Origin of the sequence: Psychrosphaera haliotis (assembly GCF_009728465.1) — a bacterium.
In the GTDB taxonomy this organism is placed as follows: Bacteria; Pseudomonadota; Gammaproteobacteria; order Enterobacterales; family Alteromonadaceae; genus Psychrosphaera; species Psychrosphaera haliotis.
Map to the genome: position 1 here is coordinate 922,745 of NZ_WOCD01000003.1, position 57,671 is coordinate 980,415.

Here is a 57,671-nt window from a genome sequence, read left to right on the forward strand (position 1 = left end):
TTTGAGCAGCCAGAGTTTATAATTTACCAAGACGACAAACCCTTTTGGCGTTTAGCGGCTATGACCGGAAGTGTTCAAGATGGCAGGCTAACACTGGAAAATGACGTTACTATGTTCCAGCTTAATGATAATAAACTAGTGACTAGTATTGAAACTGAGTATATTGAAATTGATTTAGACTCTCAGCTCGTTGTCACCGATAAGCCTATTATTATTCGCGGCGAAAAACGACTATTGAAGGCAAAGGCTTGCGTGCTGATTTAAAAGCCGAGCGAGTAACTTTAACAAAACACGTAAGAACAATCTTAAAAGGAAATCAAGATGACTAAGGTTTTAACTATTTTTTTAGCTTCACTATTACTAATCTGTCAAATGGCCATCGCTAATGATGACCTTGTTATCGACTCTGAAAACCAAGATCTAGATTACAAAAATAACACTATGTTTTTTAGTGGCAACGTGAAAATTCAGCAAGGTACCTTAACTATTACTGCGGACGAGCTTTTTGTCATCACTAAAGATGGCGTAGGAGAAAAGTTAATAGCCAAAGGTAAACCGGCCAAATTTATTCAGGACGATCCTGCCAGTGAGCTTTTAGAAGCGAGTTCTAACGAAATTGTATATATGATTAACGATCGAGTTTTAGAGCTAAACGGCGAAGCTAAATATAAGCAAGGCAGCTCAATTGTTGAAAGTGGCAATATTGTCTTTGACTTAAATGCTCAGCGAGTTAAAGCAGACGGCGATAAATCAACAGGTGGCCGTGTAACAACGACTATTAAAACAAAAAAACACAGCCAAATAACTAAGTAGAGAAAACCTAATATGACCAAGTTGGTGGCCAAGCATTTAGCCAAATCTTATAAAAGTAGACAAGTTGTTAAAGATGTAAGCCTGTCGGTTGAAGCCGGACAAGTTGTGGGTTTACTAGGACCTAATGGCGCAGGTAAAACAACCACGTTTTATATGATTGTAGGTCTTGTACCAAATGATAAAGGTGTTATCCAACTCGACGAAACCGATTTAAGTCATGAGCCTATGCACGTAAGAGCTCGTAAAGGTATCGGTTATCTTCCTCAAGAGTCTTCGATATTTAAAAAGCTTACGGTTTCACAAAACATCATGTCAGTTCTAGAAATGCGCAAAGACATTGATGCAAACCAGCAAGCCGATTTGTTAGATGATCTTATTGCGGAGTTTCATATTGATCATATACGGGACAGCCTTGGCATGGCGCTATCTGGCGGGGAACGTCGCAGAGTAGAGATTGCACGTGCTTTAGCGGCAGATCCAAAAATTATTCTTTTAGACGAACCTTTTGCAGGAGTTGATCCTATCTCGGTGATAGATATCAAAAAAATAATCCAACAATTAACCGCAAAGGGAATAGGTGTTCTTATTACTGACCATAATGTCCGTGAAACACTTGATGTCTGTGAAAAAGCCTATATCGTAAGTCATGGGGAGCTAATTGCCGAAGGAAACTCCTTCACAGGTACTAGAAAGTGACATTGTGAAGAAAGTTTATCTTGGTGACCAGTTCAAACTTTGATATTTTGTTAGTACAAATAAGTTTATTTTAGTCAGTACTTTACTGGGATCAAATGAGACCAACACTACAACTTAAAATGGGTCAGCAGTTAACTATGACCCCTCAATTACAACAAGCAATTCGTTTGTTGCAATTGTCGTCGTTAGAACTGCAACAAGAAATCCAAGAAGCCTTGGACAGCAACCCCTTGTTAGAAAATGACGAGGAGCATGGTTCTGTTGAGCATATTGAACTCCCTAAAGACAATCACGACCGTCATGAAAATGAAGCCGCGTCCAATTCAAATGACGATGAAATTGAATGGACTAAAGATGAACGTGATACCAACGAAAACATTCAAGAACAAACAATAGGTGACGAGCTCCCTACTGACTCTAGTTGGGACGATTACATGAGTGCGGCTCCTGCTAGCTCAGGCCCAGCCTACGAAGGCGAAGACACTGTTTACCAGGGTGAAACAACGCTGGATATTCAAGACCATCTAAAGTGGCAACTTAATCTTTCTCCTTTTTCAGAACATGACTTAGCCATTGCTACCGCGATTATTGACGCCATCGATGATAAAGGCTTTTTGACCGTCTCAACAGAAGACATCGTAGAGTCTGTAGATATTGAAGATGTTGAAATTGAAGAAGTAGAGGCCGTATTAAAGCGTATCCAACACTTTGATCCTATTGGTGTTGCTACCCGAGGCTTGCAAGAATGCCTACTTGTTCAGTTGCAACAATATAGTATTGATACGCCTTTTAGACAGGAAGCTATTGACTTAATTGCGGAGAATATCGACCTACTGGCTAATCGCGATTACCGTACCATTCTCCGTAAAACAAAATTAAAAGAAAATGACTTAAAAGAAGCCTTAGAGCTCATTCAGTCTCTGAACCCAAATCCTGCTAGCTTAGTTATTAAAGATGAAATTGACTATGTAATTCCAGACGTTAGCGTAATTAAGAAAAAAGGTCGTTGGTTAGTAGAGCTAAATCCTAATTCTATGCCTAAAATTAAAGTGAACGAACAGTACGCTTCACTGTCTAAAACTTCAACTAATAGCTCTGATGCTCAATTTGTTCGTTCACACTTACAAGAAGCAAAATGGTTTATTAAAAGTTTAGAAAGCAGAAACGACACTTTATTGAAGGTATCAAATTGTATAGTACAGCAGCAACAAGCCTTTTTTGAATATGGTCCAGAAGCTATGAAGCCAATGGTTCTAAACGATGTAGCAGAAATGGTTGATATGCATGAGTCCACAATATCACGTGTGACAACACAAAAATTCATGCACACTCCCAGAGGAATCTTTGAATTAAAGTACTTCTTCTCTAGCCACGTTAGCACCGAAAATGGTGGTGAATGTTCATCAACCGCAATTAGAGCTTTAATTAGAAAGTTAGTTGCCGCTGAAAACCAAGTAAAGCCGTTAAGTGACAGTAAGATTGCCGATATTCTGGCCGAACAGGGCATCCAAGTAGCCAGAAGAACTATCGCAAAATACCGGGAGTCGTTAAACATTCCCCCTTCAAACCAGAGAAAACGATTGGTGTAATACACCCATTTTATCAATTAAGAAGGAAGTGCATATGCAAATTAATTTAACTTGTCGTCATGTCGATGCAACAGAGTCTTTAAAAGAGTATGTTGATACGAAATTTGCAAAGTTACAGCGTCATTTTGACCACATTAACAACGTCCATGTGATTTTAGACGTTGAAAAGCTAAGCCAAAAAGCAGAAGCGACCATGCATGTTAACGGTGGAGAGCTCTTTGCTACATCGGAGCATACAGATATGTATGCTGCTATTGACTCATTAATTGATAAACTTGATCGTCAAGTTATTAAGCACAAAGAAAAGTTAATTCGACACTAACTTCTCTCATTAAAATTAAAGTGCCAAGGACGGTACTTTTAATCCATCTTTTGAGATAAGATCAAAAGAAAATAGCAGTAAAATAAAACCATGAATGTAAAGTTACTTCTGCAACCTGACTGCACAAAAGTGCTGGCAGACTGCCAAAGCAAGAAAAAGATCCTTGAGCATATTGCCGAGATTGCTAGTACTAAGTTACCTGATCTAACTTGCACAGATATATTGGCGAGTCTGATGAATCGCGAAAAACTAGGAAGTACAGGAATAGGAAATGGCGTAGCCATTCCTCATGGAAAAATCACCCCAAAAGGTGAACCAGTCGCGGTATTATTGGTTAGTCACCCTGGAATAAATTACGACGCGATTGATAATCGCCCAGTAGACGTATTTTTTGCACTATTAGTGCCTGAAGATCAATGTGATGTTCATCTTCAAACGCTTGCGTCTATTGCAGAAATCTTTGATAACAAAGATATGCTGAAACGAATTAGAAGTGCCGAAACAGATAACGACTTATACAACGTAATTGAAGCTGCTTAATCATGCATATATTTATAGTTAGTGGCCGTTCAGGCTCAGGGAAGACGGTAGTACTTAGAGTACTTGAAGACTTAGGTTACTACTGCGTTGATAATTTACCAGTAGACCTACTGCCTGCTCTATCGCATTCGCTATCACAAAATTACCCACAAGTTGCTGTAAGCATTGATGTTCGAAACTTGCCAAGCTCTGAACAAGAGTTAATGGATAACTTGGACTTCTTACCTAAAGGTGTAAAAACCACGGTTCTTTATATCGATGCTAAAGATGAAGTACTTATTCGTCGTTATAGCGAAACTCGACGACTACACCCTCTTACCAAAGGCGACGCTTCATTACCTGATGCCATCGCCCAAGAAAGTAAATTATTAGATGGCTTGTCTTCTAGAGCCGACCTATATATAGACACGTCAGATTTGAACGTGCATCAACTTACCGAAATGGTAAGAGAAAAAATATTAGGTAAATCTGATAAAGAACTGGTTATAACCTTTGAATCCTTTGGTTTCAAATACGGCGTTCCAAACGACATTGATTTTGTTTTTGATGCACGATTTTTACCTAACCCGCATTGGGAACCTGAATTACGTGCTTTAACCGGATTAGACTTACCCGTTAAAGACTTCTTTTCCAGCCAGCCATTAGTGAATAAATTTGTTTTTCAAATTAATAACTTTATGTCCACTTGGTTGCCTCATTTAGAGCGCAATAATAGAAGCTACTTAACAATAGCTATAGGCTGCACAGGTGGAAAACACCGCTCCGTATACATTGCAGAAACCCTCGCTGAGCAGTTCCGCTCTCGCGGTAAAAATATCAAAACTCGACACCGCGAAATGAGTCGTTATTTAGAACAGCTATAGGGCTTAGTCATGTTATCGCGCACTATCACTATCCAAAACAAACTTGGATTACACGCTAGAGCTGCCACCAAAATGGCTCAGTTGGCACTTCAATTTAAAGCCAAAGTACAAGTTCAACAAGGTGAAAAAACGGCAAGTGCTGACAGCGTAATGGCTTTGCTCATGTTAGCAAGTAATCAAGGCAAAGAAGTAACAATCACTGCGGACGGCGAAGACGAAGAACAAGCATTAAACGCAATTTGTGAACTTGTAAGCAACCGCTTTGATGAGTCTGAATAACCTCTTATCTTGCCAGTAAAACAACCAGTTACTATCATAAAATGGCAATCTAAGTTAGACTTACGCGCAAGGTAAACAACAGAAACCTTTGATTTTGATATGCCTGAATTATTAGAACAAGAATACACAATTCCAATTAATGAACTAAATACCGCTATCAGTGACGGTATGTTTGTTCGTGTCCGGAATATGCTTGATTCTATGGCTGCAAATGACATTGCTCTGTTATTACACGCCTCACCGCCTAAAAGTCGTACTGTTATTTGGCAACTTATCGACAGCAGTATTCAAGGTGAGATTCTAGAAGAGTTATCTGAAGAGGTTTCGTAACCCAATATTACGAGCAATGGAGCCAGAGCGTGTTGCTGAAGCCGCTACCAACCTTGATGATGATGACTTCTCAGAAGTTTTACGGAGTATGCCGGACGCTGTTTATCGCCGTGTATTAAAAAGTATGGATAAACAGGACCAAGCGCGTGCAGAACGAGTGATGTCTTATGAAGAAGATTCAGCTGCCGCATTAATGAATACCGATACGGTTACGGTTCGCCCTGACGTAACCGTTGACGTAATCCTAAGATATTTACGCCTCAAAGAGTCACTCCCAGAAAATACAGATTATTTGTACGTTGTAGACAAGCAAGATCACTTTATTGGTGAGGTGTCACTATCAGCGCTCGTGACCTCTAATCCGAGTAAACTCATTTCGGAAGTAATGGAAACAGACTTTGAGGTCATCCCAGCATCGATGCAGGAATCTGAGGTCGCCACACTATTTGAACGATATGACTGGATGACAGCCCCAGTTATTGACGAAAATGGCTTATTGCTAGGCCGTATCACCATAGATGACGTGGTTGATATTATTCGTGAAGACGCTGAACACTCAATGTTGAGCATGGCAGGTCTTGATGATGAAGCCGATACATTTGCACCGGTTTTAGACAGTACCAGAAAGCGCTCGCTGTGGTTAGGCGTTAACTTATTCACCGCGTTGTTGGCAGCGTTTGTATCGAGTTTATTTGAGAGTACTCTCGACGAGCTAGCTTTTCTCGCCGTGCTAAATACTATCGTGCCTAGCATGGGTGGCGTTGCCGGTAGTCAAACTTTAACGCTGGTTATTCGTGGTATGGCAATGGGCCATGTCAGCGAATCAAACTCAAGATGGCTACTAGGCAAAGAGCTTGCCATTGGCTTTCTAAACGGTCTTATTTGGGCCATCCTTATTGCCGGAGTTGTGGCGATATGGAAGCAAGATTTAATGCTTGGTGGCGTATTGGCTTTTGCAATGTTAATGAACCTCGTTGCAGCCGGTTTGTCCGGTGTATTAATCCCACTTGCATTAAAACGTATGAACATCGACCCAGCTTTAGCTGGTAGTGTTATACTGACAACAGTGACCGACATTGTCGGCATATTTGCATTCCTAGGCACGGCAACATGGTTGCTACTTTAACGTAGTAGCAACATCAAAAAAGACGTGCCTTCTTAGTAAAATTGGAAAAATTAAATGATTGAAGTTGGAAAAACCAACACATTCCCTATCTCAAAAATCGTCGACTTTGGTGTTTTTGTTGATGCCGGTGATGGCGACGAACTGCTTATCCCTAGAAAACATGCACCTAAAGATGCAAAAGAAGGTGATGAAGTAAGAGTATTTGTCTATTTGGATTCAGAAGATAGACCTATTGCAACAACGCAAAGACCAAAGGTAGAAGTTGGTCAGTTTGCATATTTAAAAGTAACAGACGTTACTCGTGTTGGTGCTTTTGTAGACTGGGGCTTAGACAAAGAATTACTTGTTCCATATGGCGAAACAGCACAGACCAATGGAAGTGGGCGAACGTTATTTGGTTTATGTTTATCTTGATGACCTTGATCAGCGCCCTACTGCGTCTTCAAAAATAGACAAATTTGTCAAAGATGAAAATGAAGGCACCTTTAAGCCTGAGCAACAAGTTGACTTGATCATTGCGAACAGCACCGAGCTAGGCTTTAAAGCTATTATCAATCATAGCCATTGGGGTTTGCTGTTCAAACAAGATGTATTCCAACGCCTTAGTTTTGGCCAATCTAAAAAAGGCTTTATTACTCGAATTCGTCCAGATGACAGAATTAACCTTAGCCTTCAAGGCGGAAAGGTGACTCGTGATAAATACTCAAAAATCATCATGGAATTTTTGAATAAAGAAGGTGGTTTTGCCGCGGTTCATGACAAGTCTAAACCAGAAGTCATTTCTAACTTGTTTGGCATGAGCAAGGCAGCCTTCAAAAAAGCTATAGGTGGTTTGTATAAATCAGGCGATATCGTAATTGAGAAAACTGGTATTCGTTTAGTTGAAAAAGAGTCTGGCGACGAGCAAGAGTGATCCAATAATGGATCAATGTCAGAGCCTCATGGTAAATTTTGAATTTTGAATTTTGAATCATTTATAAAAAAGGAAGCGTAGGCTTCCTTTTTTGTTATCAATATTAGCCACTGCACTAATTGATTGTATTCGCAGTAAAGTAACCTAGTTACCAGCAATCTTCATATTTTCAATTAATACCGAGCCGGTTTGAACCGCACCGCGACGCTCAACATCACCACCAATAGCAACAATCTGTTTGAACATATTAGACAAATTACCAGCAATGGTTACTTCAGATACTGGATATTGGATTTCACCGTTTTCTACCCAAAACCCTGCAGCTCCGCGACTGTAATCACCAGTCACTGTGTTCACGCCTTGACCCATAAGCTCAGTTACTAACAAACCTTTGTCCATTTTCTTTAACATGGCCGCTAAATCAGGATCAGTTTGGCTAATGTACCAGTTATGAATTCCACCTGCATGGCCTGTTGTTTTAAGGCCCATTTTACGAGCCGAATAACCAGTTAATAAATAAGTGGTTAACACGCCTGCTTCAATGATATTTCTATCTACCGTAGCGACACCTTCAGAATCAAACGGACTACTTGCCAAACCTTGTAGCACATGAGGGCGTTCTTCAATGGTTAGAAACTCAGGTAAAATTTGAGTATCTATGCTATCCATCAAAAACGAAGAGTTTCGATACAGACTTCCACCACTAATTGCGGAAACTAGGTGGCCAAATAACGTTGACGCTACTTCAGCATGAAATAACACCGGCACCTGACAAGTATCTAACTTTTTAGCATCTAAGCGTTCAAGTGCCGCTTTTGCAGCTTTACTACCAACCGTTGTCGCCGCTTCCATGTTTTGGAAAATTCGGTCAACGGTGTAAGCATAATCTCGTTGCATTTCATCGCCAGACTCTGCAATCACAGAACAGCTTAAACTATGACGACTACTTGGGTAACCTTCAATAAAGCCATGAGAATTGCCATAAACTTTAAAACCTTGATAAGAAGATAGTGACGCGCCGTCTGAGTTCGTGATCCTAGAATCAGCTTCAAAAGCAGACTTCTCAGCTTCTAAACAAAAAGTGATGGCTTCTTCTGGAGTAATTTCATGAGGATGATATAAATCTAAGTCTTGAATATCCGTTGCCATTAACTCAGACTCTACTAATCCAGCAAATGAATCTTCGTTGGTATACTTAGCAATATCAATCGCTGCTTTGACCGTTCTTTCCAAAGCTTCATGACTTAAATCAGCCGTTGACGCTGAACCTTTATGTTGACCAACATACACGGTAATACCAAGAGCACCCTCCTGGTTGAACTCGATATTTTCAAGTTCTTCACAACGACTAGACACCGAAATCCCCTTCGATTTACTAATCACAGCTTCCGCTGAAGTTGCACCATGTTGCTTGCTCATGTCTAGCAAATCAGCAATTGCGGTTTTCACTTCACTGATTTGTTGAAAAATGTCGCTATTATTCGTCATAAAGGCTCAAAAATACTGGTTAATTTACTCACTTGAGCATACCATAAATCTATATCTTCGTTTATCAAAATCTAATGACCCAATTGTTATGACAAAACCATATTATTTAATGCCTGATGATGAAAATTACATCAGCAAATCTGAAATTAAACAAGAAGCAAAAGACCTACGTATTTTTGCTGAAAAACTCGTTAAGCTTTCTAAATCGCAGCGCCAAAAAATAACGGCGAGTGACGAACTTTTAGATGCATTTAAGCTTGCTGACAAGATTGCAACAAAACCGGATGCATTGCGCCGACATATGCAATTTATGGCAAAGTTGCTTCGAGACGAAGCTCTTGATACTTTAAAGCTTGAATATCAAAGGTTAACCACTCCTGGCCAAGCCAATGATGCGCAAATGCAAAAAATAGAAAGGCTGCGTGACGCACTACTTAAAAGTGGTGATGAAGCAATTAACGATCTTCTTGAACAAGCACCTACGCTAGAACGTCAAAGAGTTAGACAGTTGACGCGTCAGGCTAAAAAAGAAGTAGAAAAAGAAAAGCCTGGAAAAAGTTATAAAGAGTTATTTCAGTATATAAAAGACGGACTTAGCAGTTAGGAGCTTTGCAGTGAATTACTTAAATCAACAACGATCACTTTTATCAAAAGTGTGGTTTTCAATCGCATTATTAGCCACATTAGTTTTAAGTGGTTGTAACGGCCACAGTGATGACGTGACTATCGAAGAAAGCATTTCAGGTACTGACGCAACGCTCAGTATAGCTGTCAGAGATGCGTTGAATAATGAGACAAATAGCTTTACATCAGGAAACCTAGCTACCGTTTCAGTATCTTTGGTTGATTTAAGTGGTGTTGCAATTAGCGGCCAACAAATTAGCTTTTCAACGGACAGCGGGACGTTGTCTAGCTCCTCTAGACTAACAGCAACGGATGGCACAACTTCTGTATCACTAAATACTTCTGACATATCGGCTGGAGTAGTAACGGTTACAGCAACAACAACTATTGATGATGAAACACTATCAATTGATACCGCGTTTGAAGTTTTATCCGCAAGCACAACTGAAGCAGCGTCACCAGAATTATCTATTACTTTGAAACGTAACGGCCTAGCCGTTAATCGATTTAAAGCCAACGAGTCGGCACAATTAGGTGTAATGCTTGTTGATGAAAATAATGTCGCTATACCAAATACAATTATTAGTTTCTCTGCTGAAATCGGTTCTTTGAATGCAAGCTCTGCTCTTACTAATTCAAGTGGTTTAGCGGAAGTTGAACTAAGCGGCAATGAAAATGATTTAGGCGCTGCATTAGCGACTATCTCAGCCACTATTAATGACATTACTTATGTCGACACTATTGCCTATGAAATTGTTGCGGCGGATGCGCTTGATGAAAACACAACGGTATTAATGGGGTCATTTGACGACGCCGGTAACTTTACGGAAGGTGAAATCAAATCGGCACTGACTGATGCAAACGGTAATACAGAAATTAGCGCAGGTGCTACGTTAGGCTTGTCTGTTGCTCTGGTTGATGAAAACTTTGACCCTATTACTTCAGCAACTACAATTTCATTTAGTTCTACCTGTGTTACAAATGGCGATGCGACAATAGATGCAACATCAACAACAGTAAATGGCATAGCTACTTCCACGTTCCAAGATGTTAGTTGTGCTGGTGCTCAAGGCAATGAAGACACGGTCGTTGCAACTGTTAGAGTAAATTCTGCTGATCTTACTGCAACTAAACAGATCACTCTATCTCCAGAAAGCTTAGGTTCTGTAGAGTTTGTTTCTGCTTCACCATCATCTATTGTACTTAAAGGCACTGGCGGTCAAGGCAAGCAAGAAACTTCAACCGTTACCTTTTTAGTCAAAGGTCAGCTAGGTAATCCTCTTAGTCAACAAGAGGTTAATTTCACTCTCAATACTGACGTTGGTGGATTAACTTTAGCTTCTGATTCAGGCGTGACTAACAATGAAGGTTTAGTCAGTGCCAAAGTAGTTGCCGGAACGGTACCAACCGCTGTACGAGTAACCGCAACGACAAGTAATGCGAACTCAAATACAGTAGCGACACAGTCAGACTTACTTTCTGTTAACACTGGCCTTCCGGATCAAAACTCATTAACGCTGTCACTTTCAACAATAAACCCAGAAGCACGAAATATTACTGGTACCGAAGTAACTGTAAGAGCTTACTTAGCAGATAGCTTTAATAACCCAGTTCCAGATGGCACAACAGTCAATTTTACAACTGAAGGTGGCGCTATAGAGCCGTCTTGTACAACCGTTGAAGGAAACTGTGCGGTCACTTGGACTTCTCAAGAACCTTACCCAGATAATCACCGCGTTACAATTCTAGCAACTGCAGAAGGCCATGAGTACTTTGTAGACGTAAACGGCGACAACGTTTATGGAACATCAGATGGTGATAGCATAAATGGGTCGGTTACTAATATTGATGAAATCAAGTCTGGGCTTGGCCGTATTAGCCCGTTATCTGGTGGATTCATTGACATGCCGGAAGCATGGCGTGATGACAATGAGAATTATAGTTTTGATTCTGGTGAGCTATTTATTGACTCAGATAATAGTGGCGATTACACAATTGAAGACAGTCTATTTAATGGTCCTCAGTGCCAAAGCGGCTGTGCAACAGCTAAGTTTTCAACGATTCGCAAAGCTCGTGTTTTGATTACATCAAGTTCTAACGCTTTATATCAATTACTAGATGATTCTGGAAGCATTTTAAGAACGAGCGACGAAGACGTAAATGATCCAAATATAGAGATTAATATACCTCGCGGTGGAGAAATCCTATTAGTACTCGAAATGTCAGACGAGCAATTTCAAACACTACCTTCCGGAACAGAGATAAGCATAGCTTCAAGCGTTGGCTTATTAATAAACGGAGGAACTTTCTTGGTGGCCAATACAGTGGGCTCTTTTGATCCTTCAACCCCTGGAACCAGAACCATCGAATTTAAGCTAAAAAACAACTTAGCGACAGGTGATGAGAGTGTTGATGGTGCTCTAATATTTTCAGCTACGGTTCCTTCAGGTAGGGTATCCGGTGATAGTGTGGCTGTAACATTAGAATAGGTTGAATATTTATTACGCTATAAATAGCAAACACGATAAAAAAACCAGAGTGCGCTCTGGTTTTTTATTAATCATCTAAGTAACCTGCTCATTTTCGAGCTTTCTTTTCAACAACGAACAATATGACGTGCGAAATCGCGCACTATTATATTCGCCAAACACTCCACAAGTAACTCGACCCCACCCAAGAAACCACAGACCATTGTTTTAAATAGAAAATAATGAAAACCCTTTTGCTTAACTTTTGGCACAGAGCTTCCATATGTAAAGAGAAATTACAGCTGTAGCAATAAAACCAAAAACAAAAACAAAACGGAATGCACTTTGGACATATCAATTAACAATCGTATGGGAACAAAACGAAAATACGGCATCAGTATTTCTATAAGCGTCTTTATCGTAGGATTCCTGAGCTATTTGATATATGTAAAAACGCCCGTTATCGATGAGAGCCTATTGCCTGTTTTCACTGTGCGGTCTGGAGAACTCAACGTGTTTATTCCGGTTCATGGCTTGTTTAAGTCTGCGCAAGAAACCTTGTTAACAGCAAAAGCGTCCGGTGTTGTCACTGAAATATTAATTAAACCGGGCTCGCCTGTAAAAAAAGGGGATGTTATCGCCCGACTTGAAAATCCAGAATTAATCAAAACCGCCGCTCAACACAAGATTGAATTTTTAGAGCAACAATCATCAGTTTCCGCTTTGAAACTAAAGCATGAACAACAACAACTCGATCTAGAGTCTCAATTGCTTGCCATTGATGCAGCGATTGCACAATCTAAATTAGACGTAAATATTCATGGCCGTTTACAAAAACTAGGGGTCAGCTCCAAAATTGAATTGGAAAAAGCACAGTTGAAACTAACGCTGCAGTCAAAAAACAAAGAGCTTCATCTCAAAAAAATACAACATGCCACCGCCCTCCATGAGTTTGAAGTTGCGCAAAGTGAATTGCAGCTTGATCAAAAACGTCTGACTTTAACGCAAACACAACTTGAGGTTAATTCCCTTGAGATTAAAGCAGAACAAGACGGCGATCTTCAAAATTTACAACTGGAAGTAGGACTAAATATCGATAAAGGCGAAGCTATTGCAAAAATTGGCAGCCGAAATCGTTTAGTCGCAACATTAAATTTACCAGCACATAAAGTGAATGACATTGCGCTCGATGCAGAAGTTAAAATCAACTTAAATGGCAAACTCATCACCACAAAAATCAAGCGTATTGAATCCTTGATAACACAATCTTCTGTTATTGCAGAAACCTATGAATTACACGAACAAATAATTAACGATCAACAACTTCGACCTACCCAAGCGTTTTCCGCTAAGGTCTATAGTGATACTTTAAAAGACCAGGTGTTCGTTGCTCGAGAAAGTGGTTTACAGCCTCACAGCCACCAGCCGGTTTACAAAAAGGTCGGAGATAAATTCCTAACTCAAAACGTGTCCTCAAGCCAAATGACCGACTCAGCCGTTTTAATAAATCAAGGCTTAAAACCAGGTGATATAGTGGTCGTTAAGTTTCCTAAGAACCTATCTTATTTGAGAAATAGAGACGTTTTTAAAATCAAATCGCAGCAAAATAAGGAAATTAAAATATGAATCCAATAATAAAACTCAACAAACTCAACAAGTCTTATAAAAATGAGTTTATTAAAACTTTAGCCTTACAAGACATTGATTTAGAAGTTTACCCGGGCGAATTCATTTCAATTATGGGACCATCAGGTTGTGGTAAGTCTACGTTAATGTCGGTTCTGGGATTGTTAGATAATTTTGATAGCGGAAAATACCTATTATCTGGATTAGAGGCCACAGATCTGTCTCTTGATCAACGCGCTAAAATTAGAAACAAACATATTGGGTTTGTATTTCAATCATTTAACCTTATTGACTCGTTAACTGTCGCTGACAACATAGCAATGCCATTACAATATCAAGGACAAAAAGCAAAAGAGATCGCACAGAAGGTTGAAAACGTCTTAGCGCAAGTCAACTTATCGTCTCGCAGTAAACACTTCCCTGCACAGCTATCTGGAGGACAACAGCAACGTGTCGCAATTGCAAGAGCGATAGTCACTAATCCAGATATTCTTTTAGTTGATGAGCCGACGGGTAATCTAGATTCAAAAAATGGCGATCAAGTTATGCGTTTACTCGTTCAACTAAACAAACAAGGCTCAACCATTATTATGGTGACACACGATACTCGTTATTCTCAATGTGCAAGTAAACAAGTACAACTCATAGACGGCAAAATTGTTATGGAAAACAACGTAAAAGAAACAGAGGTGATGCATGAAGCCAGTTAACTATTTCCTATTTTCTGGGCTTAAAAAACTCTTTAATCAGAAACGTTTTACTTTACCAATACTATTGTCTTTAAGTATTACCATCGGGTTATTAATCGGTGCTTTGGTTATTGCAAATAACAACGCATTAAAGCCACTCTCGGGTGTCAGTAAAGCCCAAAATATCAGCTCAGTTGTGATCGATCTAAATATGACTGACACCCTATCATTTGAAACGATGACTTCACGAGCAGACTTTGGTCAATTCATGCGACATTTTGATGCAAGAGAACAGGCTTTTGTATTTGAAAAACAGCAATCGTTACCACAATTTAATGGTGAATCACTAGATAGTTATGTCTTTAAGGCCCACTTTGCCGCACTCGATATTATGGGCACCAAAACCATCAAAGGCAGCGCGTTAAATGAGAGAAATTTTGAATCTGGGGTTTGGATTTCTGAGTCACTTTATGAAAAGCAACGACAAGCAGGCAATGACTTATTAGGAAAAACAATTACCATTGGCCCCTCTGCTCAATTAGTTGTTGGCATTATTGAAGATATTGCGCTTCCTAGAAAGCTAACTCTAGCCAGTACAGATACTAGTAGCAATATTGTTAACTTAGCTGTACCACAGGTTTGGATCTTTGAAGACTTTTCAAAAATACCTGACTCATCTACTGACGGTCAAATGGCAAGCGAACTCTCTTATTTATATATTGATACAACAAAAGTCACCATTCCCAATAGAGAGGACTTTTTTAAATGGTACTTAACAACAGTCGATGATTCACAAAAAATGATGTATGAGGTGTTTTTAAAGAAACCAGATTCTAACTTAGAGCTCTCCGCTTATCGTGAAGATGTTATGCCAGGTGCAAAAAAAATGTCTCTGTTTTTATTATTGTCCGCATCGTTGCTAGCTTTGATTGCGATAGTAAATGTAACGAACTTGTTTAATGCATATTACACCGCTCGTTTTAATGAATTTTCCGTCCGGCTAATACACGGAGCGCGAAAGTCAGTGTTACGTCGCCAGCTAATGCTAGAAAATACCCCTTTAATGGTGTTCTCAATTTTATTAGCCGTAATCATTGCGAATCTATTTATCGCATTTCTGCCCTTGTTAAGTTTAACTTCTCTCAGTCGCAATGGCACAATGGAGATAGACGCATTAGCTATCACTGCAATTATAGCTATCACCTTGTTGGCGTTTTATATTGGCATTTACCTATCGCTATCTCGCATCAAAGAAAAAGCTCTACAAGGGTATATCCAATCAAGCGGTAAAGGCGTGTCGATGGATTATCAAAATCCATTAACTAAGACTTTAGTTTCGACTCAGTTAGCGTTAACTATTGTGTTTTCATTTGCTGGGTTGGCGATAGCGTATAAAAACTACAATATCGCATTTAGTGATATGGGTTATCAAGTTGAACACATACACAACCTCGAACTGAAAACCGATGACTCTGATTGGGCTGATTCTTTTAATAAAGAAGAGCAAGCATTTTATGGCAGTGATGCACACCAACTGACCTCATCTATAGTAGAAGTCATTGAGCAAAGTGCACTTAAAGTAAGTGTTATTTCTCAAGATTATGGCGTATTAGCAAATATATATAAATTTTATACGCAGTTAGTAACTAAAGAGGATGGCTCAACTCAAATGCTTTCATACTCCCCACTGCACTTACAGCCTGGTTATTTGGAGCAAGCAGGCATAAATATTATTGCCGGCAAGAGTATTACTACTGAACAGTACCAGCAAAATGAAAAGGTCGCGGTTGTAACAAAAAACCTTGCAGACGCAGTCTATCCCAAACTGTCTTATGCAGACATTATCGGCAAACCGGTAAACAAAGATTCTTCTAGCATTATTATTGGTATCGCGGAAAACTTCAGAAGACATCCAAGTAGTATGTCTAGAGAGTCTGCGTATATTTTTAGACCTGATATTCATATCACAGACACCTTACGTTTTACGTTAAAGACCCAAAATGGCGCCGAATTGAACGACCTACTTGAGAGCGACTTATTGTTAAGTAAAATTCAGGTACGCCACCCGCAAATAAAATCATTATCTTTCAAATCTTATCAAGACCATGTGAATGCAGCGACAATGCAGCAAAGGATCATTTTTTATACCTCGTTAATTTTAGTAACCTTCACCCTGCTTCTGGCGGTAGTTGGTATTTCTGGATTAACCATATTAACCACTAAACAAAAATCATACGAACTCGCCATTCGCATGACACAAGGCGCAACACGTTTAGATTTAGTTTCTTTAATGTTAAAGAGAGCCGTCATCATGTTAGTGGCCGGTGTCGCAGTAGGTAGTGTCATTACGTTATGGGTATATGATTATATAAATCTTAATTTTAACGCCGAATTACCTGCATTTAATTGGGTTGCACTGATGGCACTTATCCTGATGAGTAGCGTTATTTATTTACTTTCTGTTATGCTACCAACATGGAATATAGTTGCTCAAAACCCGCTTTCTGCCTTGCGCAGAGACTGATTGGTTTTAACTAAGTAGATTGAGGAAGTACATTGATAGATTCGCCGTTAATTCTTGTTGCTGATGATGATGCAGATATTCGACTAGCCTTATCAATGCTACTAAATGCAAACGGATTTAAGGCAATTGAATCCTCTAGCTTAAAAGAAACGGTGATCCTTGCTCAACGTTTTAAGCCTAGTTTGATTTTACTTGATATGAACTTCCATAGCGATACAACGAGTGGCCAAGACGGCCTCTCTGTATTGCCTCAATTAATAAATGACAATCATAATGTTGTGTTAATGACTGCTTGGGCAACCATAGAACTTGCAGTTAAAGGCTTGCAACTGGGCGCATTAGATTTCATTGAAAAGCCTTGGAACAATCAATCGTTAATTGACTCTATTACCCGACATTTAAGTGCGAGCGCCAGAGGTTCTGGCACAGCTGTTAACGCCACTAAAGGTTTTACTAAAGAATCAATTTCTCGCCATAAGCCCTTTTTTAATTCTACTTCAATGACAGCAATTAATGATCTTATCCAACGTGTTGCTCCAAGTGATGCGAATATATTGATCACAGGTGAAAATGGCGTAGGTAAGTCTCAGCTAGCACAGTACATTCATTCACTTTCTTTAAGAGCAGACAAACCTTTTGTGCCGGTAAATATGGCGGCCATTCCTGAAACCTTGTTTGAGAGTGAGTTATTTGGTCATAAAAAAGGCGCGTTTACAGATGCCAAAGCTGACCGTCATGGTCGATTTAAAGAAGCACACACAGGCACCATCTTTTTAGATGAAATTGGCACTATTCCGTTAAATATTCAACCCAAATTACTGCATGTTCTAGAAACAAAATCCTATGTTCCTGTTGGTGCACGACTAACGGAATACGCAGACACTCGCATTATTTCAGCAACCAATGAAGATTTAGACGCACATATAGGCCAACAGACGTTTCGACAAGATCTGTACTTTAGACTAAATACGATTGTGATCGACATCCCTCCACTTCGACAACGCCTCGATGATATTGAGCCATTGGCGTTAGATTTAGTGAACAGGTTTGCAAATAAGTATAACCAGTCCCACATTACCTTTACTGAAGATGCTTTAACCTTATTGCGTCAACTGCCTTGGCCGGGAAATATTCGCGAGCTCAGTAATGTTATCGAACGATGCGTTTTAATGTGTAGCGACCATATTATTGATAAAACATTAATTGAAAGTTTAATTGGTACACCAAAAAACATCAGTTCAGATACATTAACCACATCGCCTAAGAATTTGACTCTTGATGACATTGAGTCACTCGAAACCATTGAATTAAAAATGATCCAACGCGCCTTAGAAGTCACGCGAGGCAATCAATCAGAAGCCGCAAAACTCCTAGATATTTCACGCCATGCGTTGTCGAGACGTATTGATAAGTTTGGAATTTCTCTTGAAACATAACACGACGTTAATTACTTCATTTTTATTATTGGGTTTAACAATAGTTGGGTTAAGCGTATTAGCTGCTATCGGATTTCAGATGAATTTAGCACTTCTGGGCCTGCTACTGTTATTAGAAAGCTATTTGATCAGTTTTGTTCTCTTTAAAACCTATCAACAAATCGTTAAACCGCAAGAACAATTGAATACCTATTTAGAGGCGCTCATTGCTGGTGAAAATAACCTGTCGATTGATCTAAAACCTGGAAGCATCGAATCAAAATTATTCGAACGTCTTGCGTATTCATCAAATCTTAGTTCTCACTCTACCCAAAGCCCCTATAACTCAGATAAATCTGCGATTGATTTTGAGCGAACGCTTTTTTCACAAATGATGAATAATTGGCCCAGTGTTATTTTAATTTTTAATAAAAATGGTCAACTGTTTTACAAAAATGAATCTGCGCAACATGCCTTTCAAAGACCCATGCTGTTTGGCGATACCTATGACTCGATGGGGTTTAAAACACTTTCGCAACTTTCCCACCCGTTATTAGAGAAAGGTTGGATGCAACAAAGCATTCGTTTCTCAATAAACAAAGGGACGTATTACTTATATAGCGCAGTGGACATTTCGCCCGCGCTATCGAATAGCCGAAACATCGAACAAAACAATATGGTTAGAGTCATCAGCCACGAGATCCGAAACTCTTTGACGCCGATAGAATCGCTGACAGAAACCTTATTATTACAACCTGATATCGATCCAGATAACTTAAATTATGTGTTAACCCGAATTAATAAACGCAGTAAAAAGCTGTTGTCATTTATAAAAGGATATAGCGATGTCGCTAAAATAACTGACGCAAAATGTGACTGGTTTAATTCCGACGAGCTTTTGCATGATATTAAGTCTGTTTCTGCGCGAGCGAATCAAATAAACTATTCAGGACCTGCAGTCATTTTCGGCGACCAAAACTTGTTATCCCAAGCGTTAATTAATTTAGTGCTAAATTCCGAACAGGCTTATCACAGTGAATATCAAAATTTAGACGGTTGGCAATTAAAGATTCAGGTATTTAATGAAAACGCACATCAGGCAATTTGTGTGACGGACAATGGACCAGGGTTTTCTAATATCGATAACGTAAGTACGCCATTTTATACGACGAAAAGTGAGGGAACAGGAATAGGATTGAGTGTTGTTAAGGAAATAGCCAAACGCCACAATGGACAAGTGGAAGTGAAAAATATAACACCAAACGGCGCGCAAATAATCTTATCAATCAAGATGACCCATCACGCCGCATAGACAGCTGCAGAACTTAGTTAGTACCACCAACTGTCATCGCATCTAGCTTTAATGTTGGCTGACCAACGCCCACAGGGATGCTTTGGCCATCTTTGCCACATACGCCAACGCCTTTATCTAAGGCTAAGTCATTACCTACCATTGATACTTGCGACATTGCATCTGGGCCATTACCAATTAAAGTGGCACCTTTAACTGGCTTAGTAATTTTACCGTTCTCAATTAAATAAGCTTCTGACGCCGAGAATACAAATTTACCTGACGTGATATCAACTTGGCCACCGGCAAAGTTGTTCGCGTAAATACCATAATCAACGCTAGCAATAATGTCTTCAGGTGTACTTTGTCCTGGCAACATATAAGTATTTGTCATGCGCGGCATTGGCATGTGTGCAAAAGATTCACGACGGCCATTGCCTGTCGCTGGCACGCCCATTAATCGAGCATTCATTTTGTCTTGCATGTAAGACTTCAATACACCGTTTTCAATAAGTACATTGTATTGTGCCGGTACACCTTCATCATCAATATTTAATGAGCCACGTAAGCCATTTAATGTGCCATCATCAACAATAGTACACAGCTCTGACGCCACAGATTCACCAATTTTGCCGCTGTAATTACTTGAACCTTTACGGTTAAAATCACCTTCTAACCCATGCCCTACCGCTTCATGTAATAACACGCCCGGCCAACCATTACCCAGGACTACTGGCATTGTACCCGCTGGCGCTTCAATAGCTTCTAAGTTAACCGTTGCCATGTGAATCGCTTCATCCGCTACATTTTGATAACGTAATTTACCGTCAGTCAATTCCATAAAGTAGCTATAGTCTGTTCTTGCACCTGCACCAGCACCGCCTCGTTCTTTTCGGCCGTCTTTTTCTAATACAACCGAACAGTTTAAACGAATTAAAGGGCGAATATCTGTTGCCCAAGTACCATCACTGGCAGCAACAAGCACTTCTTCATAAACACCGCTCATGCTAACCACAATGTTTTTTGCTAATGGTGATTGTTGACGAATATAGCTATCAACGTTACGAAGCAACTCCACCTTATCTTTGTTCGTCATCTTTTCAAGAGGCTGACAAGCCATAACAATTTGTTTCTGCTGCGTATTAGTAAATACCTGCTGTTTTGCATTTTGCCCGGCAGCTGAAATACTTCTGGCAGTTTTAGCGGCTTCAGAAATAGCATTAAAGTTCACTTGATCAGAATAAGACAGTCCTGTTTTTTCGCCGCTAACGGCTCTAATACCTACGCCTTGCTCAATGTTATAGCTGCCATCTTTAATGATGCCGTCTTCCATTACCCAAGACTCATGGAAGCTACCTTGAAAATATAAGTCTGCGTAGTCGAGTTGATGTTCCAAAAGCATAGACAGGCCATCGTAAACGCTTTGTTGTGTTAGGCCGTTTGCTGTTAATAATTGTTCTTCAACTTGATTCAAAATAGATCCTATTATGGTGATGCGTCGCCTGGTTAAACCAAACGAGATTTAAATTGATTATGGACAAATACTGGCATTTTACTTCTAATTTCTTGTAACTTTACCATATCTAATGCCGCGCCGAATAAGCCATTTTGTCTTTCAGCATTAACTAAAATGTTGCCCCATGGTGAAACCACGACACTATGGCCAAACGTTTCACGGCCATTCTGATGAACGCCGTTTTGATTTGCGGCCACCATATATAATTGGTTTTCAATAGCTCGAGCTTGAATTAATGGTAGCCAATGAGCATCACCAGTCAATTCGGTAAATGCACTTGGTAATACGATGGTATTGGTGCCTAACGATCTTAGCTCCTGAAATAAACCCGGGAATCGTAGGTCATAACAAATGGCAACACCCACCTTACCTGCTGGCGTATCAAATACCACTAACTTATTGCCTGCCTGTGTTGAATCGGACTCCCTGTAACTGCCCGTGTTGTCGTCTACTTCAACATCAAACAAATGTATTTTTTGATAATCAGCGATGAGAACCCCAATTGGGTCAAATACCAAGCATGTCGCCAAAAACTTATTTTTATTTTGGCTTTTGGTAGGGAAAGAGCCTGCTACCAAATATATTCCGAACTCCTTCGCAATATCAGCTAGTTCAAGCTGAACTGGGCCATTGCCAGTCTCTTCCGCTATACCTAAATTTAGGTTGTCTTTACCACCAAAACAGGCAAAACACTCAGGTAAAACCACAATACTTCCATGCAGATCAGCACCTAAAGTACGGCTTTTCTCCAATAAAGCTGATCTAACAAATGCTAAATTCTCTTTAACATCTGGCGTTGAAGTCATTTGTAATACAAAAGCATTTATCATTGCTCATCACCTTTGTCGTTTTCAACTTTAGACACTTCAGATTCTTTATTCGAAGAGTCATTTTTCACAGACTCTTTATTCAAAGGTTCTTTATTCAGAGGTTCTTTTTTCAGAGGTGCTTTACTCAGAGATTCTTTGTTCAAAGGCTCTACGTTGTTCGTCGCTGGTTTGTTATTTTGCTCCAAAACGGGTTCATTGTTTGTTTTTTCTTCCGTTTCAGTTTTATTAGCTTCTGGTATTACCGGCTCAATAGGTTTCTGTGGCGGCCTTGGCAATTCAATCGTTTTAGTAAAGCGCTTAACTTCTTGGACTTTTGGATCAGCAAGATCCCCCGTCACTTTTAGTCTTACTTCGGAAACGACATCCGCTTTCTCAATAATTTTATCAATGGCGATGCCCGCTAATAATGACAACCCAGCAGAGCCTGGCGCTAACCAAGCTGCAATGACAGGAATACTTGAAGTAATCTTTGGCTTAAAAGTAACGTCATAATTTAGTGTACTTGCCGTGAGATTGGTAAAGCCGCGCATATTCATGTTTCCTGCAACGCCATCCATTCTAATATTCTCTGTATATACCACGCCACTTTCTACCGTTAAAGAGCCTTTAATATCGTTGTAAAACAGGCCCTTCTGGAAAACATCATTAAAGTCAAACTTCAACTTTCGGTAAAGTGAATTTAAGCTAAATAAAGAAAAGATCCTTGCCCCTTTGTCACTTATCTCAGACAAGTAACCCTCGCCCATTTCAAACGTGACTTCACCGTTTAAAGACTCAAATGCAAATTCATGCGGTGCACCATCCCAAGTCAAAGACAACTTAGACTTGAAGTCACTTTGTTTGATACCGGAGTTAAAGCCCCAATCCAACATCCATGGGCCAAAGTATCGGGAGTAAGCATCACCAGTTATGGTGGTATCACCAGAGTCTTCATTACCAATCCACATGCCAGCTAATGACACTTTATTTCGTTGATATTCCATTTCCGCTTTTTCTATAAACAAACTGGTGTCACGCGTAAATGTATCTAACGTAATCTTACCTAAGGGCTTTTCATTATAGGTGCAAACCTTACAAACGATGTGTAATGCGGGCAAACCTGAAATCAATTCGGCCGAGTTGAGTGTGGATTCAACATTATCTGTATTGGCTTCTACTGGCGTGTTTTTAATATGTAAATAGTCGGCATTAATCGTAATTCCTTCTGACTCTATTAGTTCTGGAACAACCACCTCAGCCTCTATTGCCTCGCCCACAAGATTAAATAACCAGTCATTGTTCTTTGGTTTTGCGCTAAGAGTAATGTTGCTCCATTCCTGTCCTAAAATATCAACACGACCAAATTGACCTGAAATTAACTTAGGGGAATCTAACAGGGGTTCAGAATCCCCCGCACCAGACGGCAAAGAATCAATTAAGTCCAATACAAAAGAAAGAGTGGAATCAAATTCAATATTTGGCAGTTTTATATCAATGTTAAAGCCGCTATCCGGCAACAATACGCTGGTAGGCGTTAAGTGCTCACCTATTGTCAAAATGGCCTGTTCCATTTTACTAGAGCTTGTAGGTACGACGCCTATAAAGTTAAGGTCTTCATTCAAATCAATGTAAATGTCATTACTTGTAGCATCACCTAAAACCGAAATATTAACAGAAGACGGTTCACCTACGGCTTTTTGAAGTGGCCCTGTTAATGTATAACCTGCTTTGGTTAAGTCGGTGTTCGCATCCACAAAATATTGGTAATCGTCGCCCTCTTCTATGTTTACACTAAGGGAAATTGTTGAGTTGAGCTCACCTGAAAAATAATCACTAATAGGGCCATTTATTTGTTTTGCTACATCACTGTGCTGCCAACTCGCATCAATTTTACCGTCTAACTTGTAACCTGCACTGCCGTCATTACCAGTAATGTTAAAATCAATTGGCAAACTGTTCCAAAGTCCGCTGGCATCTTTAATAGCAAAAGCGGCGTTTTCGAAAGACACTGCTGACGATAAGTTCTGAATATTTAAGTTTAGACTTGGTAATTGCAAACCTGCTTTTTTAGTTAGCACATCACCACGAACTAAAAACTCCGGTATTTTACCTGATTCATCAGGCCCGTCGCTAAGTGGAATAGACAAGTGAACCTTTGCATCGCCCTTACCTTCAAGCAATACAAACTCAAAAACATCGCCAATTGAATCTTTTAAAGGAGTAGTTTTCACCAAAGAATGAAACTTACTAAACTCTAAATTATCTGGTTGAATATCTAGTTTTAATACTGTGCTTTGAGCAGCCAAATCTATATGGGCGAAGACATCGTTATTAACTTTGAGATCACTAATATCACCACTGTGGGCATTGATATACATATCCATTTTATTAACAATCAAAGTTGCATCTAAATTACGTAGCGCTGGCCAATCCTCACTAAATTCAAAGAAGGTATCCTTCAAACCAGCTGTCACTAAAAACGTACCTTGTCTATTCGGCTCTTCAAAATCAAAAGGCATATCAGCCGGGTCACCATCAATAACAACTTGAGTCAGCTCACCCCTACCTTTTTGAATAGATCGGTTTAGATAAGATAAAGTATTGTCGCCAATTAAATATTTAGGTAGATAATTTGGAATCTTTCCTTGGCTTGGACCGACTATTTCAGCAAAAACGCTTAAATGAGCATCGTCATAATTGAGATACTGAGCATTAGCCTTAATTTTTATATCATTATTTTCAAGTCTAATTTCCGGCAACCACACTTCGGTGCCTTCACTCGAAAGCTTGATATCGGAAATGATTTTTAGCGTGTCATACTTGATAGGTTGTTCAAAAGTGTCTTGAGTATCTAATTCACCACTAAGGCCCGTCATTGAAAAACGTCCTTCGTTGCCCTTCCAGGCTCCTTTTACCGATAAGTCAGTTAAGCCTAAGTATGCTTCGTTAATCGCCACTTCTGGTAAAAAGGAAAAGTTATCAACGTCGACATAAGCCATCATATCGGCTTCATCAGGCCAAGAAATATGCAATGAATTTACATCACCACTCACATTGGTATTTGCCAACAAGCTTGTTTCTTTGGTTGCCGAAAATAAAGAAAAAAGCTGAGTAATGGTGTTTAGATCTACATCATTGGCGATTAATTCCGTTTGCTTATTGCGACGGATTAAATTTAGGTGAAAAGGATTTGGCTGCTGCTGCTCCGTTCTCAACTTTATTTCATTGGCAATGAGTGCCCAATCGCTTTTTGACTGTTGCCATTTTAGAGAGGCTTCATCGATGAATAGCTCTTTCTCGGCATCTTGTTTATTCCAACGAACACCGGTATTTTCAATTTCAACCTGAAACTGCTTTACCAAGCCATCTGAAACTTCACTCCACACTCTAAAGTTGCCCTCAGTAGAGGTAACCGCAATATGCTCACCAATAAATTGAGTTAACCATGGAGTGATGTCGACTTGCTGGGCTTCTAAATAAATCGCACCAAATATTTCGCTTCGGCGTTGGCCATACAAATCCATTCGAAAAGAAAGAGAGTTATCAGAAAAACCATCAATATAAACATCCCCTTGTCCACGATGTCGATTGCCCTCATTTAACCAAGACAGATTATCGATTTGGAAGGTTTGATTCACGCCGTCGGTATGACGCACAATAATGGTACTGTCGGTAACTTGAAACTGCTGAATTTGAGCTAAAAATAAATGACTTAGACCCTCAAATAATTGCGAACCTTGAGACTGAGGCCTAACTTTGAAAAAAACACTGCTGTTGATATACGTGTTAATACCATTTAGCTGGAACGTGCCGGTAACAAGACGCTGCTCTTGCAGAGAACGCCAAAAGTCGATACTGACTTTTGTTTCCATAATGCTAATGTCCAACGGTGCCTGTTCAGAGGCGGACATGGTCACATCGTTTAAAATTATGACAGGCCCTAGCTTTTCCCAACTCGCGCCAATGCTGCCTATGTTAATATCGGCATTAAAATTGTTAAGTACGTAAGTCTCAATTTCACCTTTGTACTTATCTGCATATGGCAAAGTCACCTTCAAAAGGCTAATTATTACCGCAAGCACTAAAACCGCAGTGGCAAATACAGCCCACACGGTTTTGATACTTCTAAATAATAACTTTTTTAACAACGCATCTCTCACAATTACTAGGACAATCCGTTTCTCAATAAGTTTCTTTGCAATCTAAAAAAACGAGGAGTTTATTACGAAGGTAAGCCCTTACTACTACTGTCACTATCATACCTATTTCAACGTCTTTTGCAGTAAAATCTCCGGTAAATATCAACAAAATTCTCTAAAAAACGCCTACTTTTACCCATAACAGAATCTCTAATTTTAACTATTCCGCAACACGTGCTTTAAATGGTAAAGTAGCGTTTTCATTTAACATCAATTTGACCTTTGTTTATGACCTCTGCCCGTTCTGATTACAACCAACTTGCCAATAAAATTAAACAGTGGGGCACTGAACTTGGCTTTCAAAAAGTGGGGATCACTGATATTGATCTCAGCGAACAGGAACCTCGTTTTTTGGAGTGGTTGGAGAATGGTTATCATGGCGATATGGAATTTATGTCACGTCATGGATTAAAGCGCTGTAGACCAGACGAATTATTACCGGGCACGCTCAGTGTTGTCAGCGTAAGAATGGACTATTTACCTGAAAACGCTGCGTTTGCAGACACGTTGGACGACCCTAATACCGCATACATATCTCGTTATGCACTAGGGCGTGATTATCACAAAGTGTTACGAAATCAGCTTAAAAAATTAGGTAAACTAGTGGCTGATGAAATTGATGATGCTGACATGCAGTTTAGACCTTTTGTTGATTCGGCTCCAGTATTAGAGCGCCCATTGGCAGAAAAGGCTGGACTTGGCTGGGTAGGAAAACACTCACTGGTTTTAGACGAGGAAGCCGGCAGTTGGTTTTTTTTAGGTGAGTTGTTTTTACCTGTTGCATTACCAAACGACCAACCCGTGAAAGAGCAATGTGGTTCCTGTGTCGCATGTATAACAATTTGTCCTACGCAGGCTATTGTTGCACCTTATGTTGTTGATAGTAAAAAGTGCATTTCCTATCTCACTATTGAACTTAAAAAAGCCATTCCAGAACATTTTAGAAAGGCTATGGGCAATCGCATATATGGTTGTGATGATTGCCAATTAATATGCCCATGGAATCGTCAGGCACAAATATCAAAGCAACCTGATTTTGTTCCTCGAGACGATCTAAACAATCCAGACTTGCTAAAACTATGGCAGTGGCAAGAAAGTTATTTCTTGAAAGTAACCGAAGGCTCTCCTATTAGGCGAATAGGTTTTGAGTGCTGGATGCGCAACATTGCAGTGGCACTTGGCAACGCGCCATTTTCGATCACTGTAATAAATGAGCTTGAGAGCAAATTAGGTGAAATAAGTGACCTAGTTGATGAACATATAGTTTGGGCGTTAGAACAACAAAAAGAAAAAGCAGAAACTGCGGGTATAGAGAATAGAAAATTGAAACGCTTGATCAAAGCGGTGAGAATTGGGTTACCCCGAGACGCTTAATAGTTTTGAGGTTTATTGATACTCCACTCTTTCGATTTATCAAATTATAGGCATAAAAAAAGAGCGTTAAAAACGCTCTTTTTGTCAAACATTAAAGGCTAAATTAGTTAGCTTCAACGTTTGCAGCTTGTAAACCTTTTTGACCTTCTTCAACGTCAAAAGTTACTGCTTGACCTTCTTTAAGGCTTTTGAAACCTTCGCCAACGATAGCACGGAAATGTACGAATACATCTTTGCCGCCATTGTCTTGAGTTAAAAATCCGTAACCTTTCTCTTCGTTAAACCACTTAACTGTACCAGTCGATTTAGACATAATAGTAAACCTTATATATATAATTTCAATTTTTTTGATACACATGTATCAGCTGTATCTTTGCGGAGTTTAATCAATTGCAAATGTGTCACTAATTAAAATTACGTGGCTCAAATCGACTAAAAAATGAGTACATCGGTATAAATAATTACATGAAGCTTTCAAACAATTTAATAAGTCTCGTTAAAGACGGGACGTATCATAACACATCAATTTCAAAAAGCTTATTAAATGAACGTCAAAATTGAATTTAATTGCCTTTTTTTTCTTTAACCCTTGTATAACAACGGTTAAGGGTTATTTTTTTTTCGCTATTAGACATTTGGACCAGGCCATTATCTCATTTATGTCCCGATAACAGCCAATACAGACATTCTTTTCATCTAAACAGCAGTTCCTAATACAAGGAGAACTCACTTCTTCTGTTGTCACAATCTTTTAATTCCCATAACCAAATCCAATACTAACTAAACTAATGAACTATAAAGCTCTGATATTTTGATCTGAATTCATTTGACGGAGCCTGCTCAGTATCAAAAGTATCTGCATGCTTTAATTTTCTTTCTTCAAATTCAATATAACTGACATAATTTTCAAACAGTCTCTGTTCGTGCAAATCCATGCATCGCTGCTTATGTTTATCTATATCGACGGATAATATAGTCAAGGTTTGGTTATTAAAAGGCAAGCTAGTAAACAACAAGTTCATATCTAGGTCTGACATTTGGCCAATAAGCACAGGTAAAATCTCAAAATCAGACAAACAGGTTTGTAAATACGGTAACTGCGCTTCAATTCGACTGGATTTGTTATGCTCCCTATCACTTCTATGAACAAAAGGTAACAACGCCAAGCTATTTATGTAGCGTTCAGTTACCTTCACTCGCCCTAAGGGCGTTTTGTATTCATCACAGATAGGTAACGCGGCTCCTACAACCGCATTTGATGCAGCGCCAATAATCACAACTCTATTTATGTACGGATAGTACTTTGATAGGTGTCTAAACGCCGCAGCAGAAGCTCTCCCAGACACTTTCATTTCAGCATGAGGAACAACCAATGCGTAAGGGAATTCAATCCCCTTAGGCATGGCTAATAAATCCTGAGCAATATCAGTGACTAATTCATCAGCGTCTGAAGCATATAAATTTCCTGCAGCATTGGGTGGTCTAATAATCATAAAGTACTCCTAAACAACTCACTCTAGTATAGGTGACTTTTCAGTCCACAAGTTCTTGTACCCCTTTATTTATGGGTTTCACAGGCCTCTTTTTGTTTTTTTAACGACAAACCAATAGTTTGACTAGCTAATAAAATTTTGGAATAACAAAGTTAGAAAGTACATCAATAGATTCTATCAATGTCATCGATTTTATTGAATTTACCTAATAGCAATCTTTGCTAGACTGTATGCAATTCATTTAGGAGAGATTTTATGTTTACTGTTATTTTTGGACGTCCTGGTTGTCCGTATTGTGTTCGTGCTAAAGAGGTTGCAGATCAACTTAAAGAGTCACGAGATGACTTCAATTACCGATATGTTGATATTCAAGCTGAAGGTATCAGCAAAGCTGATTTAGAAAAGTCTGCAGGCAAGCCTGTTGAAACAGTTCCACAAATCTTTGTTGATCAAACACATATTGGTGGATTCACTGAATTTGAAGCTTACTCAAAAGCAAATTTGGGCCTTTATCAATAGAACTATTACAAAATAGAATAAACTATTGGTTAATAATGTAACCAAAATGTCATACAATGCGCGCCAAATTTTTATTCGCGTAAATTGAGCTATGAGATTTCCTGGTAGACGTAAACATCGACATTATTTCCCGGTAGAGAAAAAAGATCCGGTTACCAACAAAATAAAAGTGGATGGCAAGTTAAAGCATCCATACGTTGTTGGTATGGATCAAACCATTGTTGATATTGAAGCTCATGTTTCACGTGAGCTCCTTGATCAATTTGACTTAAAAATAGGTTTATCTCAATTGGTTTCAAGCGACTTGGCGGAAGAGTTATATCGCCACATTTTTGATAACGATTTAATCGTTGATCAACACGCAGGTGGAACCATTGGCAATACTATGCACAATTATTCGGTATTAGCGGATGATCGCTCTGTACTCTATGGAGTCATGAGTGAAAATATCAAAGTTGGTAACTACGCTTATCGCTACCTTTGTAATACTTCCTCTCGAGTTGACTTACAGCACTTACAACCTGTTGATGGCCCTATAGGTAGAGCCTTTACATTAATTACTGAAGACGGCGAACGTACTTTTGCCATTGACTCAGGCGTAATGAATAAATTAACGCCAGAGTTTATTGACGAAGACTTAATAAAAACGCATCTTCATTTGTAGTTAGTGCTTACTTTACTCGTTGTAGCGAAGGCGACACGCTTGATCAAGCTGCTATGCAAGCTATTGAATATGCGAATAAACATCAAGTTCCTGTGGTTTTAACCTTAGGCACTCGTTTTATGATTGATGAAAAACCACAGTGGTGGCGTGATTTCATTAAAAAGCATGTTCAAGTTTTAGCAATGAACGAAGAAGAAGCTGAAGCCTTAGTTGGCACTAAAGATCCTTTGTTAGCTGCTGAAAAAGCACTAGAAATTGCAGATCTTGTGCTGTGTACAGCGGGTCCTCAAGGCCTTTACATGGCTGGTTATACCGACAAAGAGTTCAAGAGAAAAACCCAGTATCCGTTGTTGCCAGGTAGTATTCCTGAGTTTAACCAGTACGAATTTTCTAGACCTTTGCTTAAACAAAACTGTAAAACGCCTATTAAAATATATTCGCACATTGCGCCGTATATGGGTGGTCCAGATGAAATTAAGAATACTAATGGTGCAGGCGATGGCGCGTTAGCCGCGGTGATCCATGACATTACCGCTAATGTTTTCCATAAGCTAAATGTTCCTGAGTCTAGCAAACATTCTATTCCTGCTATTTCGTATTCTTCACTAGCGCAAATATGTAAGTATGCAAACCGTGTTAGCTTTGAAGTATTATCACAAAGCTCGCCAAGGTTATCTAAAGGCTTACCAGATAGAGAAGATAGTTTGGAGTCTGCATACTGGCACTAGCCAATTATGCAGTAAGTAAGCTAGCTTTATTATATTGCAACAAGCTAGCTTTGCTGTAAGCCAGTCTTGTTATAAGCCTATTTATTATATGAAAGGCGATTCTTTTGAGTCGCCTTTTTTATTGGCCGCACGCACCACTAAATGGGTTACCGCCATTGTTAGCAAAACCGAAATGCCAAACACATACAAACCGTTATGAGTTTGAATATTGACAAAAGCGCCTAACTTTACCGTTACAATCAGAAGAGCAACAACCATCACATCAAGCATAGCCCAACGACCGTAATCGTGCATAAGGTTTAATAATCGTTTGCTTTTATTCAAATATTCTAACTTCTCAAAGCTGAGTAAAAGATAAAACAGAACACCTAGTTTTAAAACTGGCAGCAGAACACTCAAACCTAAGATCACCACAAATAAAAAATATCGACCCTCAGCAAACAAGTCGTAAATGCCTGACGAAATAGAAAAAGTATTATCTAAAAAGATAAACTTACTCACGGTCATAATTGGCATAAACAAGCCTATTAAAAACAATCCACTCGTTAGTATTAATAACGTTAAAAGGCTATAGCGATATCGTTTTGATGATAAACCTTGCACGCGCACTCCTCATTTAATTTATGAATATGATACTTATAGAAAGAAGTATTTAACAGGCATAAAAAAAGCCAGTCTTATGACTGGCTTTAAATCTCAATTTACTAATATGGTTTCACAACAATGTTAGACGCATAATGTGAGAGACATGGCGCAATAGGTATACCCTACGCACCCCTCTTCAAATTAAAGTTGTGGACCAGCGGCTACTAGTTCAGCACCGTCTTCTAAATCAGTATATTGATCAAAGTACTTAATGAAACGACCAGCAAGGTCTTCCGCTTTTTCAGTCCACTCGCCTTCATTCGCGTATGTATCACGAGGGTCTAAAATTGCAGGGTTAACACCTTCAAGTTCAGTTGGTACTTCTAAGTTAAAGATTGGTACGTTCTTAGTTGGCGCTTTTTCAATTGAACCATCTAAAATACGGTCAATGATTGCACGAGTATCTTTAATAGAGATACGTTTACCAGAACCATTCCAACCTGTGTTTACCAGATAAGCTTCTGCACCAGCATCGTTCATACGTTTAACTAAAACTTCAGCATATTGTAATGGGTGTAGAGTTAAAAACGCTTTACCAAAACACGCTGAGAACGTTGGTTGAGGTTCAGTAATACCACGTTCAGTTCCCGCTAATTTAGCTGTAAAACCTGACAAGAAATGATATTTAGTTTGTGCATCTGTTAATTTAGACACTGGCGGTAATACACCAAACGCATCCGCAGATAAGAAGATAACTTTTTTAGCGTGACCCGCTTTTGATACCGGCTTAACAATATTGTCAATGTGGTGCAAAGGGTAAGATACACGTGTGTTTTGAGTAACAGAACCATCTGTGAAATCTATAACGCCATTCTCATCTACTGCTACGTTTTCTAATAACGCATCACGACGAATTGCTTTATAAATATCAGGCTCACTTTCTTTATCTAAATCGATAGTTTTAGCATAACAACCACCTTCAAAGTTAAAGATGCCATCGTCATCCCAACCATGCTCGTCATCACCAATTAGCTCACGCTTAGGATCTGTTGATAATGTTGTTTTACCTGTACCAGATAAACCGAAGAAAATAGCGGTGTCGCCATCTTTACCAACGTTTGCAGAACAGTGCATTGATGCCATGCCTTGCAGAGGAAGGTAGTAGTTCATCATCGCGAACATACCTTTCTTCATTTCACCGCCGTACCAAGTACCGCCAATGATCTGCATTTTTTCAGTCATATTAAATACAGTAAATACTTCTGAGTTCATACCGTGCTTTTCAAAGTCTGGGTTAGACGTTTTAGAGCCGTTCATAACAACAAAATCTGGGTCGCCGTAAGTCGCTAATTCTTCTTCAGAAGGACGGATAAACATGTTTTTAACAAAGTGGGCCTGCCAAGCAACTTCAGTAATAAAGCGTACTTTTAAGCGAACTTTTTCATTTGCACCACAAAATGTATCAACAACAAATAAACGCTTACCTGATAACTGCTTTGATACTAAACCTTTAAGGTCAGTCCAAACCGCAGGGTCTAAAGGCTTGTTATCATTTGGTGCTTGTTCTGAATTCCACCAAACGGTATCTCGTGAAACATCATCCAATACAATGTATTTATCTTTAGGCGAACGACCTGTAAATACACCAGTGTTTACGTTAACCGCGCCAAGCTCAGTTACCGTTCCTTTTTCGTAACCTGATAATTCAGATTTAGTTTCTTCTGCAAACAAAGTCTCGTAAGACGGATTATGCAAGATTTCAGTCGGCTCATTAATGCCATAACGAGATAAGTCGATAGTTGTTGTCATTTTTACATCACCAAGGTTTTTGTTCGCATTTACGCCATAATTAAACGACGACGAGTTAAAATAATTCGTTATAAAAAGCAGGTTTGCCCACGAATCCACATTCGCGTTAACGGGTTTATCCCGAATGTATAGCTAAGTTCTGCCGGGTGTTTTATATCCCATAAACAAAAATCAGCTCTATAGCCTACTTTTAATGCACCGACATTTTTTAATCCCAACGCTTTAGCTGCATTACAAGTAACACCAAGTAAAGATTCTTCTGGTGTTAATTTAAAATGAGTACAGGCCAAACTAAGCATTAGCTTTAATGAACATAGTGGCGAAGACCCCGGGTTGTAATCACTACCTATCGCCATTGGGACGTTTAATTCCCTTAATATTTTGATTGGTGGCAGCTGCGTTTCAGACAAAGAATGAAAGGCACCTGGTAATAATACAGGAATGGTTACAGAATGGGATAGTTTTATACAATCTTTTTCAGATAAATACTCTACATGGTCCGCAGACAATCCCTCCATGTCGACAACCAAACCTGTACCACCACTATCGCTTAGCTGTTCTGCATGCAATTTAACCGGCAAATTATATTTTTTTGCAGCATCAAAAAGTTTTTTGATCTGCTCCGTACTAAAACCAATATTTTCACAAAAACCATCAACAGCATCGACCAAGTCTTGTTCAACAAGTGTCGGTAAAGTATCCGTAATGAGGTAATCAATGTATCCGTCGGGATTATTTTTAAACTCTGGAGGAACCGCATGCGCACCTAAAAAGGTTCGGCGTATTTCAACTGGAAAAGACTGCTCAAGCGCTTGCGCTACTTTTAACATCTTAACCTCTGTTTCTGTATTTAAACCATAACCAGACTTTATTTCGATGCAGGTTACACCTTCACTCATCAGCGTTTTCACTCGCTTTTGAGCCAATACCAGCAACTCTTCAAAAGAGGCATCACGTGTTGCGTTAACCGTGCTTAAAATGCCACCGCCCTGCTCAGCAATTTCTTTATAGCTAACACCATTTAGGCGCTTTTCGAATTCATCTGCTCTGCTGCCTGCAAATACTAAGTGTGTATGACAATCAATTAGCCCTGGCGATAAGAATTGACCTTCGCCGTCCACCACGTTTCTTACAAGGTATATCAGGTAAGTCCGCCGCCTGACCTAGCCAACTAATTTCCCCGTTTAATACAGCAATCGCTGCATCATTAATAAGACCATAGGCCTGCTGATGAGTTTTTTTGTCCATTGTTAATAAGTGAATATTTTTAATAACTAGGTCAAATGTTTGCGGTAGCGCTTCAGAATTATTCATTAAACAACCTTGACGATCTAAGTGGTTATGGATTATTTTAAGTTGTATATACAGGTTTAGTGTGTCACCTTTTATTTAAGGTTTCAATTTATTAAAGGCCTAAATTGGCCAACAGCAAAACTAGATGGTAGCCCAAGATGACAGCAAAGTTTGAACAAATTAAAAAGTACATACTGGAAAAAATTGAATCTGGCGAGTGGCAAGAAAATGCACTGGTACCCTCAGAGAATAAATTAGCGGATGATTTTGCTGTGAGCCGCATGACGGCAAGGCGAGCGGTTGAGGAGTTGAGCCAACAAGGCATATTAAATCGAACTAAAGGTTCAGGTACCTACGTTGCGTCGCTCAAAGGCCAGGGCTCTATGTTCGAAATTAAAGACATCGCTGATGAAATCACAGCTCGTGGCCACCAGCATAAAGCGACTGTTATTGAATTAGAAACGATTGAAGCCATTGCCCCCATCGCTATTGCACTAGATGTAGATGTGGACTCTGAAGTTTTTCGTTCTGTAATCGTGCACTTTGACAATAACAAAGCCGTACAAGTTGAAGAACGCTTTATTAATCCTAAAAGTGCGCCAGATTACTTATCACAAGACTTTACCGAAACAACACCTCACGAATACTTGTCTCAGGTCGCACCTCTAACAGAGGCACGTCATACCATTGAAGCTGTGGCCCCAACGGAACAAGTGTGTGAATGGTTACAACTTTATAATCAAGAACCTTGTTTGCAATTGATCCGTCGTACGTCGAGCAAAAATGACGTGGTTTGTTTCGCCCGAATTATATATCCAGGTTCAAGCTACCGCCTTGGTGGCCAGCTGACCTTTGGCAAGCACTAAAACTAAAACTAAAACTAAAACTAAAACTAAAAAATCCTATTCAAAGGAAACATCATGTCAAATCAACGTTTCGATTCTTCACGCGTCATTCGCGCGCCTCGTGGCAATAAAATTACCGCTAAATCTTGGTTAACGGAAGCGGCCAAACGAATGTTAATGAACAACCTCGACGAAGAAGTTGCAGAACACCCGCAAAATTTAGTGGTTTATGGCGGTATTGGTCGTGCAGCAAGAGATTGGCCATCATTCGACAAAATCGTAGAAGTTTTAGATCAATTGGAAGATCACCAAACCTTATTAGTACAGTCGGGGAAACCAGTTGGCGTATTTAATACTCACAGCAACGCCCCTAGAGTATTAATTGCGAACTCTAACTTAGTACCGCATTGGGCAAACTGGGAACACTTTAACGAGCTCGATAAACAAGGCCTTATGATGTACGGCCAAATGACAGCTGGTTCTTGGATTTATATTGGTTCGCAGGGCATTGTTCAAGGCACCTACGAAACCTTTGTTGCCATGGCAAAACAACATTTTAATGGTGACGCGTCTGGCCGTTGGGTTTTAACTGGTGGTCTTGGTGGAATGGGTGGCGCACAGCCTCTAGCGGCAACAATGGCAGGATACGCAGCACTAGTTGTTGAATGTGACGAATCACGAATCGACTTCCGTTTACGTACAGGTTACGTCGATAAAAAAGCAACAACATTAGATGAAGCTTTGTCGATGATTGATGAAGCGGTTGCAAATAAACAAGCGGTGTCGGTAGGTTTACTTGGCAATGCAGCAGAAATATTCCCTGAATTGGTCAAGCGCGGCATCACCCCTGATGTGGTCACCGACCAAACATCTGCTCACGATCCATTAAATGGTTACTTGCCGCTAGGCTGGAGCATGGAACATGCGGCAGAAATGCGTAAAAAAGATGAAGCTGCAGTTGTTAAAGCGGCTAAGCAATCTATGGCAAAACAAGTCCAAGCGATGCTAGACCTTCAAGCCGCCGGTGCCGCAACAACAGACTACGGTAATAACATTCGTCAAATGGCTCTAGAAGAAGGCGTTACCAATGCTTTTGACTTCCCTGGTTTTGTGCCTGCTTATGTTCGCCCATTATTTTGTGAAGGCATTGGTCCATTCCGTTGGGTTGCGTTATCTGGTGACCCTGAAGACATCTATAAAACAGACGCCAAAGTAAAAGAGCTTATCCCTGATAACCCACATCTGCATAACTGGTTAGATATGGCCAGAGAGCGTATTCAATTCCAAGGCTTGCCAGCACGTATTTGTTGGATTGGCTTAAAAGATCGCGCACGAATCGCTAAAGCCTTTAATGACATGGTGAAAAGCGGCGAGTTATCGGCTCCCGTTGTTATTGGCCGTGACCACCTAGACTCAGGTTCAGTGGCAAGCCCCAATAGAGAAACCGAAGCCATGTTAGACGGATCAGATGCGGTTTCAGACTGGCCTTTATTAAACGCATTATTAAATACCGCAGGGGGTGCTACTTGGGTTTCTTTGCATCATGGTGGTGGGGTTGGCATGGGCTTTAGCCAGCACTCAGGCGTTGTTATTGTTGCCGACGGTACTGCAGAAGCAGAGCAACGTTTAGCTAATGTACTTTGGAATGATCCAGCAACAGGCGTAATGCGACATGCAGACGCTGGTTACGATATCGCAATTAATTGTGCAAAAGAGCAAGGTTTAAACTTACCGTCGCTGGAAAATGACGCGGTAGCAAAGGAAGTAAAATAATGAACAAATTAGTACTTACACCAGGAACGTTAGACCTTGAAACGCTTCGCAAAATTTACGATGCGCCAGTTCAACTTAGCCTTGATGAGTCTTGCAAAGACGCCATCAATAGAAGCCAACAAGCCGTGCAACAAGTTATCGATGAAGACAGAGTCGTTTACGGAATTAATACTGGCTTTGGTTTATTGGCCAATACACGAATCTCGAAAGAAGAATTGCAAATTCTGCAACGTAAAATAGTGCTGTCCCATGCGGCCGGTACCGGCGAGTACTTAAGTGACAACGTCATTCGATTAATGCTTGTACTTAAAATCAACTCACTGGCTCGCGGTTTTTCTGGCATTAGATTATCGGTTATCGAAGCATTAATTAGCTTGGTCAATAATGAGGTGTACCCTTGCGTACCAGCTAAAGGCTCAGTAGGCGCATCTGGCGATTTAGCGCCACTGGCTCACTTAGTACTACCGTTATTAGGCGAAGGCGTCGTCAGAATCGATGGCAAGATTGTTCATTCTGAACAAGGTATAAAACAAGCTGGTTTGAATGCGATTGACCTAGCACCCAAAGAAGGCTTGGCATTATTAAATGGTACCCAAACTTCTACCGCATTAGCATTAAAAGGTTACTTTTTAGCACAAGACTTATTAGCGTCATCTATTATGATTGGCGCAACAACGGTAGAAGCAGCGCTTGGCTCTCGCTCTCCTTTTGACGAAAGAATCCATTTAGCTCGCGGCCAGCAAGGTCAAATTGATATCGCTGCAGCGTTTAGAAATGTATTAAGCGATTCATCAGAGGTAGGCAATAGTCATATTCAATGTGACAAAGTCCAAGACCCTTATTCATTAAGATGCCAACCTCAAGTACTAGGTGCATGTTTACAGCAAATTCGTCACGCTGGCGATATCTTAAAAACCGAAGCAAACGGTGTAACGGACAACCCATTAGTCTTTTTACATGATGATGGCGCAGACATTATTTCAGGTGGTAACTTTCACGCCGAACCTGTAGCCATGGTGGCGGATAACTTAGCCATTGCGATATCAGAGATTGGCGCGCTTTCAGAGCGTCGAATGGCCATGTTAATCGACTCAAACCTAAGCAAGTTACCGCCATTTTTAGTGGATAACGGCGGTGTAAACTCAGGTTTCATGATTGCCCAAGTTACCTCTGCGGCTTTAGCTTCTGAAAACAAAAGCTATGCACACCCAGCCTCAGTTGATAGCTTGCCGACGAGTGCAAACCAAGAAGATCACGTTTCTATGGCTACCTTTGCAGCTCGCAGACTGCAAGACATGGCTGACAATACATTTGCCATTTTAGCCGTTGAATGGTTAGCGGCTTGCCAAGGGTTAGATTTCAGAGCGCCGCACAAGTCATCGGCGATGGTAGAAGAAGGCAAAGCAATATTACGAGCTGCAGTGCCGTTTTATGATGAAGACCGCTATTTTGCGCCCGACATAGAGTGCGCTAAAGAGTTATTGGAACATCGTAAGCTAGCTGAACTCCTGCATTAAAAACACAAGTCGTTACATCTTTAAGTAGCGCTTTGGAAACTTTTTGAGTCTAGCATTGACTAACTTTGCTAGACTCATTATTTTTGAACCAAATAACTAATTAAACAGGTGTTTCATGAGCAAAACAATATGGATAGTGGTTAGCTTACTCATGCTTGTTGCTTGCTCGTCCACAGCGCCTAAATGGTCTCTATCGGCGCCAAAAGATACTGCTACTACTTTTATTACAACAGGCAGTGGACCTAACTTAAAATCAGCAAAGGCAGATGCCTTACAACAATTATCAAATAGGCTGATTGTTAACGTTTCAAACACTACCTCAACCTACAACGAAAAAACGACAAACGGCACTGTGCTCCAAAGTATAAAATCATTGGGCCAGCTAAACTCAGAACAGTTTAGTTTTGTTGGCAATCAGGTTCTTTCTAGCGAAACAATAAACAATCAAACTTACGTGCTGATTGAGGTTAATAAAGCCTCTGTATTCACGCCTATTCAAAACTATTTAACGTTACAAATAACGCCCCTCATTGATTTACAAAAAACTGATCAGCAAATAATCGCGAATGGTTTATTACTTTGGCCTCAACTAAACACCGCAGAACAATATATTGAGTTGCTTCATGTTTACGGCGAAGATCAATTTTCTTTAAAAAGTGAATTAGCACAATTCAAAAACCTCTTTATGTCTCTAATTTCAGATGCAGAACTTTCAATTCAAATAGGTTCAGACAGTGGTTCTGAGCGCTTGGGATTAGCGCCTCTTTTACAAAAAGAGTTTCAAACACTGTTAACAAAAAAACAAAGTGCTAAGCATAAGATCAAAATGATCATTGTTGGCCCAACGGTTTCTTCTTATAAAAAAGCGCCTTTTTTTGCGACCTCAATAACCGCTGAGCAAGTTATTGCCATCAATGATGAGCTGGTATTGCGCAGGCCTATTTCCAGTTTTGAGTTTGGTTTGCAAGAAGTGCAGGTATTAACAGAAGCTAGCGCTTCATTTTTTAGTCAACTTGCATTGAGCCAACAACAATAGATGCCAAACCTAATTCCCAACCGATACATAACGCTTTTATGTGCGTTGTTTATTAGCTTGTTGTGCAGCGGCTGTGCCATGCAAATTCAACAGAATGCTTTGGGTGAGTCTTATGTTGCCTTTGGTAAGCATCAACTGTTAACAAATGAGCAAGCCCAAAAACTAGATCGACAACAACGAGTTGATCGCATTGCGGCCGATATGCAAAAGGTTGGGTTTCGCCATGAATCTGTTTCGCCTATATTTGACAGCGTTTCAGTATCAATTTTGAGTATATTTAGGAACCAAAAAAATCTACTTAAAAAGTACCAAACTATTGTTGATAACCATAAAGATGTTATGTCATTTATTGTCGCCAATAAAGATAAAAGCCCCGCTGAACTTAAGGCCGAAGCGGCTCGTTTTGACAAACTTCATATTAACAGTAAAGAAAAAATATCCGTTAAATTAAAGCAATATCAACAAGCAAATACAGGCATACAAGCAGAAAATGCAAGACTGGCAGCTGAATTGCTATTGCAAGGAGCTAAGTTAGCCATAATCTTGAAAGATAACCTCGAGGAAATGCTTAAACTCGAAGGCATAGCTATGCTAATAAATGCTCACAAAACAAATAAAGGTTACGAACTTGCCCAAGCCAGAATTCATATGAGCAACGTCGCCAACGATTTTATTTCAGAACAAAAAGCGGTTTTAGATATAACCAAAGAAATTCAGAAAATTTTAGATACGAAGTTGTAAACATTGTAGAAAACAGATTATAAGAATTGTAGAAAAGGAAGTGACATGAGATTACTAACACTAACACTTGTATTATCACTCGCAGGTTGTGCGAGCCAAGAAATACAATATCCAGCAGAGCAAACCACGGCTTCAGCTCCGACGGCAAACGCGTCATTAATGCGTATTGCTAAAAGTGCCTATGAATTTGAAGACAAAGACATACAAGTTCCAGCTAACTTTGATACGCAAGGTTTACAATTTTGTGATGACGAATTTGATATTGAAAAAAACGCGTGTCCTCTCGATAAAAAAGCCATCCGAATTTACTTTGGTGACAATAAAATTGATAGCAAATATGCACCTGAAGCAGCCGCTTTAACAAGACTCAATAACAAAACCTTAGGCTTAATGTTAGAAAACCAATTAGCAGGTGTTAATCGCTTTAGAATTGTGACTAATGACAACGACACTATTGCTCTTGAGAAACAAAAACAGTTTGAAGAACAAGATGTTAAAACTGTGGCTGAACTCAACAAAAACGCCAAGGTACTGCGTCCAGACTATGCGGTGAAAATTGATACAATAAAGTCTGCCGACCGATTTTATGGCGAACACAACGGCTTAGCGCAGTATCATGTTGAAATGAGCACTAGCGTGATAAACCCATATACAAAAGAAAAACTAGCCTATCCAAATTTAGGTAAAATTAGAGTTAAAGGTACAGACGTTTCGTTCAAAAGAATCGTTGGTATATACCGAAGTAAACAACAAATATTACACAGGCTTTAATTATTCTGATCAAGACAATGTGCATGCAGTATTTAACTCAATGGCATCTAAAGCCTTCGATGTTTTATTATCAAGGTTACTTATAGAAATGCCTTCAAGTGCTCAAGTTGTTGCCTTTAAAGACAATCAGGTAACTCTAGATAGAGGCCGAAATGCCGGTATATTGAATAACGAAACTATGATTTTATTTCAGTACCAACAAGGGTTTGTAGAGCCTATTGCTGTTGCTATGGTAAAGCCATCTAGTAACAGTGCCATTGCACAAATCGTGAAATGGAAAGACTCAGATAACGCCGAAAAAATAAAAGACAAAGCAGACGGGAAAATATACCAAACATCGTTAGGTCAAAAAGTATTTGCCGTATCCGTTGGCTTGCCTCAAGACTATGTTGACAACCGACTGTAAGTAAAAGGAAATGCACGTGCGCGCTATTAAAAAGTCGATATTACTGTTCAGCCTACCGTTGTTCATATTGAGTCCAATGGGACTGGCAAATCAATTGACGGTTTCTGTAACTGAGCAACCACGTGCATTCAATATAGATGGTAAAGTTTGTCTTTATAATGCCACGAGTAAATCTTCGCTAAACAACTACACGTTTCAGCTCATCGAAAAACAACTGCTAACGCAACGCCAAGCCTTGGCTGAAGAGCTGCAGTTGAAACTAGGACTCAACTTAGAAGTTGCAAATCAGGCGCCCGTTGTTGCGGCGTTTAAAGCGTCAAGTCAGCAACTGCAGCATGAATACTCAAACGTAGGTAACGACTTGTGCACAAAGGTGTCAGGTTCAATGCCAATAGAAGACAAGCCCAATATTCAGCAACTTGTGTCGTTTCCTTTAGCCAAAGAGCACCATTGGATTGCATCACAAACTGAACACCTTGATAAGGCGTCGGCCCTATTGCAACAAAAAGGCTGGCCAATAGACAATGGTTGGATAAACAAGTCAACAACGCTTCAAGCTCAGTTTTTAAATGGCGGAAAAACAGAACGTTATTACACCTTTGACTTAGGCCGTTACGCCGCTCTTTTGGCAGCGCGAAATAAAACCGTATTTGTATCTGTAAAAGATGCCTACCAATCTGGAATTAAGCAATATTTCAGCGAACATGGTTTCAAGATTGTTGATAGTCCAAAAGCTGCACATTGGAATTTAACTTTTAGCATTAGTCCCACTGCTGACAATTTAACGATAAACGTTACGGCAAAAAGTAATGACGAAACTATTAGTCTAAGAAATCAACACGTTGATATGGCTTCAACAAATACAAATGAACCACTCAGCCAAGGTCAAATCAATAAGCTCATCAATGTTTACCTGACTATGATGGAGTTGTCTGAGCAGCTCTCTTTTGATATTGATGACGCCTAAAGCTAAATACCATGCGTCACCCTTTTGCTATTTACCATTTGTAATTTGCCATTGTCCATCGGCCATTTACAAACGACTTCACGCTGAATAACGCCTAAACAAGCCCAGTAGAGATAAAGACATAATGGCCAATGTGCCAGGCTCACTAACTTCAGAAATCCCTGTAATAGGCTCGTCGGCAAGGGCAGTCCCGTTAATTCGAATGTTGCTAAAGCCAAATGCTTCTGTACCACCGTCGGCACGAGCATCCATTCTCAATCTAAGTGTTTGTCCTTGTTCGCCAATATTCGCTGAATATTGAGTAAACTCATTGGTAAGGTTAAATCTGAATGGACTATTAGGACCGCGGATACTCAAAGGATCATTTAACATTCGCTGATTGCCGTTCACCATTGTGTAATTCAATGACAAACTCCCCTCTGTAGTAAAAACAAATAGCGGACTAAACAGGCTATCGTCAACGGCGTAGCTTAAACTATATGTGTCGCTTGATTCAAAATCGCCCATGGCGGCAAAATCTATATCTATCGAAAGGTTAGAAAAGTTACCAATATCAAACCCCCATTCAGCAGTAGAGTTACCGGCTGGGTTGCTACTATTTACCGTATCGGTAATACCAAAAAAAGCATAATTTTCAGTAGGCATTACTAAACCGTAATTATCCAATAAACCCCAACCGCTCATATCAATTAAACCATCAGGGACAGCACTACTATTAGCCCCAGCGCTTTGGTATTTACCAAAGCCATCTTGACTGCTTGCATACGCACCTTGCGCATCATTTTGATAGTAGGTAAGCCCAAGGTTTGAATTCAAGTTGCCGGAGTAAAGGTCGTAACCAATCAATTCCGCTTTTGCAGCGGTTGATAGACCTAAAAGTGCCACTAATAGAAGTACAGGTGTTTCTTTTATATACGTTTTTTTCATTATCATTCCCTATTCATAATTGAATAGAGAAGTTAGCTAGTGACACACTGAAAAGCAAAGTTTTGGCGAAATTCTGTACCTGAACCTATTTTAAATCAATGAGTTACAAGAGGTAGACCAAAGACTAATTAAGATTAAGGTCTTTCATTTTTCTTGTGATGGTGTTTCGTCCCCAACCAATCTTTTTCGCTGCTAGTTGTCGGTGACCATTGCAAAATTCCAACGTTTTATTAATTAACGTACGCTCAAAATCGGCTTGTGCTTGTGCATTAATATCAACGCTTCCTGCGGACAACTGCTCTTGAACCCACTGTTCAAATAACAGAGTCCAATCGCTTGAGTTAACTTCCGAGTTAATAACGACGCTGGATCCAGATTGAGCGTTCTCTTCTAGCATTTCAGGTGGTAAATCGTCGTATAGTATTTCTTTACCGCTTGCCATCACAGTTAACCAACGACAGGTATTTTCTAACTGTCTTACATTGCCAGGCCAACGATAGCTTTCTAAAAATGACAAGGCAGGTTTACTGATACTTTTCACTTCTACCGCTAACTCTTGCGCTGCGGTATGTAAGAAGTGACGGCATAATTTAGCAATGTCTTGTTGACGATCTTTTAAGGCTGGAATATGAATTCTGATTACATTCAAACGGTGAAAAAGATCTTCACGAAATCGGTTTTCATTAACTAGCTCTTCAAGATTCTGGTGGGTTGCTGCCACTATCCTTACATCAACGGTTACGGGATCATGCCCGCCAACACGATAAAACTGTCCTTCTGCCAATACTCGCAATAAACGAGTTTGCACATCTAGTGGCATATCGCCAATTTCATCTAAAAATAAGGTGCCGCCGTTTGCTTGTTCAAAACGACCTTTTTTTGTTGCGGTTGCTCCGGTAAACGCTCCCTTCTCATGGCCAAATAATTCTGACTCAATTAAGTCTTTGGGAATGGCTGCCATATTTAACGCAACAAATGTTTCAGCAGAGCGAGGACTATGTTTGTGCAGCGCATGTGCTACCAGCTCTTTGCCGGTACCTGACTGACCATTAATTAAGACACTCACACTAGAACGAGAAAGTCGTCCAATTGCCCTAAAGACTTCCTGCATCGCAGGCGCTTCGCCGATAATTTCAGAAGCTGGTTGATTATCTTCCGGCTTATTTTTCTTAGCAATATTCTTACTGTGTTCAACGGCTTTTTTGGCTAACGCAACGGCATCGTCAATATCAAATGGCTTTGGTAGATACTCAAATGCACCATGCTGAAATGCGTTAACGGCACTGTCTAAATCTGAATGCGCGGTCATAATAACAACGGGTAAGTCTGGGTACTTTTGCTGAATGGTTTGCAATAGCTCCATACCATCCATATTTGGCATTTTAATATCAGAAAATATGGCTTCAGGACGATCATGTTCTAACCGTTGTAAAATCAGTTCACCCGTTGCAAACGACTCTACGTCAAAGCCACCTTGACTCAACGCTTTTTCTAACACCCAACGAATAGAGTTATCATCGTCAACTACCCAAACTTTAATCATGCGTGACGCTCCATCTCTTGGATTGGTAAATAAATCGAAAATTCAGTATGTCCGGGCCAACTATCTACTTCAATAACCCCTTTATGTTGATCAATTAAGCGCTGAGAAATTGAAAGGCCTAAGCCATTTCCTTCAGGCTTATCGGTGATCATCGGGTAAAACAAAGTAGACTTAATGCTTTCGGCAATGCCAGTACCGTTATCAATAATGGAAATTTTGAGCACCTTTTTGTAGGAACTACCATGAAGAACCTTATTACCTTCAAAGCGGGTTCGAACCACAACACTTCCTGCAGAGCCTTCATTAGCGTGCGAAGCAGCATACACAGCGTTCTGAAGAATGTTCAATACGGCTTGTTCTATCTGTCCTTCATCCACAAGAATTTCAGGTAAACTTGGATCATAGTCTTTTGTGATTTTTGTATTCGCGTTTAACTCAATTTGCACCAAGCTAACAACTCGTTCGAGTATGCCGTGAATGTTTGTAAGGCTTCTTTTTGGTGGCGTATTAGGTCCTAAAAGGCGATCAACCAACTCTTTTAATCGGTCAGATTGATCAATGATCATTTGAGTGTATTCTCTTAACTCATCAGAATCTAAACTACGAGACAACAATTGAGCTGCGCCTCTAATGCCCCCTAACGGGTTTTTAATTTCGTGCGCCAATCCTCTTATTAAATGTCTAGACGCACTTATATGGTGCTTATGTGCATTCTCGGTATTTAATTTTTTTAGATTGTCATTATCTCTAATCTGTAACAAACAAGCTGGCTCATTATTCAACATCACCAAGTCGGCGTTAACTTCTGAACTAATATGGCGGCCATCAATGAATGTCCACTCTACTTCATGATCAGCAAAAGACTGTTGTGACTCCCACAACTGAGAAAATAAGTTTTCAGGAAAGGTATGTTTAATGGGTAGTCTAAGCAAAGTTTGATTTAAGAGCTTTTTACGCGTGTGACCAAAAACAGACGCTGCTTGTTGGTTTGCAAACAATACTTTTAACTCGCGATCAACAAGCACAACCGCTAAATTTAGCTGTTCTAGTATTTGTTCGCTAATCAGCGAGTTTGAGAGGTTGTTGCTCAATTGGTAATTCTCCGCACCAACATGGTGCATAGGACATTTAGTCTAAGTCATAAACCTTTTTGACTCAAAGCTAATTGCACTAATTTGGTGAATTAACAGATGCTCGATGAACAAAAAAGGTCACAGGCTTACTAACTGCAATAACCTTGCCTGAATCGTTCCATACTTCCAATTGGATTCTATGTTCTCCGCGATCCACATCACGTAAGATGAATACAGCGGATTTTTGCGGGCCTTTTACCTTCTTGTCGTCTAGCTTAAGAACAACAGACAGGCCACGTTTAAATGAAGGTCTAATAGCGCCAGATATATAGACAGAGCCCGTATTGTCACGAATAGTTTCGTCAATGGTAGGCTTAACAATATCAATACTAATTTTGTCTTTGGCTGGCTGCTCCGTGCCCTCGATAATTTTAGTATCTACTGACTTAATAATATTTGGTGTTGTACTAATGTCCACTGTGTCGGCGTTAACGTCCGCTTTTGGAGAGTCCGAAAAAACAATAACTCCATCTGCATTGCGCCATACATACACTTTTTTATTTGCTGATGCATAAGATTGAGATGCAAATAAGCAAATCAACAGCAGCAAAACGAACTTCCTCATGTTCTTTTAACCATATATTGTTTTTAGGTAAATAGAATTTAACCAATTTTAAGGCATTACGCCAGAAAAAAAGCCCACTGCTATGAGTGGGCTTTACTTAAAAGATTAACAGCTTAGCTTAAAGGCTGTAGTACATCTCAAACTCAATTGGGTGAGTTGTCATGTTTAATCTTTCTACTTCTTGACGTTTAAGGTCAATGTAAGCATCAATCATGTCGTCAGTCATAACGCCACCAGCTGTTAAGAATTCACGGTCAGCATCAAGTGCATTTAACGCTTCTTCTAGTGATGATGCAACTTGTGGAATTGCAGCTGCTTCTTCAGCAGGCAAGTCATATAAGTCTTTGTCCATCGCATCGCCAGGGTGGATTTTGTTTTTAATACCGTCTAGGCCAGCCATTAACATTGAAGTAAATGCTAAGTACGGGTTACCTGTAGGGTCAGGGAAACGAACTTCAATACGACGTGCTTTTGGCGAAGGTACTACCGGAATACGAATAGATGCAGAACGGTTACGTGCAGAGTAAGCAAGCATTACTGGCGCTTCAAATCCTGGTACTAAACGCTTATACGAGTTTGTAGAAGCATTTGTGAAAGCGTTAATTGCTTTAGCATGCTTAATGATGCCGCCAATGTAGTAAAGAGCAGTTTCAGAAAGACCGCCATACTTATCACCAGCAAAAAGGTTCTCGCCACCTTTTTGTAATGACTGATGCACGTGCATACCAGAACCATTGTCACCAACGATTGGCTTAGGCATAAACGTTGCTGTTTTGCCGTATGCATGTGCCATGTTGTGCACAACATACTTATAAATTTGAACTTCATCAGCTTTCTTTACAAGCGTGTTATACAAAGCTGCAATTTCATTTTGACCTGCAGTAGCAACTTCATGGTGATGCGCTTCAACTGTTAAGCCCATTTCTTCCATTACTAAACATGTTGCTGAACGCCAGTCGTGAGATGAGTCAACTGGTGGAACTGGGAAGTAACCGCCCTTAACCATAGGACGATGTCCCATGTTGCCTTCTTCATAATGCTTGTCTGAGTTCCAAGCTGATTCTGATGAATCAATTTTGTAAGATGAACCAGACATATCAGTTTTAAATTTAACATCGTCAAATACGAAGAACTCCGGCTCTGGACCAACAAATACTTCGTCCGCAATGCCTTCAGCACGCATGTAATCTTCTGCACGACGAGCAACAGAACGTGGGTCACGCTCGTAACCTTGCATAGTTGTAGGCTCTACGATGTCACAACGTACGTTAAGCGTTGCAGCTTCTGTAAATGGGTCTAATACCGCAGAGTCTGCATCAGGCATTAAAATCATGTCAGATTCGTTAATGCCTTTCCAACCTGAAATTGAAGAGCCGTCAAACATTTTACCGTCTTCAAAAAAGTCTTCATCAATTTGGTGCGAAGGAATAGTTACGTGCTGTTCTTTACCGATTGTGTCGGTAAAACGTAAATCAATAAACTTAACTTCATATTCTTTAATTAGGTTTAAAACCGAATCAGACATTTTTCTCTCCAAGATGATAAATATTGTCTTTTACAAACAACGTATGTTGTCCTATACCGAACCAAGAGCCAAATTCATGCCAATTAAAATAATGATTTAATTCAACAGGTTACTTGGCTCCTAATTATTAAAACTGTCAAGTTGCACCATTTTGGTTCATTTTCCGCACCAATATGATCCAAGCGTTACTTTTTGTGCACTCAAAGTGTAGTGCGTTAACTTAGTTTGTCCGTTATTTCTTATTATCTATCCAATCTAGCTGGCCAATAAGCTTGCGACGCTTTTCAATCAAGTTTTGAATTAAAGGAGTCATGATCAACTCCAAGGCTAAGCCCATTTTTCCGCCTGGGACAACAAAGGTGTTTATACGAGACATAAACGACCCGTCTATCATTTGTAATAAATATGGGAAATCTACGCCTTTTAGATCACGAAAACGAATAACCACAAAACTCTCGTCTAACGTTGGTATATCTTTGGCACTAAATGGGTTTGAAGTATCAACAGTAGGCACTCGTTGAAAGTTAATATGTGTTCTAGAAAACTGCGGAGTAATATGCGTGAAATAGTCTTCCATACTGCGCACTATCGAGCTCATTACCGCTTCTCTACTGTGTCCACGCTGATTTGTGTCACGAATGATCTTTTGAATCCACTCTAAATTAACAATGGGTACCATGCCTATTAGCAAATCGACATGTTTAGCTACATCGTGCTCTTCTGTTACCGCCCCGCCGTGCAAGCCTTCATAAAAAAGACAGTCGGTATTTGCACGCAACTCTTCCCATGGCGTAAACGTTCCCGGCATTTGATTGTAAGGCACAGCCTCATCAAAAGAGTGCAAATACTTACGAACATTACCCGTGCCCGTTTCAGAATAGCTTTTGAACAATGATTCTAACGCGCCAAAATCATTTGCTTCTGAGCCAAAGTAAGAAATATGTTTGCCTTGCTCTTGCGCTTTACGAATTTCAACATCCATTTCAGCTCGAGCGTAACGATGGAAGCTATCGCCCTCTAATTGCGCGGCATCTACGTTCAAGTTCCGAAAAATGTGCGTAATTGCGTTTGTGGTTGTTGTTGTTCCTGCGCCAGAGGAACCTGTCACTGCAATAATTGGGTGTTTAACCGACATAGAATTTTTTCTTAGTTAAGAGTATGGTTTGTTATAAAGTGATAACACCAACCCGTCAAGTCTTGCGCTAACGGACACCACTCTAAAAATAATAAAAAAGGACCGCTCATGCGCTTATCTATATTTGCTCTTAGTCTTACTCTTGCTTTGCCTGCTGTGGCACAGACCGACATTTGGTTAATCGATTTTAATGACGATAAAAAGTTAGATATATCAACAGCAAAAAATATCACAAATAGAAAAGGCTACGACAATCAGCCATCATTTAGCGAAGACGGTAAAGGTTTGTATTACACAAAAATGTTATCTACCACTCAAGGCGAACAACAGGCTGATATTTTTTATTATAATTTTATGACGCAGTCTCATGCCAATTTAACCCGAACGCAACAAACCAGTGAGTATTCCCCTTTAGAAACACCACTTAAAGACAATCAACTCTCCATCATTAAAGTTGAGCCCGACGGCGTGCAGCGACTATGGACAGTCAATACAAAGTCAGGTCAGCAGGCCATGTTAAACAGAGAAGCTAAACCGGTTGGTTACCATGCTTGGGGCAAAAACAGTGATTTGACTACTTTTGTTTTAGGCGAACCTATGACCCTGCAATACTTGCCTTCATTTAACGCTAAATCTGCATTAAAAATTGATAAAAATATTGGTCGTAGCATTAGATACAATGCAAAAGAAGATTGGTTTAGTTATTCAAAAGGCGACGATAAAACACAAACTGTTTGGGCATTTGACGCTAATACCAAACAAACAAATGAACTGATTTCTTTGCCTCCGCGTAGTCAATATTACACCTGGTTAAATAGTCATACGTTATTATCTTCTAAAGCTAATCAGTTAGTTACTTGGAATATCAATAGCGAAAAAGAGTGGGAAACGTTAGCTGATGTTAGTTCTATTTGCTCAACGGGCATTTCTAGAATTGCAGTAAACAAAGACCAGTCAAAATTAGCCTTGGTTTGCAACGAAGCCATTAGTAAATAACGGTAGTAGTCAATGAATGCACTTAACGTAAGAATACAAAATACGGACTATTGAATGAACGAATTACAAATATTAATCTACAGTCTAGTTGCAGCTGCACTGCTGCCTTATTTAGCAAAAGCTCCATTGGCGCTAGCTATGCATAAGTCTGGTAAAGAAGACGCTAAAGGTTACGACAACAAACATCCAAGAGAACAACAACGCAGCCTAAAGGGTTTTGGCGCTCGTTGCTTAGCGGCACATGAAAACTCATTTGAGGCGTTGGCGTTATTTGCCCCTGCCGTCTTGCTTGCTATCGCTACCAGTAATGTTACTGGCTTTACTGCAACATTAGCGTCTGTATTTGTAGCTTGCCGAGTTGCCTATCTTGCCTGCTATTGGCTCAATTGGGATATTGCACGAAGCACAGTTTGGCTGATAGGGATTGTATCTACCGTAACAATGATGATAGATTGCGCGCCCTAATTTAGCAGGCTAAGGACGTTATGAAGTTTAATAACACGTTAATTACATCAGCAATTCTTTCTTCACTTCTTATCTCTACTGGCGTTTCCGCCATTGACGAAACAGAGTCACTAAGACAACGCTCTCAAGATAAGCACAGCTTCACTAGCTTATCTATTGATTTGTCGGGTAAAAGCGGTAACTCTGATAAAGAAGACTTTTCTTTTGGTATTTATCACTCAGAAAGACGAGACCAACATTTTGGTTTTGTAATGGCAAGTCGCGACTACGCTAAAAGCAATGATGTAAAAAGTGAAGACAGCTCGTTTTTACACGCTAGATATAATTACTACTTTAGTAAAACGGAAGCGTTTGAAGTTTTTGCACAGAGCAATACTGACGATTTTAAATCATTGGAATCTAGAAACTTAGTGGGTGTGGCTTACCGCAAAGAGTTTTCAGAAAAAACCACAGCAGGCTTAGGTATTTTTCAAGAACAAGAAGAGTACAACGTAAATGGTCAAAAGGTTGAGTTTGATCAAACTCGATTGAGCCTTTATTGGGTAACCACATTGCCATTAGCAAACGGCGCTGAGCTATCAAATACTCTTTATTACCAGCCAGACGTTACAAAGTTTAGCGATTTTAGAGCGTACAATCGTCTAGCGATTAAATCTAAGCTTACAGAAAGCTTGTCGCTTAAGTTTGGTTTATTGGTAGAACATGATAGCCAACCTGTACTTGATGTTGAAAAAACGGACATCAAATATCAAGCTGGCTTCTCATACGAGTTTTAATTTAAAAATTAAGACTCACGTTGAATGGCACGGAATGCGATATCAGTGCGATATTCAACGCCTTGCCATTTAATCTGTTCAACAAGTTTATAAGCAGCTTGTTGGGCAGAAGTTACCGTGTCACCCATTGCGGTTGCACATAATACTCTTCCACCATTTGTAACGACTTCACCGTTTACTTCTTTTGTACCAGCATGAAACGTTTTTGTAGTGTCTGTCGTTGCTGGAATACCAGTAATCACATCACCTTTAGGATAACTTGCCGGGTAACCCGCAGCGGCCAATACAACACCAACAGCTGGACGCGGATCAAATTCAATAATGGCTTTATCTAGCTCACCGGCTAATGCAGTGAAACATAAATCAACTAAGTCAGACTGCATACGCATCATAATAGGTTGTGTTTCTGGATCACCAAATCGACAGTTGTATTCAATAACTTTTGGCGTACCAGATTCATCAATCATTAATCCTGCATATAAAAATCCAGTGTAAGGATGCCCTTCATCTGCCATGCCTTTTACCGTTGGGTAAATAACTTCATCCATAATGCGGTTATGAATTTCTTGTGTCACTACTGGCGCTGGCGAATAAGCACCCATACCACCAGTGTTAGGACCTTCATCGCCATTGTATGCGCGTTTATGATCTTGGCTTGTGGCCATTGGTAATACATTTTTACCATCAACCATAACAATGAAGCTAGCTTCTTCGCCTGTTAAAAACTCTTCAATGACTACCCTTGAGCCTGCATCGCCAAACGCGTTGCCCGCTAACATATCTTTTATTGCATCTTCAGCTTCTTCTAACGTCATCGCAACAATAACGCCCTTGCCTGCTGCCAAACCATCGGCTTTGATTACAATTGGAGCGCCTTGTTCACGCACATAATTGATGGCTGGTTCAATTTCAGTGAAGTTTTGATATGCCCCTGTTGGGATTGCTTGGCGAGCTAAAAAGTCTTTGGTGAATGCTTTAGAGCCTTCTAACTGAGCTGCGCCTTTTGACGGTCCAAATACTTTTAAACCGGCTTGCTCAAATTGGTCAACAACACCGAGTACTAGTGGTGCTTCTGGGCCAACAATTGTTAAATCAATATGCTCTTGTTTAGCAAAATCTAATAGGCCATCAATGTCTTCAGCACCTATTGCTACATTTTTTAGTTTCTTCTCTAAGCTAGTGCCCGCATTACCTGGCGCTACAAATACTGTTTGAACCATGTCATTTTGAGCTGCTTTCCACGCTAACGCATGTTCACGGCCACCACCGCCAATCACCAATATTTTCATATCTTTATCCACTGAATAGAAGGTCATTAAAAAATTGCGCGCGAGTATATCACGACATTAGTGAAAATTATTGACGAATAATTAATCTATTTATAAAAAGCGTCCGTAAACCTTTTTACACCAGAATGTTACTACCTGTGAAAGTACTAAATACAAATGGTGTCTGTGGAAAATTAACCAAGCACTACACCTTTTGGAGCGAAACATGAAACATAGACTTTCTCACCTGAACTTTAATGACATTGAAATTCCTGAAGTAAATATTCACTCATTTGAGATGGGTGATTATTTGTTAGAAGTAGATTACAACGACCACAAAGGTTACGTGTTTGACGACCAAGACAACATTGTAAAGTTTAGAAATGTGACGCAGGTAAAAGAGGCGTTAAATGAATGTCGGGTTAAGCATGCATACCTTGTACATCAATCAGCCTACGACGAGATGTGTGGAGGTGCTGAAGGTAATAGTAGCGAACTCAAAATTGAACTGAATTTTAAGCATTAATAAAGTTAACAGACCAAATACTTTCGGAAGCCGGCTCTGCGAATAAAGTAGCATTGCTGGCTTTTTTCTTGCCATCTCAACCTCATTAATAATGATAAACACCCGCTTTAAAAACAAGTGAAATAAGTGAAATAGATAATGAATAAAGTCAGTCCCAAATCATTGTTCCATAGTAAATGGACCAAAGTAAATATAGAAAACAAAGAAAAGCATTTTGTCATCACCGAAGTAGAGTTTGATGAAGATCAACGAGTGACTAAGTGTGTCATTGAAGCAGCCATGACTCAAAACGAGTACGAGATAAACTGGCGTGAATTGAAGGAGCCCAAACAATGGAAGGTAGGCTGGCAATAAAAAACCGGCTAATTAGCCGGTCTCAAATTTAAATGTATGTTTGTTTATTTGTTAGCAAACTACTTTTTAACAAACTTAAGCGTCATACGATCGCTCTCGCCAATAGCAACATACTTTGCTTTATCAACATCACCATTTGCCAAACGAGGTGGCAATGTCCAAACACCTTTAGGGTGATCGGCTGTGTCTTTTGCATTAGCATTAATTTCACTGCTTTCTAGCAATTCAAATCCTGCTTTTTCTGCTGCTGCAATCACATAAGACTGCTTCATATAGCCTGAGTTTTTATTCTCAACTTGATCTTGGCTTTCAGGCATTCGGTGTTCAACAACACCTAAAATGCCGCCTTTTTTAAGCGCCTTATTAAATGCTTTAAATGCACCGTCAACGCCTGCATCACCGTCGCCCATGTACCAGTTATGCACGTTTCTAAACGTAAGCACCATATCAGCCGAGCCTTCAGGCGCAATGTCATGTGCCTTTAGATGATGAAACTCAGTAATTTTTAAGCCTTTATACAACGCATTCGTTTTAGCTTCTTCTTTAAAGCCATTTAATGAACGTGCGTAGTAACCTGGTGCTCCTTCATATGGATGAAAGTGCGCTGCGTAAAATTGACCGTTCATTGTTACAACAGGATTGATAATAGACGTATACCAACCACCGCCTGGTAAAATCTCAACCACTGTCATATCTGGCTTCAAGCCAAAAAACTTCAGGGTTTCAGCTGGGTGACGATACATATCACGGTTCGCAGCATCGCCACGTAACGGATTTTTAACCGCCGCGTCTATAACTTCATTGCTTGCAGAAACTAATACTTTGCCGGTTTCTTCCGTCAACGCTTCTGATTCACTTTTAGCACTATTGCCAGAACATGCTGCTAATGCCGCTGTTAATGCAATTGCAGAAGCTGCTTTTACAAAATTACCTTTTAACATTTGTTATTTCCTTTGCGTAATAAACGTTCAATTTAACTGAGTCTAATTAATAAGTTACTACTCTTCAACAAGTTGTTCAGATCTCCATGAGCTGCCCTGCTCACCTAGTTGTTTGTCTAAATAAGGTAGAACCTCTGACATTTGTTCCTTAAGCGTATACGGCGCGTTAATCACTATCATGCCACTGCCTGTCATGCCTCGCTCATCAGTATCTGGCAGCACGTTTAGTTCAAATACTTGAATATCTTTAATGCCTGATTTTTTAAGTGCATGCTCCATACCGTCAATACGGTAACGGTCTACTACCGGATACCAGATCATATAAACACCAGACTCAAAGCGAGATGTCATGGCCGTTACGTATTCAACAACACGATGATAATCTTCTTTTAGTTCATAAGGAGGATCAATAATGGCCACACCGCGACGGCTTGGTGGTGGAAATAAACCAACACTTTCTTTAAAACCATCACCTTTAATTACTTTTCGGTAGCGATTTGTTCGCACAAAGGTACGCAATAACTCAAAATCACTCGGATGTAATTCATGAAAAAAGCCTTTACCTTCTAACGGCAACTCATCCAATGCGAACCAAGGAGAGCCCGGGTAAACATTTAAGTCAGTTTGCTCTGACTCGCTGTTAAAGCGACGAACGGCAGACACGTAATCTTGCAAAGGTTCTGGCATGGTTTTGCTATCAAGCGACCATAACTTGCCAATACCCGTGTTGTACTCTTTGTTTTTTTGACCAAACTCATCCATTAACTGATATGCACCAGCACCTGCATGAGTATCAATAATGCTGTAAGGTTTATTTTTTTGCCTAGGTATTTAAGTACAAGTTGATAAACCGTGTGTTTTAACACATCAGCGTGGTTGCCAGCATGGAAGCCGTGGCGATAGCTCAGCATATAAAAGCCTTAATTAGTAACATGGGTAAATAAATTAACCTCATTTTAACAGCTGATTGAATAAAGCGGGAACAAAAGCGAAGGTTTATTCCATATGCCAATTCCTTCCTAGGCCAAATTAAACTAAAATTGCGTCTTTAGAATGACAGTTTGGGAAAAATTATGGCTTGGGTGCAAATACGATTTGCGGTTTTAGCGGATCATGTTGATTCGATGAGTGACTTTTTGATGGATATCGGATGCCAGTCCGTTACGTTTACCGCGAGTAACGAGCAACAAGCAATATACGAATTAAAACCGGGCGATATTAACTACTGGGCAACCTCTACCTGCGTTGGTTTATTTGATGCCGCCGACGACATGGACTTTGTTGCAAGGTCTATTGCCAACCATCCTAATATGGATAAAGACTTCAGCTACAAAATAGAACAAGTTGAAGACAAAGACTGGGAACGCGAATGGATGGATAACTTCCACCCTATTAAATTTGGTGAACGTTTATGGATTTGCCCAAGCTGGCGCGACATCCCAGACCCAGACGCGATCAACGTAATTTTAGATCCAGGACTCGCATTTGGTACCGGTACTCATGCCACCACTGCTTTGTGTTTAAAGTGGTTAGAAGCAATGGACTTGAGCGATAAAACGGTCTTGGACTTTGGTTGTGGTAGTGGCATTTTAGCAATTGCGGCGCTTAAACTTGGTGCCAAACGAGCTATTGGTATCGATATTGATCCTAAAGCGATCATCGCCAGCCAAGAAAACGCAGAAAGAAATGGTGTTGCGGATCAAATCGAATTGTATTTGCCAGAAGACGCACCTCAATTTGATACTGAAGTGATTGTGGCCAACATTTTAGCCGGACCATTAAAAGAGCTCAAAGAAGTCATTTGTGGCTACGGACAACCTGGCACATTGGTGGCACTTTCAGGTATTTTGGCCGAGCAAGCCAATGATGTTGCCAACGCTTATCAAGAGTTGACCGAGCTTTTACCTCCTGAACAAGAAGATGAGTGGGTAAGAATTAACGGAAAAATAAAATAATCTAATTTATTTTAGTTAATAGGTGCAACTTTTTCATTGTACCTCTACTCAATAATGAGACCGCTTGTCAACATGTCCGCGGCCTTTTTAGTGCTTTTTTCACTAACTATTTAGCAAATCTAACAATTTTTTTTAGTGTTAATACTCAAAATTAAATGTCAATAGTAAAGACCGAAAAAAACACAAAATTGTTTAAAAAACAACCTTTGATTTTGTCGAAAAAAACAGTAAACTTGCCGCCCTTTTTTGGGACAGCCTGTAAACATAGTCGTTAAGAGAAGGTAACCATTAACATGCAAATTGGTCCATACACATTAGACAACAATTTAATTGTTGCGCCAATGGCCGGTGTGACCGATCGACCTTTTCGACAGCTTTGTAGAAAAATGGGTGCTGGGTTAGCAGTGTCAGAAATGTTGTCTTCCAATCCTAAGGTTTGGAAAACAGATAAGTCATTGAATCGAATGGATCACATGGGTGAAACAGGCATACGTTCTGTTCAAATTGCCGGTGCGGATCCAGACTTAATGGCGGAAGCGGCAGCATTTAATGAGAAGAACGGCGCTCAAATTATAGATATTAATATGGGTTGTCCGGCCAAAAAGTAAATAAGAAGATGGCAGGGTCTGCCTTAATGCAGTATCCAGAATTAGTCGAGAGTATCGTTAAGTCTGTGGTAGGGGCAGTAAAGATTCCAGTAACACTTAAAACCCGTACTGGTTGGGATCCTGACAATCGAAATGGTTTGGAAATCGCGAAAATTGCTGAACGGAATGGAATTCAATGTTTAGCAGTACACGGTCGAACCCGTGCTTGCATGTATAAAGGCAACGCGGAATACCACACTATTAGAGAAATTAAAGAAGCGATAAGCATTCCGGTGATTGCGAACGGAGACATACGTACTCCACAGCAAGCTAA

The 57,671-nt window shown here is 39.9% G+C and carries 49 protein-coding genes and 6 pseudogenes (2 of these 55 running past the window's edge); 36 read left to right on the top strand and 19 right to left on the bottom strand.

All coding sequences use genetic code 11. The features are described from left to right. The 11 genes and pseudogenes from lptC to GNP35_RS09085 form a co-directional block, all read left to right on the top strand. Positions 1-329, top strand: a pseudogene (lptC, locus tag GNP35_RS09040) (LPS export ABC transporter periplasmic protein LptC) (it extends 228 nt beyond the left edge of the window). Further along, positions 322-813: a lipopolysaccharide transport periplasmic protein LptA gene (gene lptA / locus GNP35_RS09045; RefSeq protein ID WP_155695786.1), complete on the top strand. Its 492-nt coding sequence runs from the start codon at positions 322-324 to the stop codon at positions 811-813. The pseudogene lptC and the gene lptA overlap by 8 nt, the downstream one beginning before the upstream one ends. A 12-nt stretch (positions 814-825) precedes the next feature. Beyond that, positions 826-1,552: pseudogene (lptB, locus tag GNP35_RS09050) on the top strand (LPS export ABC transporter ATP-binding protein). A gap of 52 nt (positions 1,553-1,604) precedes the next feature. Beyond that, complete coding sequence (locus GNP35_RS09055; protein WP_155695787.1) at positions 1,605-3,098, top strand: RNA polymerase factor sigma-54; 1,494 nt, start codon at positions 1,605-1,607, stop codon at positions 3,096-3,098. 34 nt (positions 3,099-3,132) lie between these two features. Then, positions 3,133-3,420 (top strand): ribosome hibernation promoting factor, encoded by a 288-nt coding sequence (hpf, locus tag GNP35_RS09060; protein WP_155695788.1) that lies wholly within the window; start codon positions 3,133-3,135, stop codon positions 3,418-3,420. A gap of 90 nt (positions 3,421-3,510) precedes the next feature. Further along, positions 3,511-3,960, top strand: coding sequence for a PTS sugar transporter subunit IIA (locus GNP35_RS09065; protein WP_155695789.1), 450 nt, complete (start codon positions 3,511-3,513; stop codon positions 3,958-3,960). Between the two features lie 2 nt (positions 3,961-3,962). Further along, positions 3,963-4,823 (top strand): RNase adapter RapZ, encoded by an 861-nt coding sequence (gene rapZ, locus GNP35_RS09070; RefSeq protein ID WP_155695790.1) that lies wholly within the window; start codon positions 3,963-3,965, stop codon positions 4,821-4,823. A gap of 9 nt (positions 4,824-4,832) precedes the next feature. Beyond that, complete coding sequence (locus tag GNP35_RS09075) at positions 4,833-5,102, top strand: HPr family phosphocarrier protein (RefSeq protein WP_155695791.1); 270 nt, start codon at positions 4,833-4,835, stop codon at positions 5,100-5,102. Between the two features lie 99 nt (positions 5,103-5,201). Continuing rightward, positions 5,202-6,558: pseudogene (mgtE, locus tag GNP35_RS09080) on the top strand (magnesium transporter). Between the two features lie 54 nt (positions 6,559-6,612). After that, a complete protein-coding gene (locus GNP35_RS16560) occupies positions 6,613-6,972 on the top strand; it encodes a S1-like domain-containing RNA-binding protein (protein WP_414153679.1) in 360 nt (119 codons plus the stop codon). Beyond that, positions 6,911-7,471: a S1 RNA-binding domain-containing protein gene (locus tag GNP35_RS09085; protein ID WP_414153680.1), complete on the top strand. Its 561-nt coding sequence runs from the start codon at positions 6,911-6,913 to the stop codon at positions 7,469-7,471. Before GNP35_RS16560 ends, GNP35_RS09085 begins: the two co-directional genes overlap by 62 nt. Positions 7,472-7,615: 144 nt before the next feature. On the opposite strand, the gene pmbA is transcribed toward GNP35_RS09085, so the two are convergent. Next, positions 7,616-8,959: a metalloprotease PmbA gene (gene pmbA / locus GNP35_RS09090; protein WP_155695792.1), complete on the bottom strand. Its 1,344-nt coding sequence runs from the start codon at positions 8,957-8,959 to the stop codon at positions 7,616-7,618. Here pmbA and yjgA point away from each other — a divergent pair. From yjgA to GNP35_RS09125, 7 genes are all read left to right on the top strand, one after another. After that, complete coding sequence (gene yjgA / locus GNP35_RS09095) at positions 8,940-9,563, top strand: ribosome biogenesis factor YjgA (RefSeq protein ID WP_155695793.1); 624 nt, start codon at positions 8,940-8,942, stop codon at positions 9,561-9,563. The genes pmbA and yjgA overlap by 20 nt on opposite strands. 10 nt (positions 9,564-9,573) lie before the next feature. Then, positions 9,574-12,072, top strand: a complete 2,499-nt coding sequence (locus tag GNP35_RS09100) for an autotransporter outer membrane beta-barrel domain-containing protein (RefSeq protein WP_155695794.1) — start codon at positions 9,574-9,576, stop codon at positions 12,070-12,072. 324 nt (positions 12,073-12,396) lie between these two features. Continuing rightward, entirely contained in the window at positions 12,397-13,677 is a 1,281-nt protein-coding gene (locus GNP35_RS09105) for an efflux RND transporter periplasmic adaptor subunit (protein WP_155695795.1), read from the top strand. Then, positions 13,674-14,387: an ABC transporter ATP-binding protein gene (locus GNP35_RS09110; RefSeq protein ID WP_155695796.1), complete on the top strand. Its 714-nt coding sequence runs from the start codon at positions 13,674-13,676 to the stop codon at positions 14,385-14,387. Before GNP35_RS09105 ends, GNP35_RS09110 begins: the two co-directional genes overlap by 4 nt. After that, entirely contained in the window at positions 14,374-16,890 is a 2,517-nt protein-coding gene (locus GNP35_RS09115; RefSeq protein WP_155695797.1) for an ABC transporter permease, read from the top strand. The genes GNP35_RS09110 and GNP35_RS09115 overlap by 14 nt, the downstream gene beginning before the upstream one ends. A gap of 32 nt (positions 16,891-16,922) precedes the next feature. Then, entirely contained in the window at positions 16,923-18,326 is a 1,404-nt protein-coding gene (locus GNP35_RS09120) for a sigma-54-dependent transcriptional regulator (protein WP_230961351.1), read from the top strand. Next, positions 18,316-19,617, top strand: a complete 1,302-nt coding sequence (locus GNP35_RS09125) for a sensor histidine kinase (protein WP_196492471.1) — start codon at positions 18,316-18,318, stop codon at positions 19,615-19,617. Before GNP35_RS09120 ends, GNP35_RS09125 begins: the two co-directional genes overlap by 11 nt. A gap of 13 nt (positions 19,618-19,630) precedes the next feature. Here the strand turns inward: GNP35_RS09125 and tldD are convergent, their stop codons facing one another. Genes tldD through GNP35_RS09140 form a run of 3 tightly spaced genes read right to left on the bottom strand, consistent with a single transcriptional unit; the run spans position 19,631 to position 26,069 of the window. After that, positions 19,631-21,070 (bottom strand): metalloprotease TldD, encoded by a 1,440-nt coding sequence (tldD, locus tag GNP35_RS09130; protein WP_155695799.1) that lies wholly within the window; start codon positions 21,068-21,070, stop codon positions 19,631-19,633. Between the two features lie 32 nt (positions 21,071-21,102). Then, positions 21,103-21,942, bottom strand: a complete 840-nt coding sequence (locus tag GNP35_RS09135) for a carbon-nitrogen hydrolase family protein (protein WP_155695800.1) — start codon at positions 21,940-21,942, stop codon at positions 21,103-21,105. Next, positions 21,939-26,069 carry a YhdP family protein gene (locus tag GNP35_RS09140; RefSeq protein ID WP_155695801.1) on the bottom strand — a complete coding sequence of 1,377 codons (4,131 nt, stop codon included), beginning with the start codon at positions 26,067-26,069 and terminating at the stop codon, positions 21,939-21,941. The genes GNP35_RS09135 and GNP35_RS09140 overlap by 4 nt, the downstream gene beginning before the upstream one ends. A 279-nt stretch (positions 26,070-26,348) precedes the next feature. Between GNP35_RS09140 and queG the strand changes: the two genes are divergently transcribed. Next, complete coding sequence (queG, locus tag GNP35_RS09145) at positions 26,349-27,494, top strand: tRNA epoxyqueuosine(34) reductase QueG (RefSeq protein ID WP_155695802.1); 1,146 nt, start codon at positions 26,349-26,351, stop codon at positions 27,492-27,494. A 103-nt stretch (positions 27,495-27,597) separates the two neighbouring features. Here the strand turns inward: queG and cspE are convergent, their stop codons facing one another. From cspE to amrB, 3 genes are all read right to left on the bottom strand, one after another. Continuing rightward, a complete protein-coding gene (gene cspE / locus GNP35_RS09150; protein ID WP_155695803.1) occupies positions 27,598-27,807 on the bottom strand; it encodes a transcription antiterminator/RNA stability regulator CspE in 210 nt (69 codons plus the stop codon). Positions 27,808-28,104: 297 nt separating this feature from the next. Continuing rightward, positions 28,105-28,239 (bottom strand): DUF1289 domain-containing protein, encoded by a 135-nt coding sequence (locus GNP35_RS15685; protein ID WP_330997755.1) that lies wholly within the window; start codon positions 28,237-28,239, stop codon positions 28,105-28,107. A gap of 40 nt (positions 28,240-28,279) precedes the next feature. Further along, positions 28,280-28,987: an AmmeMemoRadiSam system protein B gene (gene amrB / locus GNP35_RS09160; RefSeq protein WP_155695804.1), complete on the bottom strand. Its 708-nt coding sequence runs from the start codon at positions 28,985-28,987 to the stop codon at positions 28,280-28,282. 255 nt (positions 28,988-29,242) lie between these two features. On the opposite strand from amrB, the gene GNP35_RS09165 reads away from it, so the two are divergent. Both GNP35_RS09165 and GNP35_RS09170 read left to right on the top strand, forming a co-directional pair. Beyond that, a complete protein-coding gene (locus GNP35_RS09165; protein WP_155695805.1) occupies positions 29,243-29,506 on the top strand; it encodes a GrxA family glutaredoxin in 264 nt (87 codons plus the stop codon). Between the two features lie 91 nt (positions 29,507-29,597). Continuing rightward, positions 29,598-30,898: pseudogene (locus GNP35_RS09170) on the top strand (inosine/guanosine kinase). Between the two features lie 84 nt (positions 30,899-30,982). On the opposite strand, the gene GNP35_RS09175 reads toward GNP35_RS09170, so the two are convergent. The 3 genes and pseudogenes from GNP35_RS09175 to hutI all read right to left on the bottom strand — a co-directional run bounded on the left by GNP35_RS09175 (position 30,983) and on the right by hutI (position 34,606). Then, on the bottom strand, positions 30,983-31,501 hold the full coding sequence (locus GNP35_RS09175) for a paraquat-inducible protein A (protein ID WP_196492472.1): 519 nt from the start codon (positions 31,499-31,501) through the stop codon (positions 30,983-30,985). 183 nt (positions 31,502-31,684) lie between these two features. Further along, positions 31,685-33,292, bottom strand: coding sequence for a phosphoenolpyruvate carboxykinase (ATP) (pckA, locus tag GNP35_RS09180; protein ID WP_155695806.1), 1,608 nt, complete (start codon positions 33,290-33,292; stop codon positions 31,685-31,687). 68 nt (positions 33,293-33,360) lie between these two features. Beyond that, positions 33,361-34,606: pseudogene (gene hutI / locus GNP35_RS09185) on the bottom strand (imidazolonepropionase). A gap of 137 nt (positions 34,607-34,743) precedes the next feature. Between hutI and hutC the strand changes: the two are divergent. The 8 genes from hutC to GNP35_RS09225 all read left to right on the top strand — a co-directional run bounded on the left by hutC (position 34,744) and on the right by GNP35_RS09225 (position 42,641). Next, positions 34,744-35,451 carry a histidine utilization repressor gene (gene hutC, locus GNP35_RS09190; protein WP_155695807.1) on the top strand — a complete coding sequence of 236 codons (708 nt, stop codon included), beginning with the start codon at positions 34,744-34,746 and terminating at the stop codon, positions 35,449-35,451. Between the two features lie 54 nt (positions 35,452-35,505). Continuing rightward, on the top strand, positions 35,506-37,203 hold the full coding sequence (hutU, locus tag GNP35_RS09195; RefSeq protein ID WP_155695808.1) for a urocanate hydratase: 1,698 nt from the start codon (positions 35,506-35,508) through the stop codon (positions 37,201-37,203). After that, complete coding sequence (gene hutH, locus GNP35_RS09200) at positions 37,203-38,720, top strand: histidine ammonia-lyase (protein WP_155695809.1); 1,518 nt, start codon at positions 37,203-37,205, stop codon at positions 38,718-38,720. Before hutU ends, hutH begins: the two co-directional genes overlap by 1 nt. A gap of 115 nt (positions 38,721-38,835) precedes the next feature. Beyond that, positions 38,836-39,756, top strand: coding sequence for an LPP20 family lipoprotein (locus tag GNP35_RS09205; RefSeq protein ID WP_155695810.1), 921 nt, complete (start codon positions 38,836-38,838; stop codon positions 39,754-39,756). Positions 39,757-39,834: 78 nt separating this feature from the next. Further along, on the top strand, positions 39,835-40,497 hold the full coding sequence (locus tag GNP35_RS09210) for a hypothetical protein (RefSeq protein ID WP_155695811.1): 663 nt from the start codon (positions 39,835-39,837) through the stop codon (positions 40,495-40,497). 45 nt (positions 40,498-40,542) lie between these two features. After that, positions 40,543-41,268, top strand: a complete 726-nt coding sequence (locus GNP35_RS09215) for a hypothetical protein (RefSeq protein ID WP_155695812.1) — start codon at positions 40,543-40,545, stop codon at positions 41,266-41,268. Next, the gene (locus GNP35_RS09220; protein ID WP_155695813.1) at positions 41,225-41,674 is read left to right on the top strand and encodes a hypothetical protein; all 450 of its coding nucleotides are present in this window, start codon (positions 41,225-41,227) and stop codon (positions 41,672-41,674) included. Before GNP35_RS09215 ends, GNP35_RS09220 begins: the two co-directional genes overlap by 44 nt. Before the next feature lie 16 nt (positions 41,675-41,690). Then, a complete protein-coding gene (locus tag GNP35_RS09225; RefSeq protein WP_155695814.1) occupies positions 41,691-42,641 on the top strand; it encodes a hypothetical protein in 951 nt (316 codons plus the stop codon). Between the two features lie 78 nt (positions 42,642-42,719). On the opposite strand, the gene GNP35_RS09230 is transcribed toward GNP35_RS09225, so the two are convergent. From GNP35_RS09230 to GNP35_RS09255, 6 genes are all read right to left on the bottom strand, one after another. Continuing rightward, the gene (locus tag GNP35_RS09230) at positions 42,720-43,568 is read right to left on the bottom strand and encodes a hypothetical protein (RefSeq protein ID WP_155695815.1); all 849 of its coding nucleotides are present in this window, start codon (positions 43,566-43,568) and stop codon (positions 42,720-42,722) included. A 124-nt stretch (positions 43,569-43,692) separates the two neighbouring features. Further along, complete coding sequence (glnG, locus tag GNP35_RS09235) at positions 43,693-45,111, bottom strand: nitrogen regulation protein NR(I) (protein WP_155695816.1); 1,419 nt, start codon at positions 45,109-45,111, stop codon at positions 43,693-43,695. Continuing rightward, on the bottom strand, positions 45,108-46,202 hold the full coding sequence (glnL, locus tag GNP35_RS09240) for a nitrogen regulation protein NR(II) (RefSeq protein ID WP_196492473.1): 1,095 nt from the start codon (positions 46,200-46,202) through the stop codon (positions 45,108-45,110). The genes glnG and glnL overlap by 4 nt, the downstream gene beginning before the upstream one ends. Positions 46,203-46,281: 79 nt before the next feature. Next, complete coding sequence (locus GNP35_RS09245; protein WP_155695818.1) at positions 46,282-46,809, bottom strand: DUF4124 domain-containing protein; 528 nt, start codon at positions 46,807-46,809, stop codon at positions 46,282-46,284. A 118-nt stretch (positions 46,810-46,927) separates the two neighbouring features. Then, complete coding sequence (gene glnA, locus GNP35_RS09250) at positions 46,928-48,334, bottom strand: glutamate--ammonia ligase (protein WP_155695819.1); 1,407 nt, start codon at positions 48,332-48,334, stop codon at positions 46,928-46,930. Between the two features lie 232 nt (positions 48,335-48,566). Then, positions 48,567-49,469, bottom strand: a complete 903-nt coding sequence (locus GNP35_RS09255; RefSeq protein ID WP_155695820.1) for a phosphoribulokinase — start codon at positions 49,467-49,469, stop codon at positions 48,567-48,569. Positions 49,470-49,577: 108 nt separating this feature from the next. On the opposite strand from GNP35_RS09255, the gene GNP35_RS09260 reads away from it, so the two are divergent. Genes GNP35_RS09260 through GNP35_RS09270 form a run of 3 tightly spaced genes read left to right on the top strand, consistent with a single transcriptional unit; the run spans position 49,578 to position 51,706 of the window. Then, positions 49,578-50,465, top strand: a complete 888-nt coding sequence (locus GNP35_RS09260; protein WP_155695821.1) for a TolB family protein — start codon at positions 49,578-49,580, stop codon at positions 50,463-50,465. A gap of 54 nt (positions 50,466-50,519) precedes the next feature. After that, positions 50,520-50,930 carry an MAPEG family protein gene (locus GNP35_RS09265; RefSeq protein WP_155695822.1) on the top strand — a complete coding sequence of 137 codons (411 nt, stop codon included), beginning with the start codon at positions 50,520-50,522 and terminating at the stop codon, positions 50,928-50,930. 20 nt (positions 50,931-50,950) lie between these two features. Continuing rightward, positions 50,951-51,706 carry a DUF481 domain-containing protein gene (locus GNP35_RS09270; RefSeq protein WP_155695823.1) on the top strand — a complete coding sequence of 252 codons (756 nt, stop codon included), beginning with the start codon at positions 50,951-50,953 and terminating at the stop codon, positions 51,704-51,706. 8 nt (positions 51,707-51,714) lie between these two features. On the opposite strand, the gene purD is transcribed toward GNP35_RS09270, so the two are convergent. Then, positions 51,715-52,995 (bottom strand): phosphoribosylamine--glycine ligase, encoded by a 1,281-nt coding sequence (gene purD / locus GNP35_RS09275; RefSeq protein WP_155695824.1) that lies wholly within the window; start codon positions 52,993-52,995, stop codon positions 51,715-51,717. A gap of 205 nt (positions 52,996-53,200) precedes the next feature. On the opposite strand from purD, the gene GNP35_RS09280 reads away from it, so the two are divergent. Together GNP35_RS09280 and GNP35_RS09285 are read left to right on the top strand one after the other, a co-directional pair. Then, the gene (locus tag GNP35_RS09280; RefSeq protein WP_155695825.1) at positions 53,201-53,500 is read left to right on the top strand and encodes a DUF6482 family protein; all 300 of its coding nucleotides are present in this window, start codon (positions 53,201-53,203) and stop codon (positions 53,498-53,500) included. Between the two features lie 138 nt (positions 53,501-53,638). Next, the gene (locus tag GNP35_RS09285) at positions 53,639-53,854 is read left to right on the top strand and encodes a TIGR02450 family Trp-rich protein (RefSeq protein WP_155695826.1); all 216 of its coding nucleotides are present in this window, start codon (positions 53,639-53,641) and stop codon (positions 53,852-53,854) included. Positions 53,855-53,913: 59 nt separating this feature from the next. Here the strand turns inward: GNP35_RS09285 and GNP35_RS09290 are convergent, their stop codons facing one another. Both GNP35_RS09290 and GNP35_RS09295 read right to left on the bottom strand, forming a co-directional pair. Further along, positions 53,914-54,795, bottom strand: coding sequence for a class I SAM-dependent methyltransferase (locus GNP35_RS09290; protein ID WP_230961352.1), 882 nt, complete (start codon positions 54,793-54,795; stop codon positions 53,914-53,916). 57 nt (positions 54,796-54,852) lie between these two features. Further along, positions 54,853-55,557: a 23S rRNA (adenine(2030)-N(6))-methyltransferase RlmJ gene (locus GNP35_RS09295; protein ID WP_230961353.1), complete on the bottom strand. Its 705-nt coding sequence runs from the start codon at positions 55,555-55,557 to the stop codon at positions 54,853-54,855. A 311-nt stretch (positions 55,558-55,868) separates the two neighbouring features. On the opposite strand from GNP35_RS09295, the gene prmA reads away from it, so the two are divergent. Together prmA and dusB are read left to right on the top strand one after the other, a co-directional pair. Beyond that, entirely contained in the window at positions 55,869-56,750 is an 882-nt protein-coding gene (gene prmA / locus GNP35_RS09300; protein ID WP_155695827.1) for a 50S ribosomal protein L11 methyltransferase, read from the top strand. 293 nt (positions 56,751-57,043) lie between these two features. Then, positions 57,044-57,671 (top strand): annotated as a pseudogene (dusB, locus tag GNP35_RS09305) (tRNA dihydrouridine synthase DusB); it runs 334 nt beyond the window's last position.

What these genes read in the sequence shown, in the direction of transcription:
- lptA (WP_155695786.1), top strand. Translation starts at nt 322, where the DNA reads ATGACTAAGGTTTTAACTATTTTTTTAGCTTCACTATTACTAATCTGT.
- GNP35_RS09055 (WP_155695787.1), top strand. Translation starts at nt 1,605, where the DNA reads ATGAGACCAACACTACAACTTAAAATGGGTCAGCAGTTAACTATGACC.
- hpf (WP_155695788.1), top strand. Translation starts at nt 3,133, where the DNA reads ATGCAAATTAATTTAACTTGTCGTCATGTCGATGCAACAGAGTCTTTA.
- GNP35_RS09065 (WP_155695789.1), top strand. Translation starts at nt 3,511, where the DNA reads ATGAATGTAAAGTTACTTCTGCAACCTGACTGCACAAAAGTGCTGGCA.
- rapZ (WP_155695790.1), top strand. Translation starts at nt 3,963, where the DNA reads ATGCATATATTTATAGTTAGTGGCCGTTCAGGCTCAGGGAAGACGGTA.
- GNP35_RS09075 (WP_155695791.1), top strand. Translation starts at nt 4,833, where the DNA reads ATGTTATCGCGCACTATCACTATCCAAAACAAACTTGGATTACACGCT.
- GNP35_RS16560 (WP_414153679.1), top strand. Translation starts at nt 6,613, where the DNA reads ATGATTGAAGTTGGAAAAACCAACACATTCCCTATCTCAAAAATCGTC.
- GNP35_RS09085 (WP_414153680.1), top strand. Translation starts at nt 6,911, where the DNA reads ATGGCGAAACAGCACAGACCAATGGAAGTGGGCGAACGTTATTTGGTT.
- yjgA (WP_155695793.1), top strand. Translation starts at nt 8,940, where the DNA reads ATGTCGCTATTATTCGTCATAAAGGCTCAAAAATACTGGTTAATTTAC.
- pmbA (WP_155695792.1), bottom strand. Translation starts at nt 8,959, where the DNA reads ATGACGAATAATAGCGACATTTTTCAACAAATCAGTGAAGTGAAAACC.
- GNP35_RS09110 (WP_155695796.1), top strand. Translation starts at nt 13,674, where the DNA reads ATGAATCCAATAATAAAACTCAACAAACTCAACAAGTCTTATAAAAAT.
- GNP35_RS09115 (WP_155695797.1), top strand. Translation starts at nt 14,374, where the DNA reads ATGAAGCCAGTTAACTATTTCCTATTTTCTGGGCTTAAAAAACTCTTT.
- GNP35_RS09135 (WP_155695800.1), bottom strand. Translation starts at nt 21,942, where the DNA reads ATGATAAATGCTTTTGTATTACAAATGACTTCAACGCCAGATGTTAAA.
- queG (WP_155695802.1), top strand. Translation starts at nt 26,349, where the DNA reads ATGACCTCTGCCCGTTCTGATTACAACCAACTTGCCAATAAAATTAAA.
- cspE (WP_155695803.1), bottom strand. Translation starts at nt 27,807, where the DNA reads ATGTCTAAATCGACTGGTACAGTTAAGTGGTTTAACGAAGAGAAAGGT.
- amrB (WP_155695804.1), bottom strand. Translation starts at nt 28,987, where the DNA reads ATGATTATTAGACCACCCAATGCTGCAGGAAATTTATATGCTTCAGAC.
- GNP35_RS09165 (WP_155695805.1), top strand. Translation starts at nt 29,243, where the DNA reads ATGTTTACTGTTATTTTTGGACGTCCTGGTTGTCCGTATTGTGTTCGT.
- pckA (WP_155695806.1), bottom strand. Translation starts at nt 33,292, where the DNA reads ATGACAACAACTATCGACTTATCTCGTTATGGCATTAATGAGCCGACT.
- hutC (WP_155695807.1), top strand. Translation starts at nt 34,744, where the DNA reads ATGACAGCAAAGTTTGAACAAATTAAAAAGTACATACTGGAAAAAATT.
- hutU (WP_155695808.1), top strand. Translation starts at nt 35,506, where the DNA reads ATGTCAAATCAACGTTTCGATTCTTCACGCGTCATTCGCGCGCCTCGT.
- hutH (WP_155695809.1), top strand. Translation starts at nt 37,203, where the DNA reads ATGAACAAATTAGTACTTACACCAGGAACGTTAGACCTTGAAACGCTT.
- GNP35_RS09205 (WP_155695810.1), top strand. Translation starts at nt 38,836, where the DNA reads ATGAGCAAAACAATATGGATAGTGGTTAGCTTACTCATGCTTGTTGCT.
- GNP35_RS09210 (WP_155695811.1), top strand. Translation starts at nt 39,835, where the DNA reads ATGCAAATTCAACAGAATGCTTTGGGTGAGTCTTATGTTGCCTTTGGT.
- GNP35_RS09215 (WP_155695812.1), top strand. Translation starts at nt 40,543, where the DNA reads ATGAGATTACTAACACTAACACTTGTATTATCACTCGCAGGTTGTGCG.
- GNP35_RS09230 (WP_155695815.1), bottom strand. Translation starts at nt 43,568, where the DNA reads ATGAAAAAAACGTATATAAAAGAAACACCTGTACTTCTATTAGTGGCA.
- glnG (WP_155695816.1), bottom strand. Translation starts at nt 45,111, where the DNA reads ATGATTAAAGTTTGGGTAGTTGACGATGATAACTCTATTCGTTGGGTG.
- GNP35_RS09245 (WP_155695818.1), bottom strand. Translation starts at nt 46,809, where the DNA reads ATGAGGAAGTTCGTTTTGCTGCTGTTGATTTGCTTATTTGCATCTCAA.
- glnA (WP_155695819.1), bottom strand. Translation starts at nt 48,334, where the DNA reads ATGTCTGATTCGGTTTTAAACCTAATTAAAGAATATGAAGTTAAGTTT.
- GNP35_RS09255 (WP_155695820.1), bottom strand. Translation starts at nt 49,469, where the DNA reads ATGTCGGTTAAACACCCAATTATTGCAGTGACAGGTTCCTCTGGCGCA.
- GNP35_RS09260 (WP_155695821.1), top strand. Translation starts at nt 49,578, where the DNA reads ATGCGCTTATCTATATTTGCTCTTAGTCTTACTCTTGCTTTGCCTGCT.
- GNP35_RS09265 (WP_155695822.1), top strand. Translation starts at nt 50,520, where the DNA reads ATGAACGAATTACAAATATTAATCTACAGTCTAGTTGCAGCTGCACTG.
- GNP35_RS09270 (WP_155695823.1), top strand. Translation starts at nt 50,951, where the DNA reads ATGAAGTTTAATAACACGTTAATTACATCAGCAATTCTTTCTTCACTT.
- purD (WP_155695824.1), bottom strand. Translation starts at nt 52,995, where the DNA reads ATGAAAATATTGGTGATTGGCGGTGGTGGCCGTGAACATGCGTTAGCG.
- GNP35_RS09280 (WP_155695825.1), top strand. Translation starts at nt 53,201, where the DNA reads ATGAAACATAGACTTTCTCACCTGAACTTTAATGACATTGAAATTCCT.
- GNP35_RS09285 (WP_155695826.1), top strand. Translation starts at nt 53,639, where the DNA reads ATGAATAAAGTCAGTCCCAAATCATTGTTCCATAGTAAATGGACCAAA.
- GNP35_RS09290 (WP_230961352.1), bottom strand. Translation starts at nt 54,795, where the DNA reads ATGTTAAAAGGTAATTTTGTAAAAGCAGCTTCTGCAATTGCATTAACA.
- GNP35_RS09295 (WP_230961353.1), bottom strand. Translation starts at nt 55,557, where the DNA reads ATGGATGAGTTTGGTCAAAAAAACAAAGAGTACAACACGGGTATTGGC.
- prmA (WP_155695827.1), top strand. Translation starts at nt 55,869, where the DNA reads ATGGCTTGGGTGCAAATACGATTTGCGGTTTTAGCGGATCATGTTGAT.